Below are 57,671 nucleotides of genomic sequence, written 5' to 3' on the forward strand. Positions count from 1 at the left end.
TGCCCATGGCACAATGACAGACATAGCAATTTCGGGGCTGTCAGACGGTGCATAACCGACAAGGCTCAAGTTCATTACGGATGCCATTTTGTAACTTTTAAGCGGACCATCATAGAATGACTCGGCCGTTCCAGTCTTTCCTGCCGGTGAATAAGATTTGCCGCCAAAAAAGCCTACAGCAGTACCACCCTGCTCCTGCATTACCTTTTTAAAGCCAAGCTGCACACGTTCAATCCATCCATCTTCTAAATCCAAACGGTTTAGTACCTTTGGCTGGATTTCCTGTACAATTGGTCCAAGCTCATTATCAAGCTGCGGCTCACGAATTTCTCTTACCATATGAGGCTCCATGCGGTTGCCGCCGTTAGCAATGGTTGATACATATTGTGCCAGCTGCATGGCTGAATACGTATCATATTGTCCAATGGAAAGGTCCATTAAGTGACCTGGTAATGTACTTGTCCCTTTAAACCCATTCTGTTCACCAGGTAAATCAATACCAGTTCTAACCCCAAGACCAAATTGGGAAAAGTGCTGACGAATGGTATTAAAAGCATCCGTATTAATAGGTAATGAACCATGTGGAACATATCGGCCTTCACCTATTTTAATAGCCGTATGGAACATATAAACGTTCGAGGAAACTTTAAGTGCATTAGCATCATTGATAGAACCAAAGCTTTTCCATGATTTCTTTGGCGGTGTGCCTGCGATATAAAGCGGAGCATCATAAAAGCTTGATCCCGGCCTAATAACACCTGTCTGAAAACCAGTCAATATCGTTGCTCCTTTTACAGTAGAACCAACATTGTAAGTGGTTGTAAATGTGCCAAGTGCATCATCCTGCATCTCCGTTTTACCTGTTTTCTCACTTCTTACAATCTTCTTCCCTGCCAATGATTTAATTTCACCTGTATTCGGATCCATCAGTACAACATAGGCACGGTCCAATAAATTCGTACCTGGGAATGATTTTGCCGCCCATAACTCTTCTTCAATAATTTTTTCAACCGTTAACTGTAAATCCATATCAATGGTTAAGACAAGATCCTTCCCTCTTTGACCCTCTGAAATAACTTCTGTACTGACAATTTTCCCTGATTGATCGGTGATATTTTTCACCTTTGCTTTTTGTCCGTGCAGCACATCCTCGTACTGTTTTTCCAGATAACTTGTACCAACACGATCATTACGGCTGTAATCTCTTGATAGATAATAGTCTATTTCTTCTGCTGGAAGACCTTTATCAGAAGTCGTCACACCGCCTAAAACAGACCGCAATGTATCACTAAAGGCATAGGATCGTTCCCAATCTGTCGTAGTATCCACCCCTGGAAGAAGCTGAAGATTTTCACTTACAACGGCAAATTCCTCTGGTGTGACATCCTTATTTTTTACGATTTGGGGTGTGAATTTATAACCACTCACAAATTCTCGATAAATCGCGATAATTTCAATTTCTTGTTCTGACAAACGATTTAAATCACCTTCAGTAATTCGGTCAAGCGTCAATTGGTACACTTTTTTATCATATTCATCATCTTCATATTTTACTTTCAACTGTTCGAGTTCTTTTTCAGAAACTTTTTTTTCTGCTTCTTTAGGATTTGTGACAATCCAATAATCCTTCATATCTCTTTCAGTGACTTTATCTGCATCTTTATGAATTAATTTTGCCAGTCTGCCTGCGACTTCGAGCATTTCTTTTTGACTCGCTCCATTATTCGTATAAGTAATCGCATTTTCCGGTACGTTATCAACCACAATTTTTCCATTCGTATCAAACATTTTTCCCCGCGGTACCGGATTATTGACTGTTACATCCTCTGTTCGTTCGATTTCTCGTTTATAATCTTCCCCGTATACAATTTGAACGACTCCAAGACGGAGAATTAAAACAGAGAATAATAAAAACACAATAAAAAACAGCAAATTCAGCCGAAAAGGTACTTGAGTCTTTTTCTTTTTCTTCTTTTTATTATTCAATGTGAAACACACTTCCTCTATCAAATTCGCCCGCCGAATTTGTGTCCGGATTTTTATCACGCTTCAAGACGCCACATCCGCATGTCTAACCTGACTAGGACGTCGAGCTCGCTCGATAAATTACCCTTAAAAAATCCGTGACATCCGCCGGAGGTTTAACTTCATTCAGCCAGGTTTGAACAAACACTAAATTAGAGAACTTTTGCATTCATCCTACTCTTATAGGAGTGATGGAATTCTGTACCTGCCGCAAGCTTTCGGTACAAAAAACATTTGCTGAATAAAGTTAACCTTACTCATCACTCTTTATAGTAAAAGAAAAACGAATAGAATACCACTAAAAAACCTGTTTCTTTCGAGGGAATTAATTCTAATAGTATGCATAAAAAAGAGGCCTTAAGCCTCTTTACGTTTTCTTTGCGGAAGATTCAGCTGAACACGTCTTATGAACAAATAAATCAATGTATGACCCGCACCTAAAGCAAGGAAAAGAATCGGCAGACCTTCTTTCGCATCCATCATCTTAACCATTAGAAGAAAAAGAAGGATAGAAACGACCCTTCCAGTATTAAGAAAAATCTCTCTTACAACTATGTATTCAATTCTCATTTCAGCAGCCTTCCAGCCACTTCCAATCACATCATAAGTGATTGAAAGATATGGTACGAGAAGCAGGGGATAAGCAATGGCAATAGTTGCTGCATAAATAAGTAATTTTGTATACGTAACATCAAAGGCAATTAAAAAAATCGCACCGTACAACATCAATCCTCCAAGCAAGATTGATTTTAAACGTTGTTCTTTTTTTATTAACCTAGAGACAGCAAAATAGGCTATAAAAGACACACCGGAATTAATGAGTCCATACGTCCCTAATGCCATTTCAGTACCAGTTGAAAGGAAAACCAGTACGGAAATCATAAAAGCAAAAATCCCTTCACGGAGTCCTTGAAAAAAATGTGCGTTTGTTACCATTTTCCAATTTGGATTTTTCTTTCGCTCCGATATAATCCGCTTGAAACAGTACTTCCCATTTGCAGGCCTTCTTTTTAAGGAAAAGCTTAAAAAGACAGCCAAAGCAAACAGTCCTAATGAAATACCAAACACAATGGAATAGCCGCTGAACTTTTCTAATCTAGAAATAATAAAGCCAGCTGCAAATGGTCCAATCATTCCTCCAGCAGATGTGAGGATACCAAGAAAACCATTAAAAAAGTCTCTTGTTTCAGGCTCTGTTATTTCAAATGTCAGTACATTAAAGGCAAGCCAGTAGAATCCATATCCCATTCCAAGGAGTGTACCAAGAACCAATAAATACTTTGATGCAGACGCCCCAAATGCCAGCACACTTAAATAAAAAAGGGCGAGAAAGATGACTCCGATCCTTAAAACGATCACTCTGTCTATCTTCTTTGCCCATCTGCCGGCAAGAATAAATGTAAATGGCTGTGCTACAGTTACCGCTAAATTATACAATCCAATATCGAGAAGTTTTCCTGTCTGCTTCCATAAAAAGATATTCACAAATGTATTGGATAAAGCTACACTCAGGGAATATAAGCCGCCTATTAATAAAAGCAGGGTTAAATCCTTCGTTAAATCAATGTTACCAATCAAATGTTTTTTTAATGTATTCATATAAAAACTCCCTTATATCGCTAAGGGTAGTTTTTACAGATCCGCTCTTGTTATACAAAAAAACAAAGAAAGACCAGCAGAAGTTTTTTTCCGCTGGTCTTTCTAATTAAATCAGTATGTTTGTTGATTATTTTGCAGCTTCGTAACGTTTTGTTACTTCTTCCCAGTTAATAACATTAAAGAAAGCATTAATATAATCAGGACGACGGTTTTGATATCTTAGGTAGTATGCATGCTCCCAAACATCAAGACCTAGAATAGGTGTTTTGCCTTCCATTAATGGAGAATCTTGGTTTGGTGTGCTAGTTACTTCAAGACTGCCATTGTTAACAACTAGCCATGCCCAACCTGAACCAAATCGAGTAGTTGCTGCTTTTGCAAATTCATCTTTAAAGCTTTCATAGCTGCCAAATTTGCTGTTAATCGCATCAGCAAGAGCGCCTGTTGGCTCACCGCCGCCATTTGGTGATAGAATCTGCCAGAATAAAGAGTGGTTAGCATGTCCGCCACCATTATTACGTACAGCTGTACGAGCTGCTTCAGGAACAGCATCCAAATTAGAAATAACTTCTTCAACAGATTTAGAAAGAAGCTCAGTGTTTCCTTCTAAAGCATTATTTAAGTTTGTCACATATGTGTTATGGTGTTTTGTGTGGTGAATGTTCATTGTTTCTTTGTCAATATGAGGCTCAAGAGCTTCATATGCATAAGGTAATTGTGGTAGTTCAAATGCCATGATAAATTCCTCCAAATAACTTTTTTATTTTTGTTTGTCTTTAGATAGTTCACAAAAGTTTCATAAACACTAAAGAACCTATAATTAGATTACCAAATTCATCTAATTTTTATCAAATGATACGCCTTCATTTTTAACACAAATATCATTTTCTATTCAACTAAACTTTTTTGCCTATAAATAAATAATTCTAATATCAGACATTATTTAGATATAATTTATTCTATTAGGCAAAAATTCGAAAATTTGTCATGATTCGTATCATCAGCATCCTGTCAACGATATTAGTCATATCTGCCCATTTTTACACCCACCATTTACCAAATCCTTATTGAACCTCCCCCTCTTTTTTGATTTAATCAAATTAGTAGAAAAGGGGTGCTTAAGCTATGTTTGAAGTAAAGGAATTAAACATTTCCCTTTATAGTCTATTAATACAATACTTTATTGATAAAGAGCCCATCCAAAAGTTCCCTGCAGGCTCCTACCTATTTCAAGAAAAAGAAGACGTAGAGAATATTTACTTATTACTGAACGGCAGTGTTTCCATTGGAAGAGTTCATGTAAAAGGAAAGGAATTTACCCTTAAAATATTAAGCGGTGAAGAATTAATTATCGAGTATGAACTATTTAAGAAGAGACCAACCTATCATTTTTTTGCAAAAACAATGACAAACTGTGAAATGCTCGTTATAAAAAAATCCCAGCTTGAGGAATATGCTTTAAGAGACCCGGATGTATTAGGTGCCTTAACCAATTGGCTTAGCGTTCGCTACATCAAATCAATGATAAAATGTCAGGATTTAATTATGAATGGAAAAAAAGGCGGACTTTATTCCATACTTATTAGATTATGTAACAACTATGGAATTTTAACCGAAAATGGGATTCTAATTGACTTGCCTATCACCCATCAAGAATTAGCTAATTTAACGTTCGGTACCCGTGAGGTCATACAGAGAATGCTGAAGGAACTTCGAGAAAAAGATGTTATTACTTATGAGAATCAACGATTTACGGTTAAAAATTTGGCTTATTTAAAGCATGAAGTGGATTGTCAGCACTGCAACAAGGAAATCTGTGGTATAAACTAGATATTCATTTATATATGCACAAAGAACGAGGGCGTTAACTGCACCCTCGTTCTTTGACTTTTGTTAAATCACCCATATAAAGTAGAGAATCATTACAATCTGGATGATTCCTTTAGTCACCACACTGCTAATAAAACCAATTACAGATCCAAACCCTATCTTCACAGCTTCTTTCCAGTTCGTCTTATGGACAATCAATTCAGCAATAATAGCCCCAATGAACGGACCAAGAATGATTCCGAGAAACGGAATGATAAAGGGACCTACTAACAAACCAATCGTGCTCCCCCACACACCTGCTTTTGAACCGCCAAATTTTTTTACTCCAACCATATTGGCAACATAATCTGCTCCAAAAAGCAACAAGACAAATAAGCCTTGTATCAGCCAGAAAATCCAATTAAAAGCTTCAAACGAAAACAAAAAACCATACAATAGTATACCTGCAAATATGAATAAAACACTAGGTATGACGGGATAAATCAGCCCGACAAATGCTACAATAAATAAGAGGACAATCAATCCCCAATATACATAATCCATTTACATCCTCCTGAAAATAAGATTCTTCCTCATTTTATACGATTAAAGACACGTTTTGATCTCACTATTTTTCCACTTTTTCATTAAATTGTACAATTCTAATAGAGAAGGTTACAATAGGAAGTGAATTTTTACAGGGGTGTGCCAAAATGAATATATTTAAACAACTGATTGTGAGTCTCTACTCACCAAAAGATATTGCTTCCTTTCGCCAACAAGGGATTGGCAAAACCATTTTATATGTATTTTTTCTTACCCTTCTTTCTGTTCTGCCCAGCGTTTATTACTTTAGCACTTCGATGATGGCAGGTTTACACGCGATTGAAGATACCGTCCAAAGTGATATCCCTCCTTTTCAAATTGAACAGGGTGAACTAACAATGGAGGGAAATGCACCTATTACCATTAATAATGGGGATTTGACAATCATTTTCGACAGTACGGGGACTCTTAATCAAGCTGATGTATCGCAATCTAATAACACAATCTTTTTCTTAAAAAATGAATTATCGTATACAATCACAGGTCAAACACAATCATTTCCGTATTCCATGCTCGGTGATACCAGAATTACCAATGAGGATCTCATCTCAATGATTAATACGTTAGATTCTATACTACCTGTAATGATTCCTATTACAGTAACCGTCATTTACCTTTTTTCGGCTGCCATAAAATTTATTGAAATTACCGCTTTGGCTCTATTTGGACTTGCCTTAAAAAACTTAGCCGGAAAAAACATCAAATACAATCATTTGTTTCGATTATCAGCCTATAGTATAACCTTACCTACCATCTTCTTTACGATTATGGACAGCTTACAAACGATTGTTCCAAGCGGTTTTTTCATCCATTGGTTTGTCGCTATTATCATGTTGATGCTTTCCATTAAGGAAATTCAATCTGAAAATTAAAAAATAAAACTACAAAAAAAGAACTTCATCCTAGTTTATGTCTAGGATGAAGTTCTTTTTTTAGCTGTATCATATTTTGGATACTAAAACAACTGATATAAATTCCCCCTTTAGCATTGACAGCAAAGATTCTTCTTTACTCTCCTGCTGGGACCTTCGCGATTAATTTATCCGGTTTTCTTTTTATAACCGTTTTTCTTATTTCCTCATCCCAAGAAATTTTAATATCTCCATTTGTTACAAATGTTTGACAGCCTAAACGATAGCCCTGTTCTAGCAGTTCATCTCCTAATTTTCTTCTTTCCTGCACCTTAACATTATCTAAAAACTCAGCACCTTCTTCAATTTTACATACACAATTGCCGCAAATTCCTCCACCACATCGATTTGGCAAATCTCCGTCATAGCGAAGGGACATTCTTAAAACACTGGAATTTTCAGGTACTTCAATTGTTTTTTCGCTTGTAAGAAAGTGAATTTTTGGCATAATGTTTTTCCTCCCATATAACAAATCTATTTTTTTATTTAAAGAAAATTAGCTTCTTGCTATCAGACTATTTTTTTAATCTTTCTTTTAAGTTACTCATGTAGCTGGTATAGGCTCTTTTTGAATTTTCAATATGAATCTTCATAAGATATTCTGCCATTTCAACTTCTTGATTTCGTAATGCTGTCATGATGTTGATATGTTCTTTTAAAGATTCTTTTCTTCTGCCTGGAGTCTCATAACCCATATTTGCAGACATATGAATATAGTCAATCAGCCCAGACAAGATTTCATATAATTTTGGACTTTTTGAAGCTTTATTAATAAGATGGTTCATTTGGATATGTTCAAGATTAAAATTATCTTCGTTCTTTTCTTCAATTTCCAATAATTCTTGAATTTTTAAATCTAATATCTTTTCGGTTTTTTTGTCCATGCGCTGTGCTGCTAACTTCACAGCTAGCACTTCTAAAGAAGATAAGATGGTAAAAACCTCAATCACTTGCTCTTCGGAAATATTAGATACAACGACACCTTTTCTTGGAACCGTTTTTACATACCCTTGGGATTCTAATCGAAACAATGCTTCCCTAATGGGGGTACGGCTAATGTTTAATTTGGATGCAAGCTCTCTTTCAATTAGTCTATCTCCCGCTTTGTATGTCCCTTCAAGAATTAAATCCTTCAGATACAAATAGGCGTGTTCTCGAACTGAAAGAAGGTTGTTTTCCTTCCATTGTATTTCCATTCACTCCCCCCCTTATTATCATTGTTATGCATCAGGCAACTTGTAGAAATATTCCACCATACACTAGAGCCCCGATAATAACTAAAGAAGGATGGATCTTCCACTTGCTCAATGTTAAAAAGCTAAGCACAGTTAATAAAATAAGATGTATAATTCCGCTGCCTTCAAAGAATGTTAAAAAGAATTGATAGGCCATCACTGCAAGAAGTACGGCAATAATCGGCTGAACTGCTTTTGTCATCAGCTTTACTTCTGCTGAATCTTTAAATAAATCAACAAACTTAAAAAGTATTATGACAGCAATTGCTGAAGGCAAAATCGTTCCTGCAAGCGCAATAGTTGCACCTAGAACTCCTCCTATTTCAAATCCAATAAAACCGGCAAGCTTTGTTGCGATTGGTCCAGGTAAAGCATTTGCAATGGCTAACAGATCTCCAAATTCTGATAATGTCATCCAGTTATAATTATTTACTACTTCATTTTGAATTAACGGTATGGTTGCAGGACCGCCGCCATATCCTAATAAATTTGCTACAAAAAATGCCCAAAACAAATCCCAATACATCATAAGCTTTTTTCCTTTCTCTCAATAATGACTTCGGCAGTCTTTGCAGCCTTTTTCTTCCTTCTTGCAATGAAGAATGCAGAAAGTAAGAAAGCAGCAATTAAGATTCCTGGATGAAGCCCGATGATTTGCATGGTGACAAAGGAAATAACCGTAAAGATAATCATTTTTGACAACCCTAAACCCTTATGACCTTTTTTATAAAAACCGTAAGCCATTTCTGCTAACATAAAGCCGATAACAGGAGTAACACCTAGAACCATACCACCGACAATTGGTGAATGACGATAGGCATATAGCACTCCTAGCAATCCAATCAAAGCAATAATTGATGGCAGAATATGGGCAAGAATAGCAACAGTTGCCCCTAGACTTCCTTTTACTTTATAACCAATATATGCAGCCATTTTCGTTGCAATTGGACCCGGCAACGTATTTGCGAGCGCCAACACATCACCAAATTCTTCTTCTGTCATCCATTTGTATTTTTTTACAACCTCATATTCTATTAATGGAATGGTTGAAGGTCCTCCTCCAAATCCGGTTAAACCTGTGCGGGCAAATCCAATAGATAATTCAACATAAGGATTCAACCTCAATCTCCTCTTTTCTAAAAAGTAACTATTATTTAGTTAGCTATTTAATAAGGACCTCATTTCACCATTGCAGATAGAATGAATGAGGTCCTAGCTATTCTTATTTCTTTATATCTGCATCAGTAATCACTTCATAACCTTTGTCTGCCACTAAATCTTGCAAAGCTTTTAGGGCAGCAGTACCTACTGCAGTATCCTGTTCCCCATTACCGCCGCTTATACCGACTCCTCCAACGACTTCACCGTTTACTACGATTGGGAAACCGCCAACGAAAATCGCAAATTTTCCGTCAAGCATATGCTGAATACCAAATGCTTCATTACCAGGCAATGCAGGACCATTTGGCTCTTTATTAAATAAATGTGTGGAGCGTTTGTGACCTGCAGCAGTAAAAGCTTTCGCAATCGCAATTTCTGGACCTGTGATACGAGCTCCATTCATTCTTTCTAACGCAATCACATACCCGCCATCGTCAACAATAGCAATTGTTTCTAATACATTGATTTCTTCAGATTTCTGCTTCGCAGCTTCAATCATTACTTTTGCTTCTTCTAATTCTAATTTTAAAGATGTCTTCATGTGTAATCTCCTCTATCCCTTTTGTTAATTAGTAGCCAACATAGACTGTTTTTACTTGAGTGAAAAATTCCAAACCAACTCTGCCAGATTCACGGAAAGTTGAAGTACTTGATTTTTTAACTCCGCCAAATGGTGCATTCATTAAGTTTCCAGTGGTCGTACGGTTCACTTTAACCGTTCCAGCCTGAATATCCTTTGTAAACTGATGAGCAGTTTTTAGGTTATTTGTAATGATAGAAGCAGATAAGCCATATTCTACATCATTAGCAATCTCAATTGCTTCTTCATAAGAATTTACTTCAATAATGGCAATGACAGGACCAAAAATCTCTTCTTTTGCAATTCTCATACTAGGACGAACATCTGTAAAAATGGCTGGTTGAACAAAATATCCTTTGTCATACTCCCCGCCTGTCAGCTGCTCACCACCATATACAAGTGTTGCACCGTCCTCTTTACCAATTTCAATATAGTTCAAAACATTCTTCAACTGCTTTTCATTTGCTAATGGACCAATCTTTACACCGTTTTCAAAGCCATTGCCTACTTTTAAAGCTTTTGTTTTTTCAATTAATTTCTCAACATATGCATCTTTTACTTCCTTCATGACAATGACACGGCTCGTTCCAGTACAAGCCTGACCTGTTAAAGAGAAACCGCCATTAACAGTCAATGTAGCAGCCTGCTCTACATCTGCATCATCCATAACAATAATAGGGTTTTTACCGCCTAATTCCATTTGTAATCTAGTTGTAAAAGATGATTTTTGATGAATATCTTCACCCGCTCCTGTTGATCCTGTAAATGTTAGAGCTTTAATCGCTGGATGCGTCACTAACAAATCTCCTACATCAGAAGCTTTCCCTGTTACTAGATTAATAACGCCTTTTGGAACACCTGCATTATGTAATGCCTCAACAAGACGTACAGCTATTAGAGGGGTATCTGATGAAGGTTTAAATACAACAGTATTACCTGTAATTAATGCAGGAGCAATCTTACGAGAAGGAATCGAAATAGGAAAATTCCAAGGAGTAATTACACTTATAACTCCAAGTGGTTCACGCTCAGTTGAAACTTTCATATTTGGATCATCATTTGGAAAGGTTTCTCCAGTAAAGGTTTGCCCTTCAACTGCGTAAAACCGTAGTGTTTGCGCTGAACGAATGACTTCATTCTTAGCATCTGAAACATGCTTTCCTTCTTCTCGAGTCAATTCTTCAGCAAGAGCATCAGCATTTCCTTCAAGGATATCTGCTGCTTTATTCAAGATGGCTGCCCTTTTTGATGGAGAAGTAGCCGCCCAGCTCGGAAATGCTTCAACAGCTGCATCAATCGCTTGCTTTACATCTTCTTCATTAGAGGCTTGAAAAATTCCAACAATCTCTTCCTTATTAGCCGGATTAATATTGGTAAATGTTTTTTGACTTACAGATTCTGTCCATTCACCATTAATATAGTTGCTGAATGTTTCTACTTTTGTTGTAAGCACTCTATCACCTATTCCTTATTTATTATCACATAGCTTTATTTATAAAAATGGGCCGTCATGTAGAATCTCGGTTAGAAGATTATATTTGACGGCCCAGAAGGGGAAGGCATGAATCCCCCTCTTTAGTCATTACTTTAATTATTTATTTTCTACTAAATTACCAAGATCTTGTTCTAAGTATTCTCTATATAGACCATCCATGTACATTCTTCTCATGTTTGCACCTACACGTACAATTTCAATACAACGTTGTTGTAATTCTGGAGTATTCGCATGATCAAGAACAATCTTATAACCGCGCTCACCATGGATTTCGTCTGATACGATGTGAAGGTCAAAGAATTCGATTTCTTCATCTGTAAATCCGTATTGCTCACGTAATGCTGGAGTTTGCTTACGGTAGATATCTGGTACTTGAGATTCTAATCCTACTACTAGCGCTGCAGTTGCTACAACAAAGTGTTCACGTGCTGCAACTGAGTAGCACCAGCTTTGAAGACCTAGTGTTGTAGCAGCCATGTTTTTAGGATCTTGAACTCGTTCACGAGTTGTGCCACATGCCTCAGCAAAACGGATTAATAGATCTGTATGACGGTCTGCAGCGATTTCTTCTTCATACATATTTTGTAATGTGAAGTCTTTTGCTGACTCATACTCAGGAATATCTGGAGTATTGTGATAGATATATGCTAAGTAGTTTGCGAAAGGTCCTACATAGTGATAGTGGTTTTCAGCCCATCTAGCAAAGTGCTTTCTTTCTAATTTCCCTTCAGCCCAAGCCACTGTGAATGGAGCCTTTTGGCTGTGATTTCCTTTAATCGCTTCCTCTAATTCTTTACGAAATTCATCTTTTGATAATAATTCAGTCATTATAATTTCCTCCTTAATGTTTACCAAAATTATGAGTTGATATAAGTTGGTATTTGATATTTTGTATACCAAAACCTTTAAAAATAAAAGATGATCAAGTTGTTTATCCTAATCTATTATTCTTTTATTTCTTGGTATTTGGTATACCGTTAAGTAGATATTAAACTATATTTTTTAATTTGTAAATAGTGTTTTCTAAATTTTTTAAAAATTTTAATTATTGTTTCAAAAGCATTTATTTATAGACAACAGCTTCAATGTTTAATAATGTATAGAGTTCCCTCGATAGATTATCCAATGCTTCTTCTACAATTTGTTCCCCTATTTCCAAGCTCGCTTTTGTAGCATCACCAATGCAGCCATTTTCTGTCATTTCCTCATAGGCATAGTACCCTTGGATTGCCTTTCCTGGTCTTAGCTGCTTCCATCGGCCTTCTTCCTGGATAGCACCTTTTACAATTTTATCCTTGCGAACGAGTTCAGGGGCTAAATATAAAGCTTCTGAAACTTCACGTTCACAGCTATGTCCAAATAGTTTTGATTCAACAAGTCTGCCAATTGCATTCTTGGCAGATGCAGTTGTTTTTGCATAATATACTTCGACATTCAATTCATTTGACAGCATCAATGATGCAACATTTAATGTCGGTTGATTTCCGCCATGAGAATTTAATAGTAAAAACTTTTCAATTCCATGATGTTTTAAAGATGAAATCACATCCTTAAGAATGGCAATCAGCGTAGTAGGCTGAAGCGAAATAGTACCAGGGAAATTTAAATGATGCTGTGAAACTCCCATATTAATCGTTGGTGTAACAAGTGCATATGGATACATTTTTTCTCCCAGTTTTTTCGCCATTCTTTCAGCCAATACGGCATCACAGCTTTCAACCATATGAGGACCATGCTGTTCATGTGCACCAATCGGGATAATTGCAAACTTAACATCTCGTAATGATTCCTTTACTTCTTCCCACGTCATAGCTGTTAAATCATAACATGCCATTTCATCACCTGCTTTTTCTCTTATTCATTAAACCTTATTTTTTATCTTACTATTAATTTATTTCAAGGTATTTTGTATACCTTAAAATAATTGATTAAATAGTTGGAGATAATTTCTTCTTCGGAGGATCAATTTTAATATTATCCTGAGAAATTTCAATATCCTTCTGCACTGTCATTTGACATGTTAAACGATAGCCTTCATTTAATTTGTCGCCAAGCATCTTTTCTTCCTTCCAATTAGGTGGTGTCACCCCATCAGCTCCGTCAATAACCTGGCATATACATTTCGTACATCTTCCCATTCCACAACCATATTTTATTTCTGGAAACTGGAGGGTTCCGGCTAAAACTACTAGATTAGCATTATCTTTCACTTCTTTTTCAACAATTGTTCCATCTACATGAAGAGTTACCTTTGGCATACAATCGCCCCTTCGCAATATTTTCTAAGTTTTTTGAAAACTAAGTTAATTATACAAGAACTTTAGCAGAAAAGCAAAAACAACATTTTTGTATTGTTATTTAAAAATTTAGAAAATTATGTTGAATATTTATTTATCATCATATAAACTAGAAATAGACATTTTGGTATACAGTATTCCAAAATGAAAAATGTATATTACCTGTTAACAATTTTAATGAGGGGCTAACGTACAATTAATCATTTAAAGGAGTGATGGATTTATGGAAAAATATTCTGTCTTTACAAACAAAGACACTTTTCAAACGGTACTGGAGAATGATGCTTTAGAAATAATTGAATCCTATCAATTTTATTTTTTCGACAGTCTGAAAGCTACTTATACGATTGCAAAGATTGTTGATGACAATGCAAAAATTAAATTATATGAAAAATATGATGGAAAAGAATATGTAAACAACATCCATGTGAAGTTTTTTGAAACGTTCCCAACCATTGAGGAGGCACGTGAGGAATTAAATGAAATTGTAAAAGCATCTGGTAATAGTGAGGATTCTCAGCATTCTAAATTAGTCAAATCTGAAAATGCTTCTGTATGATGATTACTTAATATTAATCCCGGAGAGAATACATATTTCTCCGGGATTAATATTTTGTTAAGAAGATGGGAGACGCTAAAAAAATAAACCGTCATACATGATTGACGGTTATAATAGGTATATATGTTAAAACTTTAATAATTTTCTAAGGATTGCTAACTTTTTCTCAGACTTTGCAGCCGCTTTAGGAGAACCAAATAAAAAGTTAAACATCATTCTTCCCTCCAGAAATTCTTTAATATTTCTTACAACTTAATTATACAACGCTTTTATTAAATTGTATACCAAATACCAAAATTTATTGTAAATTTATTATAAAATCCTCAATATTTTCAACTTTGGTATACCAGGAAAACAACTGAATCTATAATGAAAAGGTTATGGTGATGTCATGTTAAGATTTCTCTTCTTATCCGCTATTCTTCTATACTTACTATCAACTTTATTACCCGACCTAGGTATCGACCCTTACATTTCCATTCTTTGTCTAATAATTGTCATTTGTACGATTGGAATAGTTAAACGTTTTGTAAGGGTATTAGGAAGCATTTTTTTATCAATCGGATTATTATTGCTCTGGACTAGCGGTACAGACTGGAAAGATTATATCGCTTCATTTGGTCCCATGCTTGATTTACTAACACTCTTCTCGTTAGTACCAATATTGGGAATTCCCATAAAATTAGGTGAGTACAGTGAAAGTATAAAGACGGTTATTCATAAAAAGGTTAAAACTACCGGCAAATTATATATGCTGACATCGGGAATATCCTATTTTTTTAGCATCTTTATGAATCTTGCTACTTTGCCAATGACTTACTTTTCAATTAGACCGGCATTGGACAGCTTTCCAATTAAACAAGAAAACCGCTTTTTAAGCCGGGCCATTACACGAGGATTTGCTATGCCGTTATTGTGGGCACCAGTAACTCCAATTGTAGGTATTGTAGTGGGAATGACGGGGGTAAGCTGGCTTTCTATTCTTCCATATGTTTTACCGTTAAGTGTCATGGGACTATTATTAGATTGGTTTTTAGGAAGACAAAAATCAACCACGAAAATTGAAGACCAACCGGCAGTATCAGCCTCTGAATTTGCAGCAGCGAAGGAAAGCAGCGCTCTCGATTCTCCCTATAGAGTACTGCAGATTTTACTGGCTATCGTCCTTTTCATCATTGTCATATCGACTTTAGAAACATATTTTGACTATTCCTTTATCATTCTAGTCTCTTTATTAGTGATTCCATTTTCGTTTATCTGGGCGTTGTTACTAAGGAAAGGCAATGATTTTTTTGTCCAGCTGATTGAGCATTTTAAATCCTTTACAGTTAGTATGAAAGATCAATTCTTTATTTTCTTATCAGCAGGATTTTTAATTTCAACCATACAAGTTTCCCATTCAAATGAATTTATTAATAAGCAGACGATTCATTTGATAAATGTTATGGGCGCAGAATTCTTTTTAATTTTGCTGCCATTGATTCCCTTAGGTCTTGCCTTTGTCGGGCTTCACCCAGCGGTTAGTCTTTCCTTAATGGCCGGTGCATTAAATCCAACTGTTCTTGGTATTTCTCCTTATGTACTAACCGTGGCCATGTTAACAGGAGCAGTAACCTCCTTCTTAGTGGGGCCTTACAATGCGACCATTGGACTCATGTCCAATATTATTAAGGAAAGTTCATTTAAAGTATCCAATTGGAATCTTGCTTTTACAGGGCTGTATGTAGGCTTAGCGATGGTCTATTTAATTATTTTAGAAATGCTTATCTGATTGTTCTTAACTTAAAAAGACACCTATCTATTAATAGCAAAATGAAAAACCCGGATAAAATGAATTCATTTTTATCCGGGTTTTTCATTAATGATACCAATTACATATTCATTCTACTTTCATGCCTTGTAATTCCTTTACAACCTCCTTAGCAAAATGTCCAAGAGTTCCATTACTGTAAGAGCGAATGACTTCAGATGTAATGGATGTTAGGGCTCTTGCAGCATAATCAGGGGATAAGCCTTTCTCCCTAAACGCTGACTCCAATTCAATTGCTGCTTTTGCGCCGTAGTAGGTGGCTAATTTATTCACTTCTATTAGACGTTCCTCAGAATCGAGTATTATGTTTCCAATGCACTCAAAGTAATCCTCAATTTGTTTAGGAAGATTTGTTTCAGTAATAAAAAGTCCATCGCCATTTTCAAGAAGATCCCTTGAGTGACCCATATATTTAACACCATAAATATTTAATAGAGGAAACTGTTGCCTTATGTCTGCTGTAAATAAAGCAGTCGCTAAATTTACGATTTGTGTACTCTTCAATGATATATTTTCTGCCAGGAGAGAAGAAATAAAAGGAATAATATCCTTTGCAGAAAGAGCTAGAATAAGTACATCCAACTTATCAAGTTCACTTTTAGTGATTGGATAACTATTTTCATATGAACGGCTAAATTGATCCAGCTTAGCTGCATCCGGATGATACACTCCAATTGCTTTTTTATTTTGATTCCACTGTTTCACCAGAGCTGTGCCTAATCTCCCAATTCCTACTAATCCCACTTTAGTCTGCTGCATACCTTCACTTCCTTTAATAATATTGATCAACTTTATCCATTTTCACACAAACTGGCTTGAACATGATAAAAAACAGGGAATATCCCTGTTTTTTACCAAATTAAAATAGCGACTAGTGTTGCAATACTAAGTCCCACAATAACGGGCATAAAGTTTTTCCTTGCTAGCTCCATTGGAGATATTTGCAAGAAGCCTGCAATGGCGACAAGCGATGACCAAGCAATAATAGTACCTCCACCTGACCATACAGACCCCATTTGACCAATAGCTGCAAGGGTTGCAGCATCAATTCCTCCATTAGCTAACGCACCAGATAAAGCACCAGTCAAAGGAAGACCTGCAAATCCTGATCCGTCAATACCAGTAATTAATCCAATAATTAATATCCCAAATCCAGCAACAAATGGACTTTGTGGAATATAATCCTGTCCTGCCTGAATTAAATCAAAAAGAAATCCAGGTACAGGTGCATTTTCACCTAAGGAAAGAATAGCTGGAGAAAAGTCTGAACTTCCCATAAAGAAATAACCAGCAATTGGGATGACAGGTGCCATTGCTCTGAACGAGAACAAAAATCCTTCTGTCAAATGTTCACTAATTTTTTCAAAAGCATGTAAGCGGTTAAATGCAATGGTAGCCAATATTAATAGAATCACTGCAACACCGCCTATTAAGGCAGCACCATTACCACCTTCTAAGCTTGAACCGCCACTAACTTTAGCCTGGAACATAAAAATCATAATAGCTAGCATTGATAATGGAACAAGTACAGCAAATAGGCTGCCCCATTTTTGATTGGTTTGAGTCAGTTTAGGGTTTTCTTCTGCCGCCGCAGCCATTTCATTAGCAGCATTTAAAAAGGCTTGTCCTTCTGTAGATACATTGTTTTCTACATTTGAGGTAGATTTTATTGATTTACGTTCTTTTAAGTATACGATTGCAAGTGCACTAAAACCTGTAATTAATGAAAGAATTAATACTTTATCGGATACAGCAGCCGTTTCAATACCTGCAGCTTTTGCACTAATCATTGGAGCTACCTGCATAATATAATCAGATGAAAGCGCCATCCCTTGACCAGAGATACAAACAACCATTGCTGCAGTCATGACAGGTAATCCTGCTTTTACTGCTGCCGGAACTAATAATGCACAGACTAACGGTACAGCTGGCGTTGGCCAGAAAAAGAGGGAAATAATATAGGTTACAGCCATTAAAATAATATAAGATACATGCCCATTCACCATTATTTTTTGTAAAGGAGCTACCATTTTATTGTCTGCTCCTAAATCTTTTAATGAGTTAAGCAGCGCAATCATGATTGAGATAATCAGGAATATATTAAATAGCTCTTTAGCTGCTACTAGATTCGCATTAAAAACTGCTTGAAAGCCTGAAATAATACTGCCATTATATGTAGCAGCAACAATAAAAGTTCCAATGAGTGTTGGCATTACAACGCCTTTTCTTAAAAGCATTGTCACAATAACAGAAACTGTGACCACTACATACAACCAATGCGCTAATGTTAGTTCCATATATTCCCTCCATCTACCCTATTATAGACTTTCAATAATACTGAATACCATATTTTGTATTTAGTATTTGGTATACCGTATATAACTAGAGTTATTTCTTAAAAAGGTCCCCCACCCCCCAATAAATAAAATTAATTCAGGATACTATATTAAGCATTCGTTTTCCTCCTTTTTCTACATAGACGTAAAATTAATATATCATTAATCCTATATATTGTGCAACAATTTAGAAAATTTTATAAATTAAATATTTTAATAATTGTAAATTATTTAAATGTTTAATATTTGATACTATTATTTTAATTGAATTTTTTATTTTATTGTAATAAGAATCACCTCTCCCTTCAGGTGATTCTTATACTCTATTCTTTTATAATAGGAGTTGTAATGCTTAATTAATTGCTTTAATTATATAATAATTAGGAATACTCCGTATACTTTTACGTAAGATTTCCTTACATATATTTTTCTACACTAATAAAACATATTTATTTACATTTCGACATTTTATACCCAACGTATGGTCCAGACAAAATAAAAAAGAAGAGCTGATATGCTCTTCTTTTTTATTTTGTCTAATCATTTTTATCATGATTAATTGCGTCAATATACGCTTTCTTTGAATTTTCAATATGAATTTTCGTGAGATATTCTGCCATTTCTGTTTCTTGATTGATAATTGCCTTCATGATTTCTATATGTTCCTTCATCGACTGCTCAGGTCTGCCTTCATTTCTATAACCTGTCTTAGCAAATGCTCGAATATAATCTGATAATCCGCTTAACATATCAAATAGTTTGGAATTCTTAGCAGAACGATATAATAAATCATTTAATTCACTATGTAAAGAGGAATAATCTGAACTATTAGGATCCTTTAAATAGTTTTCCACTTTTTCAATACTGGCTTGAATTCTCTTTTTTGTATCTTCATCTAATTTTTGTACAGCTAACTTCGCTGCTAAAACCTCTAAAGAAGAAAGAATGGTAAAGACCTCAAGTATTTCCTTCTCGGTAATATCTGCCACAATTACACCTTTTCGAGGAACTGTTTTCACAAAACCAAGTGATTCTAATCGAAACAAAGCTTCCCGAATAGGTGTCCGGCTAATATTTAATTTCTCCGCCAATTCTCTTTCAACTAACCGGTCTCCTGTTTTTAATTCCCCTTCAAGAATAAGGTCTTTCAGGTGCAAGTAAGCTCTTTCCCGTATCGAGATTAGATTTTCCTCCGACCAATTGTTTGCCAATTGTCTCCCCTCTTCCAGTTATATACATATAAAAAGTATAGCTTACATGTCCCTGAAAAATCAATATAATAAACATCTTACTTAACTTTTATACTGGAATTCCTTTGTTAGTCTTTTTAATAAATCTGACAACTCTATTAGTCTATTTCCTTCTTCTTGGTTCATTCTGACTTTAACTCGCTGCAACTCTGAAGCATTCAGCATATGCTCTGAGCTTGCATATGTCTGTTGAGAAATAGAAACAAAATTTTCTGTAGCAGCCTCCATGATTGGAAGCGTCTCATTTAATAAAGAAAGCTGTTTTTGACTATTTTCTATCATTTCACTGACATCTTTAATTTCTCTCATTAAAATATCAAAAGATTTTCTACTTTCTTCTACAGTAATAAGTTTTAATTCGAAATGATTTAACATTTCACCAAAATCATCTGCAGCTTTAACAGCAATAACTTCCATTGTCTGAATTGTTTTTGAAATTTCTTTAGTAGCTAAAGATGATTGGTCAGCTAATTTTCTAACTTCATGAGCTACTACAGCAAATCCTTTTCCTGCTTCACCAGCTCTTGCAGCCTCAATAGCAGCGTTAAGCGCTAATAGTTTTGTTTGCTCTGCTATCTGCTCAATTATAGTAACAATACTAGCAATCGATTGAGAATGAACCTTGACAGATCTTACGGTTTCTGAAACCTCTTTAAACTCTAATGTAAAACCTTCAATTGTACGTACCATTTCACCAATATTCCGGTCCCCATCCATTGCACTTTTATTCATATGTACTGCTTTTTGAATAATCATATCCATGCTGTCACATATTTGATTAGTTGATTCTTTCATGTTCTGAAATTTATTAATACTATCCTCTGAACTTCCTGCCGTTTGTTCTGCCCCTGCCTTTACTATACGAATCGCCGATAATAATTGCTCATTTTCTTCCATTACTTCGCGAGATGTCACTTTAAGTTTTTCACCCGTTTTTGTTAAATCATTTGTTGTCGAAGCTATATTAACTAACAATCCCTGCATCTGAGTTATCATGCTATTAAAACTTTTAACAAGTGAAGTAATCTCAGGTGTTGTTGTCTTCGTTTCAACTTGTATGTCCAAGTTTCCTTCTCTCACCTTTTTCATCTCTTCCCGCAAGTTGGAAAGTGGACGAGTTAAGCCCCGTACTAATATGATAATAATAATAGAAGACACAATTAAACTGATAATTGAAACCATTATAATATCTCGTGCCATTTCATCCACATTTTGTAAATATTGTTTTTGGGGGATAGCGATTGTATATATTCCTTTTAGTTCTTGTACTTCCTTAAACGAAATAGAATACATCTCTCCATTTACATTTTCGTGAATAATTCCATCTTTATTGCTATTAATTAAATCAAGCGTTACTTTGTCAAATTTAATAGAGGTATTGCGGCTAATTAAGAAAGGTTCTGCACCTTTGTCAGTAATGAGAAAATAATCACCATGCAGTCCATCCTTAGCAAGGCTAGCTCCATGTTTTTTTATCATCCTGTTCATTTCTGAATAAAACTTTTCCTTATCACCTACATATAAGAGCATTAAGTTTTGTGCCAAATCATATACAGTCATTACTTCTTTTTCCAAACGTTCTTCCATCAAATAGATCGTTGTTTCTTTTGATTTTACATATGATTTGTATGAAACGGTTGAAACAGTAGCCATTAATAAGATTAAAAAAACCAATAACAATCTGGCCTGTAATGTAAATTTAGATGATATGTTATCGTATAATAATCTAATGTTTATCGGAATCCTAATAAATTTAAGTAAACTTCTCTTGTTGTTACGCACAAAATAACCTCTTTCTAGTTCTTTTTTCTCATTATCACAAAATACTGTTAAATTTCTGTAAAGGGTTAGTAATGATTTTATTAATTTAAGTATTTTTTCTAATGCATCCTTACGTTCTACTAGATAGCAGACATGCATATAAATGGAACTAAAAAAGATCTGGAGGAAGAAATGTTGAAGCGTTTAGTCGGAGTAGTGATTACCCTTATTATCTTATACGTTGTCTATTATGACTTAAGCCAAGGTACTCTTCCTGCTAGTATGACAAAAGAAACAGCTGTTTCCAAAACGACCACAGATTCACAATCGACTAAATCAATTGAGCGTCCTTATTTTGAAAAAAAAATCAAAGCAGGTGACACTGTTTTATCTATTTTAGAGGAACATCTTAATCATTCCATTTCTGTTCCTATAACTGAAGTAGTTACCGATTTTGAAGAGTTAAATGATGGGATTTCCCCGCAGGAAATTCAGCAAGGGAAGGTATATAAATTCCCAAATTATCCTAAAGAACGCTAATTAAAGCATATTTTGGCAGGATTCTATATATCAACTTATCAACTTTCTTGTCAAGTTCGTATGTTCATTGCTACAATAAATAAAGTCCTGTAAAATGATGAGTGGAGGTAATACTTTTCTGAAATACCCCACCTTTTTATTTTCAAATTCTTATCTACATTCATAACCACTATGTATTATAGTAGAGGAATGAACATTGAACACTAAAGGAGCGAATCACCATTGAGTGAAATCATACATCGTACGAAAACCCGGCCTGTAAAAGTCGGAAATTTAACAATCGGCGGAAGTAATGAATTATTTATTCAAAGTATGACAACAACGAAGACACATGATGTGGAAGCAACAGTTGCCCAAATCCATCAGCTTGAAGAAGCAGGCTGTCAAATTGTACGGGTAGCCTGCCCTGATGAAAGAGCTGCAAATGCGATTTCGGAAATTAAAAAGCGAATTAATATCCCATTAGTAGTAGATATTCACTTTGACTATAAGCTTGCCTTAAAGGCCATAGAAGGCGGCGCAGACAAAATTCGTATCAACCCCGGTAATATTGGTAAACGTGAAAAGGTTGAAGCCGTCGTTAATGCAGCTAAAGCAAAAGGAATCCCGATTCGAATCGGAGTAAACGCAGGTTCATTAGAAAAAAGAATTTTAGATAAATACGGCTATCCTACTGCAGATGGCATGGTTGAAAGTGCACTCCATCATATTAAAATTCTCGAGGATTTAGACTTTCATGATATTATCGTATCCATGAAAGCCTCTGATGTTCCGTTAGCTATTGAAGCATATGAAAAAGCTTCTAAAGCCTTTGACTATCCGCTGCATCTTGGCATTACTGAATCTGGAACCTTATTCGCTGGTACGATCAAAAGTGCAGCCGGGTTAGGTGCCATTTTGAGCAAAGGGATTGGAAATACACTTCGTATTTCATTAAGTGCAGATCCTGTCGAAGAAGTAAAGGTTGCCAGGGAATTGTTAAAAGTATTTGGTCTTTCTTCAAATGCCGCAACACTTATTTCTTGTCCTACTTGCGGGAGAATTGAAATTGATTTAATCAGTATTGCTAATGAAGTAGAAGATTACATCCAAAAAATTAAAGCACCGATTAAGGTTGCCGTGCTTGGTTGTGCCGTTAACGGACCTGGAGAAGCGCGTGAAGCTGATATCGGGATTGCCGGTGCACGCGGTGAAGGACTCTTATTCCGAAAAGGAGAAATTGTCCGCAAGGTTCCAGAAGCTGACCTTGTAGATGAATTAAAAAAAGAAATCGACCAAATCGCAGAAGAATACTTCGCCAAACAAGCTGAAGAGCAGAAAATATAAGTCTGGATTACAAAAAAGAAGCCTCGTACAGATTGTACAAGGCTTCTTCTTTTGTGATTCAATTTCTAGTGCTAGCCGCTTATCAAAAAAACGGGAGGATGAACATACCGAGAATAAGAGAAATTGCCCCAATGGTAATAGCCCAAGTACCTGTTTTTGCTCCTCTAGCACGAGCAATGAAACCAAGAACAATACCTGCAGCTCCAAATAGAACCGGAAATACGAACAACGATAAGATTGAAAGAGCAATTGCAGCCAAACCAATTCCTGTACCGCCTTCTGCTCTTGTCTCATTCTTCTCATTTGTACCCTGATTTAGCCTTATTGGTGCCGGAGCAGCAATTTCAGCTGCCGTTTCTTCACGATAATCTTTTGTTCCAAAATTATCTACACCATATATCTGGCCGTCATTTTGTTCTTTTTGAAATTGATTTTTCTCTACATCTTTTGGGTCTAGATCTGCCACTATGATCCCCCGCTCTCTACATGACTTGTATGTCCAAGATTAAGCTTTTGGACGCCTTATCTCAGGATCCCTTTAAAAAGGTTTCATTGATAAGACATTACTATTGTGTACCAATACAAAGCTTTTCACTATAACAATGTTTAACTTCAATGGATTTTTCCTACAAAAAAAGCAAGCATCACAAAACATGTAATACCTGCTTTTTTTATTAGCTATAAACAATCTGGACAACGGCCATAAATTTCAAATTTATGACCTGAAATATCATACCCTCTTAAGTTATCTGTAAGAATGTTCATGGGACAGGTCTCAATTTCCTTTGTTTTTCCACAATCCAGACAAATAAAATGATGATGATGCTGGTGATGTGAACAAGTAAGCCGAAAATGCTTTTCTCCTGACAGCTCTGTCATTTCGACAATTCCGAGTTCGACAAATAGTGATAAATTTCGGTAAATGGTATCGAAGCTTAATCCCGGATATTGGTCTTTAAGTTTATCTAATACATCCTTTGCTGTTAAATATTTATTATGGTCAGCAAATAACTGGAGCATTTCCTCTCTTTTCCCTGTATGCTTATAACCCTTTTCCTTCAATAATATCATTGCTTGATCAACATTCATCCCGCTTCACCCCTTTATACCGTACTTTGCACAATCCATCTTTTTACTAATATAGAAAAAACTAAAATAAGAATCGAAATCATTACTATTGTTCCGCCTGGTGCCAAATCAAGATAATAGGAAATGAATAATCCTCCTAAAACGGATGTTTCGCCGAACAGAATGGAATAAACTATCGTCTGTTTAAAACCTTTTGCAAGACGAATGGCCGCTGCAACAGGCAGTGTCATGAGTGCTGACACAAGCAGAATTCCAACCACTCTCATGGAAGCTGCTATCACGAGAGCAACCATGACAATGAACAGTAAATGAAGACCCTTTGTTGGTAAACCAGAAGCTTTTGCATGCTCCTCATCAAATGAAATTAAAAATAATTCTTTATATAATAAGAAAATAATAGCAATAACAAATATGCTTATGATTACAATCAGCCACAAATCAGCTCTGCTTACTGCTGAAACACTTCCAAATAAATAGCTGAAAAGATCCGTATTAAATCCATCCGCTAGTGAAATAAAAATAACACTTAACCCAATACCCCCTGAAAGAATAATCGGTATAGCCAATTCCTGATAATGCTTATAAACATTCCGAAGCTTTTCAATAAACAAAGAGCCCGCAACAGAAAACAGCATTCCCATATAAATCGGGCTCAAAGATCCTGCAACCAAAAACTTCTTTTCAATTAAAAGACTTGCAGCTATACCTGCAAGCGTCACATGACTTAGTGCATCAGCAATTAATGAGAGCCTTCTAACGACAACAAATACCCCAATTAACGGTGCAATAATTCCTATAATGGCTCCCGTTAAAAATGCATTTTGTAAAAACTCATATTGAAACATTTCGGCAATCATGAAAATTTCCCTCCATGAATATGTTCATGCTCATGACTGTGAGCATGGTCATGGGATAATAAATGGAGATCATAACCATAGAATGCAGCCAATCCATTTTTATTCTGTTCTTCAAATTCATGTGTATTTCCATGAAAATGAAGATGTTTGTTTAAACAAGCTACATGTGTCACTTTATCCGTTATCGTTCCGATATCATGCGTGACCAGCATTAACGTAATGCCAAGCCTTTTATTTAAATCACCAAGCATTTCATAAAAGGAACGTACATTTTGAGCATCAACGCCGACAGTGGGTTCATCAAGAATCAATAGCTCCGGCCTGCTTACAAGTGATCTAGCTATAAATACCCGCTGCTGCTGTCCGCCTGACAACTCGCCTATATTGCGTTTTAGAAAGGGAAGAAGTCCAACGGAATCAATTGCTTCTAAAACGGTGGTCTGATCTTCCTTTTTCATATAATGAAATAAGCCAATTTTTTTCGTTAATCCGCTTTTAACTACTTCATATACGGTTGCAGGAAAACCTGTATTAAATGAGTTTGCTTTTTGTGAAACAAACCCTATCCGCTCCCATTCTTTAAACCGACCGATCTCCTTGTCGAACAATTTGATCTCTCCCTGTTGCGTTTTTATAAGCCCAAGAATGAGCTTTAACAAGGTTGATTTTCCGGAACCATTTGGTCCAACAATTCCAAGAAAAGAACCTTTTTCAACGGAAAGATTTATATTTTCTAATACATATTCCTTTTCATAGCGGTATGATAGTCCGCTTATCCTAATAATAAATTCCTTATCCATTACATCACCCGAATTCCGAAATCATTCCGATTTAGAGTATACAAGAACTGCGTAAAAAAGTAAAGATGGAATCTTCCTCGCACAAAGCGTATTCAGAGTCACTCTTCATACTCCATTTTCATATTTTATGAATGGAGGAGTGATGACATGAGGATATTCGCTAACATCATCAATCATAAAATTAATACAATAACACCAGAGGAATTATTGCGCTATGCTAATATATTTAAAATTTCAATAACTGAATCACAGGCGTCACACATTGCCAAATATCTAAGAGGCAAACAAGTGAATATATTTGATGATAGAGAAAGAGCCGTACTAATTAAGGAAATCGCAAGAACAGCAGGCGTAGAAACAGCAAAAGAGGTCAATCGGCTTCTTTTAGAGCTTATGAAGTAAATCAGACCAGGCACATGAATGAATCTTTTTATTGTGCCTGGCCTCTTACTATGATTATTATGCTTCGTTTACAATATCACGGAGTAAATGTTCATTAAAGGTTTTGTTTCTCAACATAGCAATTTCATGTCTATACGGCGGCTTCTTATTATCTTTATCTTCACCGACAAATGGAGTTTCGAGAATTTTAGGTACTTCTGTTAATTGAGGATGATGAACAACATAATTTAACGCATTAAATCCGATATGTCCAAAACCTATATTTTCATGACGGTCTTTTCTCGCACCCTGTACATTTTTACTGTCATTAATATGAAGCACCTTTAACCGGTCAATTCCGATGATATGATCAAAATCATTCAATACACCATCAAAATCCTCAACAAGGTTATAGCCAGCATCATGAGTGTGACATGTATCAAAACAAATGGATAACTTATCATTATGTGTTACGCCATCAATAATCATTGCTAACTCTTCAAAGGATCGTCCGCACTCAGAACCTTTTCCAGCCATGGTTTCAAGAGCAATCTGAAGCTTTTCATTACCCGTTAACACTTCATTCAATCCTTCAATAATTTTCTTAATCCCCACTTCTGCCCCTTCTTTAACATGGGCACCCGGGTGAAGCACGATTTGACCAGCCCCAATTGCCTCGGTACGTTCAATCTCAGTCCTCAGGAAGTTCACACCAAGTTCAAAGGTATCTGGGTTAACTGCATTGCCAATATTAATAATATACGGAGCATGGACAATAATTTCATGTATGCCGTTTTCCTCCATATGTTTTCTTCCCGCTTCAATATTTAAATCTTCTATTTTCTTTCTTCTTGTATTTTGCGGAGCACCCGTGTAAATCATGAATGTATTTGAACCATATGAGACAGCTTCTTCGCTTGCTGCCAACAACATTTTCTTTCCACTCATTGATACATGAGAACCAATTTTTAACATCCATTCTCTCCCCTTGTTTTTACTTTTTCTTTTGCAATCTTTTTTGTCTCTTTTTAAAGTTTTCCGTTTCATGTTGTATTTTCTTTTTATAGCCTGGCTTTACTTTTTTCGGTTTTTGGAAAAGAGACTTTGCTTTTAAGTCTATCTCATCTACTTGTTTTTTTCGATTCTTTCGTTTGTTCCTATCTTCTAATTCAACCCATTCTTTATTTTGAAAATCGACATTTTTAAATTCAATACCCATTTTTTCTAAACGGTTTAACGCATCTTCATTGGAATCCTCGTAAATGGTTAAAGCCACACCGGAATAACCGGCACGAGCAGTTCTTCCTACTCTATGGATATAAAAATCAAGGTCTGATGGGAGTTCATAGTTAATCACATGGCTGATTCCTTGAATATCAATCCCGCGCGCAGCTAAATCGGTTGCAACGATGTATTGAAACTCTAAATCAACAATTTGCTTCATCATTTTTTTTCGCTCACGCGGTGATAAATCACCGTGTATTCGTCCTACTTTTAAACCCTTGGCCATTAATCCATCTGCAACCTCATCTGCTTTTTTCTTTGTATTTGTAAAAACAATTGCTAAATACGGATTAAAATGAAGTAATGCCTGATGAACTAATACAAGCTTGTTACGATGTTTTGACGGCAACAAATAATGCTCGATTTTCGCAGCAGTTACCTGTTTTGGTTCGATATGGATATATTTCGGATTCTCCAAATATTTCTTCATAAATGGCTTTAACTTTTCCGGAATCGTTGCAGAGAAAATAAGCATTTGCAGATTCTGCGGCATCCGTGCAGCAATATAATCGACATCCACGAGAAATCCCATATCAAGCATAATATCTGCTTCATCAATCACGAGCATGGATGCAGAATGGACAACTAATGCTTGTTCCTTTACTAAGTCACTGATCCTGCCTGGTGTCCCTATCACAATTTGCGGCTGTGTCTTTAACTTTTCTATGGTTCTCTGCTTATCTGTACCGCCAATAAACAAACGTACGGATATTTCTTGCCCCTGTGGACAATGCTGAACAATTTTTAACGTTTCCTGGTAGATTTGCGAGGCCAACTCTCTTGTAGGTGCTGTAAAAATAGCCTGAACCTCTTGACGTGTTGGATCAATACTGTGAATAACCGGAAGTACATATGCATGTGTCTTACCTGTTCCCGTTTGAGATTGACCAATCGCACTTTCTCGTTTTAATACCGTTGGGATAATTCGCTCTTGAATTTCAGTCGGCTCATAAAAGCCAAGTTCTTTTACAGCTTCTATAATAAATGGTTTCAAATTGAAACGCTCAAATTTTGTCTCGTTCATTTAATTAAACTCCTTTAAATTAAGGGCTATACATCATTCAGTATTGCCAAAATGCTGTTAAAATAGCCTATTATAACCATCATCATATTATAATCAATTTCGACAAGAATAGCCACAGTTGAGTGAATAAATCAAACTCCGCATTTATCCCAAACCAAATAAGTAAATATGAATAAGATATAAGTGGCTTATAAGAACAATCGCAAATGGAATGGAACTCAAATGATTATGTTAAGAAGGGAGGTACTACAATATGATGCCTAGATATCATTTTCCGCCCCAATCAGGGATGCCCCCCCACTACTTTAATCCTTACGGCGGACCACCTATGCACCGTATGAGGGGGATGCATCCCCGGATGCAGCAAAGGGGAGGAATTCTGTCAAAGCTGCTGGGAAAACAAGGGCAGACAGGTGCAAACAGCCGGTCCGTACTCGGTGCATTCGCTCCTCAACCTGCTTCTGGCGGAGGGTCTTTTCTAAAAGCATTGACTAACCCTTCTTCGTTAAATAGCGTATTATCCAATACACAAAAAATATTAAATACCGCCCAGCAAGTTGGCCCAGTCGTTCAACAATACGGTCCAATCGTCAAAAACCTTCCAACCTTATGGAGACTTTACCGCGGATTAAAAGATGCACCTGAATTCAACCAATCAGATAAGGACACGAATGATACAAATACTGCTGGCTATCATACTGTCGAACCTGATATAGAGATGGAGATGGAGATGGAGCCGAAACCAAAATCAAACAATCAAACCCCATTGCCGTCTACACCCAAATTATATATTTAAAGGATGCTGGAAACAGCATTCTTTTTTTTATTGAAAGCTTTGTTAGCGAACAATGTTCATAAACCTGATAAAAAAACAATAATCTTCTGTCTAATTGTTTGATTTTGGTTTTGCTATAATAATCATTGTTTACTATAATGAATGAGAAAGAAGCTGACTGGGAGGATCGGAGATGAACGTAATAAAAATTGCTCCGCGTGGTTACTGCTATGGTGTAGTTGATGCTATGGTCATTGCCCGCAATGCAGCATTAGATAAATCATTACCACGTCCTATTTATATACTAGGAATGATTGTTCATAATAAACATATTACAGACGCATTTGAAGAGGAAGGCATTATTACATTAGATGGTAAAAACCGCAGAGAAATTCTTGAAAAGGTGGACGGCGGAACAGTCATTTTTACCGCACATGGTGTTTCACCGGAAGTCAGAGAGCTCGCCAAACAAAAGGGCCTTATTACTATTGATGCAACCTGTCCGGATGTAACGAAAACACATGACTTAATCCGGGAAAAAGAAAAAGAAGGCTATACGGTTATTTATATTGGAAAAAGAAATCATCCTGAGCCTGAGGGAGCTGTTGGAATTGCTCCACACATCGTTCATTTAGTCGAAAATGAGCAGGATGTTGAAAATTTAACAGTTCATGTAGAAAAAATAATCGTTACAAATCAAACAACGATGAGTCAATGGGATGTAAAACATGTGATGGATAAAATTAAAGAGAAATATCCGCACGCAGAATTTCATAATGAAATTTGTCTTGCTACACAAATAAGACAAGAGGCAGTTGCAGAGCAGGCTGGAGAAGCTGATGTCTTAATTGTGGTTGGAGACCCTCGAAGCAATAATTCAAACCGTCTTGCCCAAGTGTCGGAAGAAATCGCTCATACAAAGGCCTATCGTATTGCAGATATTACAGAGCTTGACCTTGAGTGGATTAAAGATGCAAAATCGGTTGCTGTCACTGCTGGAGCCTCTACACCAACACCGATTACAAAAGAAGTTATTACCTTCTTAGAAAACTTTGACCCGGCAGATTCTTCTACTTGGATAAAAGAAAATAAAGTACCATTAAATAAGATTCTTCCTAAAGTAAAACAAAGCTAGTTGATACTAAAAAGCGGAGGTGTTCTCACATACCTCCGCTTTTTCTGTCTATCAGACAAACTGAAATGGTTCTGTGCCCTTGTCTGAAGGAAAAACAGCTACATCGTAACCTTTTTCCTGACATTTATTTGTCAAGTAGCGGGAAACTCCCTGTTTCATTACTTTCTCAACATTGTGTCCGGGGTCTATCACATTTAACCCCATCATCATGGCGTCATGTGCAACATGGTAGTATAAATCACCGGTTATATAGACGTCCGCTCCTTTAAATTTTGCTGATGAGATATACTTATTTCCATCTCCGCCTAGTACTGCAACTTTTTTTACTTTCTCTGATAAATCTCCAACGACACGCAGCGTCGGCACATCTAATGCTTGTTTCACAAATTCAGCAAACTCCCCTAGTGTGGTTTCTTCAATTTCACCAATTCTACCAAGGCCTAAGACTTCACCTTTATTATCTAACTGATAAATATCATAAGCAACCTCTTCATACGGATGAGCCTTAAGCATAGCTTGGACTACTTTTCTTTCCAAATAATCCGGAAAAATGGTTTCAATTCTCTCTTCTTTTACTTCTTCAAGCTGCCCATTTTGTCCAATATGAGGATTTGCTTTATCCCCTGGAAGAAACTGCCCAACTCCAGATGATGAATACAAGCAATGACTATAATTCCCTATTGCCCCCGCTCCCGCATGACCAATGGCCTCTTTCACTTTTCTGCTATCTTCTTTAGGTACAAAAACAACCATTTTTTTCAACTTTACTTCATAGGTAGGAGTAAGCACCTCTGTATTTGAAAGTTGCAGCGCCTCTGCTAATAAATCGTTGACTCCGCCCTTTGTTATATCAAGGTTTGTATGAGCAGCATATACAGCAATTTCATGTTTTAACAGTTTTTCAATCATTCTGCCTGGAAGCTTGTCAGTTGTAATAGTTGCAAGCGGCCTGTAAATAAGCGGATGATGAGCAATAATAAGATCCACTTCTTTCTCAATCGCTTCATCAACCACTTCTTCAAGTACATCAAGAGCAACCATCACACGATGGACAGGCTTATTTAAACGACCGATTTGCAATCCTATTTTATCGCCTTCCATTGCCAACGCCTTCGGAGCAAACGCCTCAAACAATTGAATAATCTCATGACCATTAACTTTCTTCATCACTCAAAACCTCCTCTGCCATTTTTATCTTTTTCATTAGCTCTGCTTTTTTCTCTCTGTTCTCAACAGAATCCGATGCCTGTTCAAGTTTTGCTAAAATCGTTAACCAATTTTTCTTTTCAGATATCCATTTCTTATGAAAAATCGGATTTTGTTCACTCAGCAAATAAGGTCCAAACAATAAACCTTTTTCAAGATTATTTTGATATGACTTCTTTTCATTTCCCTTTTCAGCGACAAGTACTTCATAAATTTTTCCATCTTCTTCGATAATTTCCTCAGCTATTAGTCCCCACCCATTTTCCAATAACCAGGTTCGGATAGAGATGGCACTAATATTCGGCTGAAGAATGAGCCTTTTTACATGCGTAAGTTTTTCCTTTCCTTTTTCAAGGATACTTGCGATTAAAGATCCTCCCATTCCAGCGATTGTTATACACTCCACTTCGCCTTCTTCAATTACCTCTAAACCATCGCCTTTTCTTACAGAGATTTTTTCAATTAATTCTTCTTCTTCAACTTGTCTTTTAGCTGACTGATAGGGTCCTTCCACGACTTCCCCAGCTATCGCCCACGGGACGATGCCTTTTTGGACCACATAGCAAGGTAAATAAGCATGATCCGAACCGATATCAGCTATTCTGTAATCCTGAGGTATGTATTTAGCTACAGTTTCTAAACGGTATGATAATTTTTCACTGTTCATTCCTTCACCACTTAACCTTCATTTAATCGTTTTACTTAATCATCTATTATGTCTTTCTTGTTAAGTATAAAAAAAGTCCCTTGCATATGCAAAGGACAAAAAATTTTTGTATAAACTTTGGTAACTGTCTAACTCCAGCGCCTAGCCCGTCCTGGGTTGATTCAATCCTTCCAGAAAGGTAAAAAATACCTTTCCGTCAGGCTTGTCTTATGCAGACTTAAGAATAAACAGGAGCCTCCGCTTTTCTGCGAATGCCGTGAATGCGTTTTCCTACTTTAGACCAGCTAACCATTCAGCCATTTCACCGGCTTTTTCTGCCGGTACTAAACCTGGAGGCATGGAACCTTTACCATTTACAACGATATCCGAGATTTCATCTGTAGATAATCTGTCTCCAACACCCTTTAAGGCAGGCCCCACTCCGCCTTGGTATTGATCACCGTGACAGCTTATACAGTTTTGCTTATAGATATCCTCTGGATTTGCTGCAACTTCTTCCGTTTTTTCCTCTCCGCCGCCTTCAAGTTCTGCTGCCAGTTCTTTTGAATCTCCAAGACCTTTGAATGAAAGAAGAAACATGGCTAATACTCCGATAACCATAATCGTCACAAACGGTATAATCGGATTGCGTTTCATAACAATTCCCCTCCCCTATGTAGAAACTTTTTAACTAATTAATATATTTAAACAATTTCTATTTTACTAAAAAAACCATCAGAAGTAAAAGCCTTTATATCAAACTTTGTCACAATTAGTTTCTAAAAAAAACAAATCTTCATCCCCCATTAGATGAAGATTTGCAAATATGATAAAAAACCTGTCTTTGCTGCTTGTTAACAACCAATTGATCTTGCAATTACCATATGCTGAATTTCAGAAGTTCCTTCCCCTATTTCCGTTAATTTCGCATCACGCATATAGCGTTCTACATGATAATCTTTCATATAGCCATATCCTCCATGAATTTGTACTGCCTGATCAGTGACTTCCATGCAGATTTTTGAAGCATATAGCTTACACATCGCAGCTTCTTTCGCAAAGGTCCTTCCGGCATCCTTCAGCCATGCTGCTTTATAGACGCTAGTCCGTGCTAATTCAATTTTCATGGCCATCTCGGCTAATTTAAACTGGATAGCTTGAAAAGACGATAATGATTGCCCAAACTGCTTTCTTTCTTTTGCATAGCCTAATGCTTTTTCATAGGCAGCCTGAGCAATACCGACAGCCATTGCACCAATCCCAATACGCCCACCATCAAGTGTCGCTAAAAATTGCTTAAATCCCTCTCCTTTTTTACCTAGCAGATTCTCTGTCGGTACATGAACATCCTGAAAAATCAATTCAGTCGTATTTGAAGCATGCAGACCCATTTTTTCATAATGATCCTGTATAGTAAAACCGGGAGAATCTGTTGGAACAATAATTGCACTTATTTCCTTTTTATCCTTCCTTGTACCTGTCACAGCGGTTATAGCTAAAAACTTTGCATAGCTTGCATTCGTAATAAAACACTTATTTCCATTTATTATATATTCACCATTTTGTTCCAAAGCTTTTGTTTCCGTTCCACCTGCATCAGAACCAGCACCCGGCTCTGTTAATCCAAATGCACCAAAGCTTTCCCCAGTACAAATAGGTATCAAATATTTTTGTTTTTGTTTTTCCGTTCCAAAATAATAAATAGGAGCACCACCTAAAGAAACATGGGCTGAGTAAGTGATGCCCGTTGATCCACAGGCACGGCTCAATTCCTCCGTCACAATCGCAAAACTAATTGTATCAGCCCCGGCTCCACCATATTTTTCAGGAAAAGGCAGGCCCATTAATCCAAGCTTTGATAATTTTTGAAAAACATCAAGCGGAAAATTTTTTTTACGGTCTCTTTCCAATGAACCAGGAGCTACCTCTTCATCTGCAAATTCTTTTATCATTTTTTTTATCATTACTTGCTCTGAAGTTAAATCAAAATTCATTACCATTCCTCCAATGAAATGGATTTTAAATCTGTATTTAATTTTATGTTTAAAAGGAAGAGGTAATGATTTAAAAGCGTTATTTAAAAAGAGAGAGAATCAACAATAGTATTCCAAGGATACCTGACAATGTAAAATGCAGCTGTTTAAATCTCCAACCGCCAGCCAGCCATAATAAACAATTAAATCCTAACACAATGTATAAACTAATCACATTTTCAGGATATATTGTTAATGCTATTTTCACAGAAGAAAATAATAAAATCAGGGCTGTCACAATTAATGGAATTTGGAATAAACTCTCTCTTTTCTTGTACATGAACGTTAAATAAATTCCAATTAAAATCAAAATGATAGCTATGACCAATTGCAAAATGAGAGATAATTCAGTAAAATAAAATAAAAACAAAATAATAGGGATAAATAGAAGCAAAAACAGTTCTTTTTTTAGCCATCTTGATTTTTTCTTATTTTTTTCTTGTATACCTTCTCCTTCTGTATAGATGGCCAATAAGAAATCACAATAATGTTCAGGAAGTAGATGATTTTTCTTCCAATAGATAATTTCATTGATAATCATTTGTTTTCTATTATCCTGCATAAGTTCACATCCTTGTCTGTAGACTGCAATAGCTTTTATTATAAAAAAAAATAGTTCACTTCTATTGTAAGAAGTAAACTATTTTATGGCTAGCTTATTCTAAAAAGTCTTTTAACCTTTTGCTTCTACTTGGATGTCTTAGTTTTCTTAATGCTTTTGCTTCAATCTGACGAATACGTTCACGTGTAACTCCAAATACCTTTCCTACTTCTTCTAGTGTTCGTGTCCGACCATCATCAAGACCAAACCGAAGGCGCAATACATTTTCTTCACGATCCGTTAACGTATCTAATACATCTTCCAGTTGCTCTTTTAAAAGTTCATATGCTGCATGTTCTGATGGAGAGGTCGCCTCATGATCTTCAATAAAATCTCCAAGATGCGAGTCATCTTCTTCTCCAATCGGTGTTTCAAGCGAAACAGGCTCTTGAGCAATCTTTAAAATTTCCCTTACTTTTTCCGGTGGCAAATCCATATCTTCACCAATTTCTTCTGGTGTCGGTTCGCGGCCTAAGTCCTGCAGCAGCTGCCTTTGTACACGGACAAGTTTATTAATTGTTTCAACCATGTGAACCGGAATCCGAATAGTTCTTGCCTGGTCAGCAATTGCCCTTGTTATTGCTTGACGAATCCACCATGTCGCATACGTACTAAATTTAAATCCTTTTCGATAATCAAATTTTTCTACAGCCTTAATTAAACCCATATTCCCTTCTTGGATTAGGTCTAAAAACAGCATTCCACGGCCAACGTATCTTTTTGCTATACTCACAACAAGTCGAAGATTCGCTTCCGCTAACCGACGCTTTGCTTCTTCATCACCTTGTTCAATTCGCAGTGCTAAGTTTACTTCTTCTTCAGCAGATAAAAGATCTACACGGCCTATTTCCTTTAAATACATACGTACAGGGTCATTTATTTTGACTCCAGGGGGAACACTTAAATCGTTTAAATCAAATTCTTCTTCACTCTTAGATAAATCCTTAATATTCGGGTCTTCTTCCTCATTATCTCCAACTAGCTCAACACCATTGTCTCCCAGGAGTTCATAAAATTCATCCATTTGATGGGAATCTAAATCAAATGTAGCTAATTTTTCTGCAATATCATCATAGGCAAGGACACCTGTCTTTTTTCCTAATAATGTTAACTGTTCTTTCACCTGTTCTAGGGTCAATTCTGATTCAACCTCTTTTGAACGAGCTGATTTTTCAGCCATTTGTCCCCCTCCTTCCAAAAATCAAAGAAACCATTTATAAAGTTTTACGAATTTGTTGAATTTCTGCTAATAGAACGACAGCCCTGCTGATATCCTTTTGACGGTCCGCCTCTCTCAGTTCAGCCTCTTTTTCCTTTATCTTTAACAATTTTTGATATTTCAACACCTGTTTGATATAATCATTTAATTCCTGATCTGAAATTTCTTCATTTATCGGCATCATTTCAATGTCAACTACGATTCTTCTCAGCTTCTCGTCATTGATATAATCCAGAAATGAATTAAGATCTGGCTGATGATTTTTTTCATAAAAACCATATAAATAGGTTATGATTGCCTGGTGTTCATCAATATTAAAATGATTCCCCTTCATTAGTTCTTGTACCTTATAGGTTACATCGATACTTCGCATCATATGTGCTATCAGAAATCTTTCCGCATTATGGTAAGCAGGTTTAATTCGTTCTGCTTTCCTTAGCATGACAGACGGTGCTTGAATCATCCTATTCTGATGCTGCTGCTCTTTTTGATGGGTACTTTGGGAATATTGTCTTTCTTGCTCTTTCAACGCATCAAGGGAAAGATTAAATTCTTCTGCCAACTGGCGTATATAAAAATCTTTTTCAACTAGGTTCTCAAGATGACTGACTTCCTGTAATACTTTTTCTATATAAAGGAGTCTATCTCCTTCATTTTGCAAATTTTTCCCTTTGCGATAATAGAGCATCTTAAAGCTCATAAAGGTCATGTTTGAATGAATAATATCATTACGGAATTTTTCTGCTCCGTACCTTTTGACATAATCATCAGGATCCATACCATCCGGCATGGTTGCTACATTCACTTGCAAATTTGCTTCTTGAAGCATGTTTCCTGCCCTGAACGCAGCCTCAATTCCAGCTGAATCTGAATCATAACAAATCGTTACGACTTGAACATTTTTCTTTAAAGTAGAGACATGTTCTTCTGTTAAAGATGTTCCCATTGTGGCTATACCGTTTAAAACACCAGATCGATCCGCAGCAATGACGTCTGCGAACCCTTCAAACAAAATGGCTTGCTGCAGCTTTCTCATTGTAGGTCTTGCCAGATGGTAATTGTATAAAGTTTTACTTTTATTAAAAATTGCTGTCTCGGGACTGTTTAAATATTTGGGCGATTGTGCCCCTAGTGATCTCCCGGAAAAAGCAATCGTTTCACCATGTCTGTCAGCAATTGGAAACATAATTCGATCACGAAACCGGTCAAAATAGCTCCCATCCTGCTCTCTTTTAATAATCAGTCCTGCCTTTTCCAACAATGCGGGTTGAAAGTTTTTATTGGTTAAAAATTTATAATCAAAATCCCATGAATCTAAAGCATATCCAATTTGAAACCTTTCGATAGATTCCAAATCAAAACCTCGCTCAAGTAAATACTCAAGCGCATGCTGACCTTCTTTTGTGTTTACAAGCAAATGATGATAAAATTTACGTAATAAATTATGCGCTTCTATCATTTGCTTACCTTCATCAGAAAGGTAATTAGGTTTACTTGATCCAGATAGGTGCATTTCTAGTTCAATATTTGCATTTTGTGCAAGTTTAACTGCTGCTTCCTGAAAAGAAAGACCTTCTATTTGCATTAAAAATGAAAATACATTTCCTCCTGCACCACATCCAAAGCAATGATACACTTGTTTATCGACTGAAACAGAAAATGATGGGGAATTTTCATTATGAAAAGGACAGAGACCTATATAATTTCGACCTTGCTTTTTTAACTGTACAAACTCGCTGATGACATCCACAATATCTGATGCCTGCCTAATTTGATTAAGCTTTTCTTCGGCAATTCGATCTGACATGTGAACACCTCCATTTACTTTATGAGGTATTCGTCAAAAATTATCAAATTCCTGCAATTTCAGACAAAATCTTCGATAATTCTTTAATAAAATTAATGCGAATCCTCATTTCGGACCTTTTCCATGAATATCCCTTCTTTGAGCTATAAATAACTCATATCCATTTCTATCCACTTTTTCGACAATTTCTTGTTTAACAGAACAAGAATCAACACCAATAAAAATGAATGATTTACCTAATGTACTAATTATTCTACATTACTCCTCATATTCCTTCTTTCAGGGAATAACTTTTCTAGCGACAACTTGTCGAATTTTTTAAGGCTGCAGACTTGACTTCTCACCCTAAATAGTTTATTCCTTGAAGCGAAAGTCTAAACCTAAATTTGATACATTTTTATCACAATTTTTTATTATAGTATAAAAGCTTGAAAATTGCATTAGTTTTTTATAAAAAACTTAATAATTACACATATTTTCCACTAATTTTATATATTTCAAAATGCTAAACAATAAAAAAATAGCACATAAGGAATATGTGCTACTCAGAACGATTATTTTTTTGGTACATATTATGAATAATATTGGCAGTTTCTTCTACTGCTTTATTTGTTACATCAATAACAGGACACCCAAGTCGATCTACCAGCTTTTCAAAATAATGTAACTCGTCCATAATTCTATCTATTTTTGCATATGTTGCATTGTCATTTAATCCTAAAGACCGCAATCGTTCTCTGCGAATTCCATTTAACTTGTCTGGACTAATTTTTAATCCAAAACATTTTGTTGGGGAGATTTTAAATAACTCATCTGGAGGATCCACTTCTGGAACAATTGGAACATTAGCTACCTTTAATCTTCTATGAGCTAAATATTGTGATAAAGGCGTCTTAGATGTCCTAGAAACACCGACAAGAACTAAATCCGCTTTCATAATCCCTCTTGGATCCCGGCCATCATCATATTTGACTGCAAACTCTATGGCTTCCACCTTTTTAAAATACTCCTCGTCCAACTTATGAATAAGACCAGGCTCATATAAAGGTGTTTTTCCAGTCAGTAATTGAATCTGCTCAATTAGAGGACCCAAAATATCATAGGCTACAATTCCTGCCTTTACAGCCGCCTCCCGCATATATTTGCGAATTTCCGGTCTGACAAGTGTAAAGACAATCATCCCATTTTCATATTTCGTTAAAGAGATAACTTCCTCAATATTTGATTCATCTTCCACGAACGGAAAACGTTTAATCATTATATCACTGCCATTAAATTGACTAAGTGCAGCTTTTGTGACGAGTTCAGCCGTTTCTCCCACTGAGTCGGAAACCACATAGATGACCGGCATTTTGCTCATCCATTTCTCATCCCCTCTATATAGCAATAGGTATAGTATTGCCTACCTATCCTCAGCTAAAGCAACCAATGCTTTGGCAATATTTGTTTTCGTTACTCTGCCAACAACTTCAAACCCATTGTCCGTCTCTTTTACAACAGGCATGGCATCAATTTGTTTTTCAATTAACTTCTTTGCTACATCAATTAATAAATCATCACGGATACACATAGTAATGTTAGGCATTCTTGTCATGATGATATTAACCGGCAGACTTGATAATTCCTGTTTGCCAATACTGGCTCTTAACAAATCTTTTCTCGACAATACCCCAACTAACAGTGACTCTTGATCCACTACAAACAATGTACCAACATCCTCTAGAAACATCGTAACAATAGCATCATATACAGAAACATTCTCATTGATAACGACTGGAATCGATTGATAATCCTTTACATACAACTTGTTTAAATTCTCTGTAAGAAGCTGTACTCCTGTTTTTCCAGTATAAAAATAACCGACACGGGGTCTTGCATCTAAATAACCTGCCATCGTCAATATAGCAAGATCTGGTCTTAACGTTGCTCTCGTTAGATTTAATTGATCTGCAATATTTTCCCCAGTAATTGGACCATTTTCTTTAACTATTTCTAATATTTGTTCTTGACGTTTATTGAGTTCTATTGTTAACACCACCTATCATAAACAATTAATTCACGAATAATGTTATACTATTACATAATTATTATATACTATTTTCAACAAATGAAAAGTCATCTATCCTCTTTACGATAAATGTTATACTAATTAATATATGTAAAATGACAAAAGAGCCTGTTTCAAATAGGCTCTTTTGTTTAATTCCTTCAACCTGTCTACAAAAAAGGAAATATATTACTTCACAATAATTTCATTCACATTTGCAAACTTTTTAATAAGTATTGAAAGTTTCGCCATTTGGCTGAGTCGATTTTGTTTTACTGCTGCATCGTCTGCCATAATCATCGTATGGTCAAAGTATTGATTGATCTCAGGTTTTAATGAAACAAGTAAATCAAAGTATTCAGACTCTGTAATATTTCTATCTAATTTCGCCTTTACAGCCTGGTATTTCTCAAAAAGTTTATGTTCATCATTATTTTCAAAAAGGGATTCTTGAATTTCACTAATTTCCTCAGCCTTTGAAGCAATATTCAATACCCGGCTTAATGCTTCCATGTTTTCTTTAAACTCAGCTTCTGTTCTCTTTTCCTCAAGTACTAAAGCTCTCGTAATTAGCGAGCTGACCACGCCAATATCGTTTCCTAATACTGCATCAATTAAATCATAGCGGATGCCCTTTTCCTGTAGTAAATGCTTTAAGCGAAGTTTAAAGAAAGAGAGTAATTCTTGTTTAGTGCTTTCAAGTCCCTCTTTTAATACCCCGTCACTTTCAAGTAATGATAATGATTGAGATAGAATATCTTCAAGTTCAATCTGCCAATTTTTATGAAGAAGAATTTGAACAACACCAGTTGCCTGTCTTCTCAATGCATATGGATCTTGTGACCCGCTTGGAATTAAGCCAATTGCAAAAAAGGATGAAATCGTGTCCACTTTTTCGGCAATAGATAAAATGGCTCCGACCTCTGTAGAAGGTACACTATCTTCAGCGTTACGAGGCATATAATGTTCATTAATCGCAATAGAGACCGCTTCAGCTTCCCCTTTTTGACGAGCATATTTTTCACCCATAAAACCTTGTAATTCAGGGAATTCATATACCATGTTGGTTACTAAATCGAATTTGCAAATTTCAGCTGCACGATTAGCATTTTCTTTTTGTTCTGCTGAAAAATCAAGCTTGCCACTAAGAATATTCGTTAAACGCTGCACACGTGCAGTCTTTTCAGATAGTGTACCAATCTCTTCATGGTACACAATTGACTTTAATTTATTTAACGCATGATCAATTTCCATTTTTTGATCTTCTCGATAAAAGAATGCTGCATCAGAGAGCCTTGCACGAAGCACTTTTTCATTTCCTCTTGCTACATTTTCCAAAAAGTCTGCTCCACCATTACGAACTGTTACAAAATGTGGCAACAATTCTCCTGTTTTTGACTTTACCGGAAAATAACGTTGATGCTCCTTCATTGACGTAATTAATACTTCTTGAGGCAGCTCTAAAAACTCCTCTTCGAAGTTTCCATACAATGCTGTTGGAAACTCTACAAGATTATTTACTTCTTCGAGCAAATCCTGGTCGACAGGGATTTCCCAGCCTTTTTCTTCCTCCAGCTTTTGCAGCTGTTCAAGGATTGTTTGTTTCCGTTTTAGCGGGTCCACAATTACATATTGCTCAGCCATTACCTTTTCATAATCCGCAGGCTCCACGAATTCAATCTCACCGCCAAGAAAGCGGTGACCCTTACTGTGTCGGCTCGTTTCCACATTTGTTATCACAAATGGAATAACCTCTTGACCAAAAAGAGCTGCAATCCATTTAATTGGTCTAATATATCGAAGGTCATTATCTGCCCAACGCATATTTTTAGGGAAGGTCAAACTCATAATGATTTCCTTTAATTCCGGCAGCAAAGTAAAAGTCTCCTGCCCTTTAACAAACTTTTTGACATGCGCATATTCGACTCCATTTATTTCTTTGAAATAAATATCCTCAACCGCCATACCTTGTCCGCGGCTGAATCCGATGGCAGCTTTCGTCCATTCGCCCGCTTCATTTTGGGCATTTTTTTTCGCTGGGCCCTTTGCTTCCTCATGGATATCAGCCTGCGCCTCAGCAACACCTTTAACAAGAATACTCAAACGGCGCGGTGTTGAGTATGCTTGCAATTCTCCATATTGAATTTGCTTTGCTTCTAGCCATGTTTTCACCTTATCAGCCAGCTGATTCATTGAATTCGTTACAAAACGAGCCGGCAGTTCTTCTAAACCAATTTCAAGCAAAATATCTTTAGCCACGACTCTTTTCCTCCTTTGCCTTTAAGATTGGAAAACCAAGCTTTTCGCGTTCTTCGTAAAAGGTTTTGGCAATTTTACGGGCTAGGTTGCGGCAACGTGCCAAATAACCGGTTCTTTCTGTAACAGAAATAGCGCCTCTTGCATCAAGTAAATTAAACGTGTGGGAGCATTTTAGTACATAATCATACGCTGGATGTACAAGGCCTTCTTCCATTTGTCTATGAGCTTCTTTTTCATAAATATTAAATAAATTAAATAACATTTCTTGGTCAGATGTTTCAAACGTATATTTTGAATGCTCATACTCGGGCTGACCAAATATATCACGAACCGTAAATCCATCAGTCCATTCAAGGTCAAATACATTTTCCTTGTCTTGTATGTAAGATGCAAGACGTTCGATGCCATACGTGATTTCAACAGACACAGGCTTGCATTCCAGGCCTCCTACCTGCTGGAAATAAGTAAATTGCGTGATTTCCATTCCGTCAAGCCAAACTTCCCAGCCCAATCCGGCACATCCAAGTGATGGGTTTTCCCAGTTATCCTCTACAAAACGAATATCATGCTTTAAAGGATCAATGCCAAGCGCCTTTAAGGAATCTAAATAGAGCTCTTGAATATTGTCGGGTGAAGGCTTCATAATCACTTGATATTGATGATGCTGGTAAAGACGATTTGGATTTTCTCCATATCGTCCATCAGCCGGACGACGTGATGGTTCCACATATGCCACATTCCATGGTTCAGGGCCAATTGCGCGCAGGAATGTATAAGGACTCATTGTTCCTGCCCCTTTTTCTGTGTCATATGCCTGCATCAAAATACATCCTTGTTCAGACCAATGCTTTTGCAACGTTAATATCATGTTTTGAATATTCATTGGACACCTCCAAAAAATTTTGATTTATTATCAACAAGAACAGGTTAGAGCCAGTCAACACAAAAAACTCTCGTCCCTATGCTGATAAATAGCATAGGGACGAGAGTTTTACCCGCGGTTCCACCCTATTTGCTCATCTTATGATAAGCCACTTTTATTTGCGTCAAAAGACACATCATGTTGCTCAGGAATGCCCTTCCTTAACGTTCTATATTCGGCTTGCACTGTCCCGAATTCGCTTAAATAGAGGAGAGTTAAGTACTCCTTTCCTTCACTGCAACTATTTTATGATGATTTTCTAAATTGAATCATAGCGGAAACAAAATCAGTTGTCAACTTTCAAACGGTCAAGCTGGTCAAGAAATTTTTTGGATTTAAGGTACAAGCCGGAATATTCTTCATAATAACTGTCAATTACCATTTTTAATTCTTTTTTTGTTTCCGGCTTAACAGAGATATTTCCCAACCGGTTAATATCTAAATAATAAAAGGTTAAGAGAAGTTTCACTGTTGTTGCTGCAATTTTGAAATGGTAAGGATCCTTTTCCAGACAACGATGACAAAGGATTCCCCCTTCCCTTATAGAAAAGGAAAAATTACCTTCCTTACTGCCGCAAATCACACAGTGATTTAATATTGGATATAATCCTATGGTGTTCAACATTTTCATTTCATAGATATTCTTAATAATATCTGAATCATAGCCTTCATTAATAAAGTTCAGGACTTGGTACAAAAGCTCAAATAAAAATGGATTTGTCTTCTTTTCCTCCGTACATTTATCCGTTAACTCAACTATAAAACTAGCATATGCAGTAAGAAAAATATCTTCTTTAATCGAACGTAATGAAGTAATTATTTCACCCTGCTGAAGACTTCCTAGACCACGGCCTTGCTGCACCAAAAAATATCCATATGTAAAAGGCTGGGTGATGGCAGCCAGCCTGCTTTTGGGTTTCTTGGCTCCATTTGCCATCACACCAAATTTTCCCCATTCACGTGTATAGAGAGTTACAATTTTATTTGTTTCACCATAATCAGTTGTTCGAAGAACAATCCCTTCACATTTTTGCAGCATCCGTACACCATCCCAATAAGGAACAAACCTACATAATTGGAAAATCTAATTCAACTAGCTCTTCGTCCTGACTTCCGGGTATTTCTTGATTCTCCTTTTCTAACTCTTTAAAAAGAAGATATGTGTCAATATTACCTGTTTGCGAAAAAACTTTCCAAGTAAAATCTAACATTGAAATCCCACCTTTCAATTGTTGGACTAGCTATTCTTTTTTATTCCAATCCTTATATTATATAATTGCCTGTCTGCCCTAAAATCATAAGACGAAAATTTTGTAAATCAATAGGATGAATATTCCAAGGGAGCAGGTAATCATTTAGGCAGGCTCATTTATCCTTTAACTTAAAAGACTTTTTTATGAATGAATTTAATACTCATCTTCTCTAAATCCATAATCACGAAGCTGTGAAGCTTTATTTCGCCAGTCCTTTTGAACTTTTACCCATAATTCTAAAAACACTTTTGTGCCTAGTAAATTTTCAATATCGACTCTTGCTCGTTTTCCAATTTCTTTCAACATTTTCCCTTGCTTTCCAATAACAATTCCCTTTTGCGAATCTCGTTCGACGATAATTGTAGCCATAACATGAACAAGATCCTGATTCTGTTTTCGCTCCATTTTTTCAATCACAACAGCCAAAGAATGAGGAATCTCTTCTCTAGTGAGATGCAAAGCTTTTTCTCTTATAAGCTCAGCTACAATAAACCTTTCAGGATGGTCTGTAACTTGGTCAGCCGGATAATACATCGGACCTTCAGGAAGATAGGTCTTTACCTGTTCTAATAATGTTTCAACATTATTTCCTTCAAGAGCTGAAATCGGAATAATTTCAGCAAATGGATATTTTTCTTTATATGTTTCAATCACTGTTAACAACTTATCAGGATGAATGCGATCAATTTTATTAATAATCAAAAATATTGGAGTTTTTACGGATTGAAATTTTTCTATAATAAATTCCTCGCCGCGTCCAAATCCTTCTTCTGCATTTACCATAAAAAGTATGAGATCTACTTCCTTGAGCGTGTTTTGAGCCACCTTCATCATAAAATCGCCTAATTTATGCTTTGGCTTATGAATTCCGGGTGTATCAATAAAAATGTATTGAGTATCACTTGTTGTCAAAACACCTTGGACTTTATTTCTTGTTGTCTGAGGTTTATCGCTCATAATAGCAATTTTTTGACCAATAACCCGATTAATAAAAGTGGATTTTCCTACATTTGGTCTTCCAATGATAGATATAAATCCTGATTTAAATACTGGTTGTTTTATTTCTTTATTCATGTAAGTCCTCCGAAGAAATTGCTCCTGTCAGCAGTTCCGCAACAGTTAATCGTTCTTTCATTAAATCTTCAATCTTCACCTAGATCAACCTTTCTTTTGAAGACCGCTGCTTCATTTTATTTTACCCTATTTGATTTAAAATTTCATTGCTTATCAGGAATTTGCAGTTTCATTTTTTGAATTTTCTAAAATTATAACAATAACCTTGTTTCACTTTTATACATAAAAAAACACGGACATGTATCAACAATTAGTTTGATGGCCCGTGTTAGAACATCTTTGGTAAAAAAATGATGCAACCAATCATAACAGACATAACAGCATAAATCAACACCGCTCCAGCAGCAATATCCTTTGCCTGTTTGGCAAGCGGATGGCGATCCGATGTTACAAGATCAACCACTCTCTCAACAGCCGTATTCATTAGCTCAAATGAAATCATCCCGCCTATTGCCAGAATAATCAAGAGCCACTCAAAACTTGAAATATTGTATAGCACTCCAAGAATAATGACGACAAGCGCTACTGCCAGATGGATTTTTATATTGCGTTCATATTTTAATGAATGAATGATTCCCTCAATGGCAAAGGCGAAGGATTTCACAATCCCCCATCGTCTTCTACCGTTGAAGTCCGAATTCATCTAAAATATCCTTTTGTCTTGAGAACATCTTTTTCTCATCTTCTTCCGTTTCATGGTCATACCCTAAAAGATGCAGGAATCCATGTACAGCTAGAAATCCAAGTTCCCGAATAAATGAATGCCCATATTCCTCTGCCTGTTCTCTTGCCTTTGCTAATGAAATGATTATATCCCCAAGCACCCGCGGCATATCGCCTCCTACTAGCGGCATTTCACCTTCACCAAGCTCCTCCATCGCAAATGAAATAACATCTGTAGGACGATCCTTATCTCTATAATCGCGGTTAATTTCCTGTATCCGCTCATTTGTTACAAAGGTAACTGACAACTCACTGTTCTCCTCAATCCCCTCCTTTTCAGCTGCAAACATTAACAGCTTCTCAACCATATCTAAGTCCTTTTCAGATAACTCACTTGTTTCGTCAATAAAATCAATGATAATACTCATGCATGTCTCACCTTCTGCTTTGTCATTTCCGGATATTCAATCCTTGAGTGAAAGATCCCATTAAGTGTTTCACATAATGCGTTAGCGACCTTATCCAACTCCTTTAGTGTTAAATCACATTCATTAAATTGGTTATCCTGAAGTCTGTCAGAAATAATTTTCCTGACGAGTTCTTCAATTTGTTCGGGAGTTGGCTGTGACATCGAGCGTACAGCGGCCTCAACGCTATCAGCAATCCCAACAATAGCCGATTCCTTCGTCTGAGCCTTTGGCCCGGGATACCGATATTCCTCTTCATCAACCTCAACACCGCTTTGCTTCACCTTATGATAGAAATACTTTAATAAGGTCGTTCCATGGTGCTGCTCTGCAATATCAACTATTTCCTTCGGCATATGATGAGCCTTCAGCATTTCAGCACCATCTGTTGCATGTGCAATGATAATATTTTTACTCATATTTGGCGGTATACGGTCATGCGGATTTTCAATATTTAACTGATTCTCAATAAAAAACTGTGGTCTTTTTGTTTTTCCAATATCATGATAATAAGCTCCTACCCTTGCAAGCAGACCATTTGCGCCAATTGTTTCACAAGCACTTTCAGCTAAATTAGCGACCATCACACTATGATGGTAAGTTCCCGGTGTTTCTGTAAGAATCTTTTTTAATAGGGGATGATTGGGATTCGAAAGCTCAATTAATCTCATTGTAGACAATATCCCAAAACCCGCCTCCAAGAATGGGAGTAAGCCGATTGTCAGTACGGCAGATAAAATGCCAGACATGAACCCAATAACGACTGTTATAATATAATCCTGGATATCATATTGTCCATTTCTTAAAAACACCAGAGATAAAATGACCACTACATTGGCAGCTGCTACAAATAATCCTGCTTTAAAGATGTTTGAGCGCCGTTGATTGCTTAAAAACATGATGCCTGCTAGACCGCTGCAAAGAATATAGATACCGGTTGACGTATTTAGGGAACCTGTTACTCCTTCATTAAACATAACACATCCACAAATGGCCATAATAATAGTAACAACGATAGCCAATTTTTCATCAATTAATATTTTTATCAGCAATGCACTCATGGCTGCAGGGAAAATAAAAGCAATATCAGCAAACTCCAGAACATGAAGTAAACTAACCATTTTCATTAGAAAAATTGATAGGATAAAAATTAAACTGAACAGGAGCAAATAGGTTTGTTTTTGCTCTTTATTTTCCTCTAAATGATAGAAATAAAAATATAATGCTGTTAAGAAAACCATAATAAGAAGGGTTAAACCAATAAATGGTGCGTTTGAGCGATCATTATCAAGCAAACCGGCAAGATCTAATTGACGATAAACATCTCGATTAATTAATTGATTTTCTTCAACGATTATTTGACCTTCTAAAATTTTAACTGGCTCAACATTTTCTACTGCCTGTTGACGCATTTCTTCTGTAGCATCCGGATCATAGAATTCATTTGGAATAATTGCATATCTTCCAAGCTGAATAGCAGCATTTTTTAAATCAAGATTTAAATCAGTATATTTTAATTCCTCTTCCAGCTTTTTCTTTGCGTTTTCAACTTCATGTGTTGGAATCCGATTATTCATAATCATATTAATTGCTGTAATAGAAAGATCCCTTGCAATAATTAACTCATCATTTGCAGACGCAACTAGGCTGGTTAACACCGAATCAGGTATATCCTTTGTTACATCAACTGTTAACTTTTCTTTCAATCTCTTTAATTTCACTTCTTTAGATGGCGAGTTCCCCTCGTCCATTAAACCTTCTTTTTGCTCATTCTTTATTTCCTTATTTACTTCTACAGCAGAATCAAATATGGATGTAATAAGATCAATACGGTTTTCTGAAATGGATTTATTTAATACATAAACATCTTGAACCTGCTCTTCTGCTTCTTTTTTCTTCGCCGCTGTACTCTTTTTATCCTCAACCGTTATTGGAGACCTAATTGTCTGATTTGCTATCGAAAATAATCGAATATCTAATTTTTCAGGTTTAACATTGCTGTACATAGATATGTAAAGGACAACTCCCAGTAATACAAATAAGAGGATCCGGAAAAACTTTATATTTAACAAACTTCTGATTTTGATTAAGTACTGTTGCATTGTTTTCTTTGTTCCTCCTTTGCATTGAAAAGCGCAAGCGCCTTGTTCAGCCTCAGGCATAGCATAAGACAAGCCTGCCGGAAAGGTGTTCTTTACCTTTTAGGAAGGATTGACTAGACCAAAGAAGGGCTAGGCGCTGGAGCTAGATTACATCCATTATTACCTATACTACGTAAAAATCATAACAGTTTTTGGCTCCTCTTTCATCTCTTTCTAAAATCATAGAGAATAAAATATGGATTATTACTCATTTTATCCATTATTTTTCTACTCATAAGTTATATCCATTATTTTATTGTTTTCTAATGGAAAAAATAGCCGTCCGGTAATCCGAACGGCATGTTTAATATGCAGTCTTTGCTTTTGCTAAATCTTATTCTTTCGTCTCATATGCTTGGATGATCTTTGCAACTAGCGGGTGACGAACAACATCACTTTGTTCAAGATAAATAAATTGCAGACCTGGTATATCTTGAAGTACTCCTTCGGCTATCTTTAATCCGGAATTTACTCCTTTTGGCAGGTCAATCTGCGTTTTATCACCGGTAATCACCATTTTCGAACCAAATCCAAGCCGTGTTAAGAACATCTTCATTTGTGCCATTGTTGTATTTTGTGCTTCATCTAAAATGACGTAGGCGTCATCTAGAGTTCTTCCCCTCATATAGGCAAGCGGCGCAATTTCAATAATTCCCCGCTCCATTAACCTTTGCGTATGCTCAGTGCCGAGAACATCATGCAGGGCGTCATATAGAGGTCTTAAATATGGATCGACTTTTTCTTTCAAATCACCAGGCAGAAAACCTAAGCTTTCACCAGCTTCTACTGCAGGACGAGTTAGGATAATTCTTTTTACCTGTCCGCTTTTTAAAGCATTCACAGCCATAACAACAGCTAAATAGGTTTTCCCTGTTCCAGCCGGGCCAATACCAAAGACAAGATCCTTTTTCTTCATAGCAGAAATATAATAGCGCTGTCCAATGGTTTTTACTCGTATGGATTTACCTTTAGCATTTTTTGCTATTTCTTCATCAAATAAATCTTTAAAATAATCTAGAGTTCCTTTTTTGGCCATCTGTATCGCATATGTGACATCCCTCTGACTAATGGTGATTCCTTTTCGGATTACATACAATAAAGCGTCAAGGATATTGCCTACAAGCTCTACATGTTCAAGATTACCGGAAACATACACTGTCTCGCCTCTTGTAATGATAGAAACATCGAGTTCTTGTTCTAATACTTTAAGATTCGCATCTGCATTCCCAATTAAAGTAATTGCTTCATTTGAATTCTTTAATTGAACATTCATCGTTTTTAAATCTTCCGTCATTCTGACTCTCCTTGGATTATTGGTTGTCCTTCTGCTATATTTTCGATAATTTGGAAATGTATTGCTATTGATACTTTACCATTGTCTATAGATTGGTGCAAAATTTTTTCTCCTTTAATCTTAGCTTCTTCAGATAATCGGTTTTTTATATCTAATTTAGCCATTTCTTTTGCAACTTGAAAAGCTTCTTCCTTCGAATAGATTCTTGTCTCCACTTCCTTTTCACGGTGAGTCTCATGAATATATGACAGCGGAAGCTCCCATTTTAAAAATTGAATCGTTTTTTCCGTTGCCTCTGTCTCATACTCTTTATACTCAATTTTACCAAAGCCCCAAATAGGTATTTTAAAATTCGCAATTTGCAGATAGTACTTTCGTTTCTCATTCCCATTAAATACTTGAAAGGTAGTTTTTAACGGGAGCTCTACATCTGACCTGTACCAGGTTTCTCCCCAAATCTCACCTTTGGCAGGAACTTGAACAGTCTGTCCTTCTTTCCCGATTAATCCTGAAACAAGCAGCTGCCCCTCCTCTACACTGTCGTGAATATTTACAACAGCCTGCCCATCTTCTACAAACATGTCCACAATTACAGCCTTTTTCTTCGCAACCAAATTTTGCGGACTTAAATATTCAGGCTGTTTTGGTTCATTTTTCTCAACCACTTGAAGATGATAGGTTGTCCCTTGTAATTCAACACCAACCCATGTAATTTCCTCTACATTGTTTGTTAATTGGCGCTGAATGGATTCAACATTATCAACAAAAAGCTGAAGTTTTCCGACCTTAACGCCCATTTTATCTAATTCTTTATAAATCTTATATTCCGTTGCCGGATCGGCACCTTTTACCTGTATACCCCAAATCATGTTAGACAGGAGTAATATAACAAAGATAAACAGTATGGAACCTATAAGAAATCCGCTGTTTTTCAGAAGTCTTATCAGCAGGAATGGAAATCCTTCTCTTTTATAGAAGGTCACTTTACATCCACTGCCTCTTACATATTTTCTGAACTTCCCCACATCACTCAGTTTCATCTTAAATGTAATAGATTCAACACCCTGACGCCTAACCTGCCATATAAATAAACCGTTTCGAATTAAATTATTTAATAATCGTTCAAGACCTTTGCCACTTATTTTTACCGTGATGATCCCAGAAAAGAAAATGATCCATCGGTTCTTCATGCCTGTCCTCCCTAACATTTACTTGCGATAAAGGAGGCACTAGACAGGTGCCCCCGCACTCTCTATATGTTCTTTATTCTTATCCAGCTGCGGAGCCTAGCCGCTCGAGGTCCTAACCTAATCCGTAAAGAAGGTTAATGAACAACCTTCCTGCCGGCTCATCTTAAGCTGGTCGCGGCTGGGCAAGGCGCCTCCGCTAGGCCCACAGGACGTGGGTCATGCAGACGTTGCCACAGGATGTGGCGTTCTTAATCTTCGTTCCTTATTCTTGCAAATAAATAACTTGATCTATTTTTCCTTCCAATAATATCTCTTCGGGCATGATTGCCTTGATGACAAACGCTTTTCCTTTTATTAATAGCTGCCCTTGTTTTAAAAGCAGTCTAAGCTCTTTATCTGAGAAAGCAATTAATCCACGATGGTTTTCAATATATATATGTATATGTCCAATCATCGTTATCCGGGGTAGATCCATCATGACATCCTGAGGAAGCTCCATATTTTTTGTTACCCAATTGCGGAGGTATTGTCCCCACTTTTTCGCCATAAAAAAAGAACCCCCTTTCATCTCATATGTATGAAATGAAACAGAGTTCTAGCACCTTTTTTTCTGACAGGGACTAACTTCAAGCCCGTCGGTTTCGATATGGATTTTTTGCACGGGGCGGACCCAGTATTTCAGACCAAACAACAGCATCTACAAGAGTAGATTCATCAATATTCATGCCGTTATCCTTCTTCTCCGCCCTCGTTGTTTGCACGTCAGGTCCCTGTGAAATTCCTGTTGCTATAGATTTCATATTACCCTTCACAACAGACTTTTGCTTCCTTGTCTCTTTTAATTGATCAATACCATCATTCTTTTCCTGGTACATTTCTTCAATTTTTTTCGCAGGCGCTGGATGCTCTTCAGTTAACGTACGTGTAACTTCCTTGAGTATTTCTTTCATCTCATCCATGCGGTTGCTTGGCCTTTCTCTTTTGCTTGCAGATGTATGACTGCTGCCCCGCTTCCTGTGAGCCTCCTCCGTTGCCTTTTTCTTATTTTTAAACATAGAGGACAGTGCAGCAATTAAAATAATGATAATAAAAGGATTGTCAAAGAGAATTTCCAATTGCGAAACCTCCTTTCTGCTGATTCATAAACGTTATGTCCTATTCCTTTTTATTTTTATTGTCTTTAGGACCTGACATTTTTCCGATTGATTCCCTCATGTCCGTATCAGCAGTGATGTTTTGCAAATTCATATAATCCATAACCCCTAAATTACCTGAACGAAGTGCTTCTGCCATTGCAAGAGGAACAGTTGCTTCGGATTCAACAACCTTAGCCCTCATCTCTTCAACCCGCGCCCTCATTTCCTGCTCTTTTGCAACCGCCATCGCCCGACGTTCTTCAGCCTTTGCTTGGGCAATGTTTTTGTCAGCATCAGCTTGTTCCATTTGCAGATGAGCTCCAATATTTTTACCGATATCAACATCTGCAATATCAATGGACAAAATTTCAAAGGCCGTTCCTGAATCTAACCCTTTAGCTAAAACGGTTTGAGAAATCATATCAGGATTTTCTAATACTTTTGTATGATGTTCCGATGAACCAATGGTCGAAATAACCCCTTCACCCACACGGGCAATAATCGTTTCTTCTCCTGCACCACCGACAAGCCGGTCAATATTTGCTCGTACAGTGATTCTTGCTTTTGCTTTTACTTCAATCCCATTCATAGCCATACCAGCAATAAACGGTGTTTCAATAACTTTAGGGTTAACACTCATTTGTACCGCTTCTAATACGTCTCGGCCTGCTAAATCAATCGCAGCACAACGTTCAAACATTAGTTCAATATTAGCACGGTGTGCTGCAATCAAGGCATTAACCACCCTATCTACATTACCACCTGCTAAATAATGACTTTCAAGTTGATTGGTTGTTACATTGAGCCCAGCTTTATGAGCTTTAATTAATGGGTTAATGACCCTGCTTGGGATAACCCTTCTTAACCTCATTCCAATGAGGGTAAAAATACTTACTTTAACTCCAGCAGCAAGGGCTGATATCCACAGCATAACAGGAACAAATGTAAATAATACCGCTAATAAAATAACCCCTACTACAACAGCTACGATTAAAAATGCTGATCCTGCCGTAATTGCCATAATAATCCTCCTTTTTTTACTCTTTTTCTTTATTCACTAATTCCCTGACGACAATTCTTGATCCCTCTGTTTTAATAATTTTCACCTGGGAACCTTTTGAAATAAAACCGCCTTCAGAAACAACATCAATTCGTTCCTCCTGAACGACAACCGTTCCTGAAGGACGTAAATCCGTTAAACATTCACCAATTAGCCCAATCAATTCACTTCGGTTTTGATTAGAAACATATCCAAGTTCTGTACTAGTCGAATCATTGAGAATTAACTTTTTAAAAAATTTCATTTTTTTATCATACACCTTTATCATAACCACGATGGCTAAAATAGATATTGAAAATGCAATTAGAAGGGAAATTCCCATATGGATAAAATTCTCTCCAGCAAGAAAAAAACTAGCCAAGAAAGCTCCAAAACCAAAAATCCCAATAATTCCTCCAGGTAAAACTAATTCTAATAAAATAAGGACAACACCAACTGCAAATAATAGGACTGTACTTATACCAGCTAAACCAGTGACCAAGTGACCGTAAAAGAATAAGAGGAATGCTAATAAACCGACGATTCCAGGAAGTCCAATTCTTGGTGTAAACAGTTCAACAACAAATCCTAAGAAACCAATGGATAATAATATAGTGATAACAATCGGATGGGTGATAAACAAGGCCATTTGATCAAGGAAACTGAGTTTTGGTTGACTATTACCACTCATCAAAGCAGCATCAGCATTGATTAGAAAAGAAAGCAGATATAATACTGATAAACCACCTGTAATTGCAGCAACACGTCGAATCACGAAGCTACCCTCCTTTCATTATTACACCGTTTTACTATTTACGATTCATACGCTTGAAAAGTTTCGTATAGTTGCAAAGAAATAAGAATGCACAAGCAGATACTAGTCTTAAAGCATAATTAAAAAGACTGCAGATAACTGCAGTCTTTTAAACATTATAATGTAAAAGTTTGTTATGAAAGGTGTTGTTGTACAAGTTTATTTACAAGTGATCCATCTGCTTTGCCTTTTACTTTCGGCATTACTGCTGACATCACTTTTCCCATTTCTGCTTTTGATGAAGCGCCCGTTTCCGAAATAGCTTGTTTCACAATTTCAGTTACTTCTTCTTCAGATAGCTGCTCAGGCATATATAATTCTACGTACTGTAACTCAGTACGGATTTTTTCTGCGAGATCTTCACGGCCAGCCTTTTCAAATTCATGGAGGGAGTCCTTGCGTTGTTTAACTTCACGTGAAAGGACAGTTACTTCTTCATCTTCAGACAGCTCATGACCAAGCTTGATTGCTTCATTTTGAATAGAAGACTTTATCATGCGGATTGTCGTAAGCTTATCTTTTTCTTTGTTTTTCATCGCTTGCTTTATATCAGAATTTAAACGTTCGAGAAGACTCATAAGTTACACCCTCTCTTAGAACTTACGTTTTCTTGCAGCTTCAGACTTCTTCTTGCGTTTTACGCTAGGCTTTTCATAAAATTCGCGCTTTCTAGCTTCTTGAATAGTACCAGATTTAGAAACAGTACGTTTGAAGCGTCGAAGAGCATCTTCAAGCGATTCGTTTTTACGAACGACAGTTTTAGACATTCTCTTTCCCTCCCTCCGAGCACAACACACTTACATCAATCCATGGAAATCCCATGTACTTTGCAATTATAATATATCAGAGAAACAAGGTCAACTGTAATTCGTCTCAACTTGTATCTATTGTTTATATACTAATCAAAATTCAACATGATTAGAGACTCTTCAGTTGAGTTAAATGATCAGTTTTCCCCAGAAAATTTTCTTCTGATTATTGTTATACTGCCTCATTTTCCAACTCAGAATTCTCAATGACGCGAACAAATTTCCCTTCATTGTAAGGATAGCCTGCTTTATCAATTTTAACCTTTACAATTTGACCGACCATCTCTTCTGTAGCAGGAAGAACAACCTTTAAATAATTGTCGGTATAACCAACATACAAACCTTTACCAGCTTCTTCTTTGAATTCCTCTTCAGGAATCACTTCCAATACTTCACCTTCAAATTTAGAGGCATATTCCTTTGCCAGTTGATCAGACAAAGCAATCAGACGATGAACTCGTTCATTTTTCACTTCTTCATCAACCTGATCTTCCATTCTGGCGGCTGGAGTGCCTGTCCGTTTTGAATAAGGAAAGACATGAAGCTCAGAAAATTGATGTTCTTTAATAAAATGATAAGTTTCCATGAATTCCTCTTCTGTTTCGCCTGGGAAACCAACAATCACATCAGATGTAACCGCTAAATCCGGCATAATTTCTTTTAATTTCCCTAATCTTTCTGCAAAAGAAGCCATTGTATACTTTCTTCTCATTCTTTTTAAAACTGTATCTGATCCGGATTGAAGCGGTATATGCAGATGTCTTACAATAATATTTGAATTCTTAATGACTTCTACTACTTCATCAGTAATTTGGCTTGCCTCAATCGAAGAGATTCTAAGGCGCTTTAAGCCCTTAACATTTGCTTCTAAATCACTTAAAAGCATAGCAAGATTATAGTCCTTTAAGTCCTCGCCATACCCACCTGTATGAATTCCTGTCAGCACAATCTCCTTGTAACCTGCATCAACAAGCTGTTGGGCTTGATTAATTACTTCCTTTGGATCGCGGGAACGCATTAATCCCCTTGCCCATGGAATAATACAGAACGTACAGAAATTGTTACAGCCTTCTTGGATTTTTAGTGATGCCCTCGTGCGATCTGTAAAGGAAGGTACATCCAATTCTTCATAAACACGGCTCTTCATAATATTACCAACGGCATTAATTGGCTGACGCTCTTCTTTATACTGATTAATATATTCAAGCATTTTTACACGGTCCTGTGTACCGATTACAATATCCACACCAGGAATCGCCAAGATTTCAGCTGGTGAAGTTTGTGCATAACAGCCTGTTACGCAAATAACGGCATCAGGATTTTTTCTAATGGCTCTGCGAATAACTTGTCGGCTTTTTTTATCACCGGTATTGGTAACCGTACATGTATTAATAATATATACATCTGATCGTGATTCAAAATCAACACGCTCATAGCCTTCTTGTTTAAACAACTGCCATATAGCTTCTGTTTCATAATGGTTTACTTTACAACCAAGTGTATGAAATGCAACAGTTTGCATGTATATTCACCTCAATAATTCTAAATGATATGACACTGCGGATAATAGGTATAGCGGGGCCGTTTCTGTCCGTAAAATCCTCGGTCCAAGCCCGCAAAGACGAAAACCGCACGCTTTAAGCTTTTCGACTTCTCCAGTAGATAAACCACCTTCAGGTCCAAACACAACAAGCAAAGAGCCCCCTTTTTCAAGCTCTTTTAAACTTGAAACAAGCACCTTATCTTCTCCAAGTCTTGCCTCTTCCTCATAAGCAACTAATTTCACATCATAACCTTCTGCGTAGTTTAGAAGGGACTGCAGATTAACTGGCTGCATAATTTCAGGGATAATGGTTCGATGGGATTGCTCAGCAGCTTCTTTTGCGATTTTTTGCCACCTATTTATTTTTTTATCAGCCTTTTTTCCATCCCATTTAACGATAGAACGATCTGCAGTAAAAGGGATAAACTTAGATGCTCCAAGCTCTGTTCCCTTTTGTATAATCCATTCAATCTTATCCCCTTTAGGCAGGCCGCTCACGATTGTAACTGACACAGACAGTTCTACTGACTCCTCCTTCCATTGTATAACGGAAGCAATCACTTGATCAGTGGAAATTTCTGCAATTGAACAAAGAGCTGTTTTTTGATTTTCACTGACACAGATAATTTCATCCTTTTCTTTCATCCTCATAACTTTAGAAATATGGTGAAAATCCTCACCTGTGATGAAAAAACAATTATTTTCTGTTGAATAGGAAGCAAAATATCTCTGCATCCTGAGCACCATCCCTTATCTAATGTAAAAGCAGCTTAGGCAAAGTAAATTCCTTCTACGACTAATTAATAGTACCTTAATAACAGTTAAAAAGGGCGTGTAGAAATTAACACTTAGCCCTTTTCTTT

The 57,671-nt window shown here is 36.5% G+C and carries 58 protein-coding genes, 1 pseudogene and 1 other annotated feature (1 of these 60 cut by a window edge); of the genes and pseudogenes, 9 read left to right on the top strand and 50 right to left on the bottom strand.

Annotated features, from left to right (window positions below):
• The 3 genes from F4V44_RS10575 to F4V44_RS10585 form a co-directional block, all read right to left on the bottom strand.
• A protein-coding gene (locus tag F4V44_RS10575) for a peptidoglycan D,D-transpeptidase FtsI family protein (RefSeq protein WP_223881849.1) crosses the window boundary here: on the bottom strand, positions 1-1,986 show its 5' portion. Its footprint begins 144 nt before the window's first position; the window shows 1,986 of its 2,130 coding nt (coding positions 1-1,986); it begins with the start codon at positions 1,984-1,986; its stop codon lies beyond the left edge, outside the window.
• A gap of 396 nt (positions 1,987-2,382) precedes the next feature.
• Positions 2,383-3,624 (bottom strand): MFS transporter, encoded by a 1,242-nt coding sequence (locus F4V44_RS10580; protein ID WP_150439952.1) that lies wholly within the window; start codon positions 3,622-3,624, stop codon positions 2,383-2,385.
• Between the two features lie 127 nt (positions 3,625-3,751).
• Positions 3,752-4,360 (bottom strand): superoxide dismutase, encoded by a 609-nt coding sequence (locus tag F4V44_RS10585; protein WP_150439953.1) that lies wholly within the window; start codon positions 4,358-4,360, stop codon positions 3,752-3,754.
• Positions 4,361-4,749: 389 nt separating this feature from the next.
• On the opposite strand from F4V44_RS10585, the gene F4V44_RS10590 reads away from it, so the two are divergent.
• The gene (locus F4V44_RS10590) at positions 4,750-5,454 is read left to right on the top strand and encodes a Crp/Fnr family transcriptional regulator (RefSeq protein ID WP_150439954.1); all 705 of its coding nucleotides are present in this window, start codon (positions 4,750-4,752) and stop codon (positions 5,452-5,454) included.
• Between the two features lie 63 nt (positions 5,455-5,517).
• On the opposite strand, the gene F4V44_RS10595 is transcribed toward F4V44_RS10590, so the two are convergent.
• Entirely contained in the window at positions 5,518-5,997 is a 480-nt protein-coding gene (locus tag F4V44_RS10595) for a DUF456 domain-containing protein (protein WP_150439955.1), read from the bottom strand.
• Between the two features lie 149 nt (positions 5,998-6,146).
• Here F4V44_RS10595 and F4V44_RS10600 point away from each other — a divergent pair, with 149 nt between their 5' ends.
• Positions 6,147-6,911: a DUF1189 domain-containing protein gene (locus tag F4V44_RS10600; RefSeq protein WP_150439956.1), complete on the top strand. Its 765-nt coding sequence runs from the start codon at positions 6,147-6,149 to the stop codon at positions 6,909-6,911.
• 136 nt (positions 6,912-7,047) lie between these two features.
• On the opposite strand, the gene F4V44_RS10605 is transcribed toward F4V44_RS10600, so the two are convergent.
• The 9 genes from F4V44_RS10605 to F4V44_RS10645 form a co-directional block, all read right to left on the bottom strand.
• Positions 7,048-7,398 carry a 2Fe-2S iron-sulfur cluster-binding protein gene (locus F4V44_RS10605; protein WP_150439957.1) on the bottom strand — a complete coding sequence of 117 codons (351 nt, stop codon included), beginning with the start codon at positions 7,396-7,398 and terminating at the stop codon, positions 7,048-7,050.
• 67 nt (positions 7,399-7,465) lie between these two features.
• On the bottom strand, positions 7,466-8,146 hold the full coding sequence (locus F4V44_RS10610) for a GntR family transcriptional regulator (RefSeq protein WP_150439958.1): 681 nt from the start codon (positions 8,144-8,146) through the stop codon (positions 7,466-7,468).
• Between the two features lie 31 nt (positions 8,147-8,177).
• A complete protein-coding gene (locus tag F4V44_RS10615; protein ID WP_150439959.1) occupies positions 8,178-8,714 on the bottom strand; it encodes a chromate transporter in 537 nt (178 codons plus the stop codon).
• On the bottom strand, positions 8,711-9,304 hold the full coding sequence (locus F4V44_RS10620; RefSeq protein ID WP_150439960.1) for a chromate transporter: 594 nt from the start codon (positions 9,302-9,304) through the stop codon (positions 8,711-8,713). The genes F4V44_RS10615 and F4V44_RS10620 overlap by 4 nt, the downstream gene beginning before the upstream one ends.
• 103 nt (positions 9,305-9,407) lie before the next feature.
• Positions 9,408-9,887, bottom strand: a complete 480-nt coding sequence (locus tag F4V44_RS10625; RefSeq protein ID WP_150439961.1) for a GlcG/HbpS family heme-binding protein — start codon at positions 9,885-9,887, stop codon at positions 9,408-9,410.
• Positions 9,888-9,915: 28 nt separating this feature from the next.
• On the bottom strand, positions 9,916-11,379 hold the full coding sequence (locus F4V44_RS10630; RefSeq protein ID WP_150439962.1) for an aldehyde dehydrogenase family protein: 1,464 nt from the start codon (positions 11,377-11,379) through the stop codon (positions 9,916-9,918).
• Positions 11,380-11,517: 138 nt separating this feature from the next.
• Positions 11,518-12,249, bottom strand: a complete 732-nt coding sequence (locus F4V44_RS10635; protein ID WP_150439963.1) for a TenA family transcriptional regulator — start codon at positions 12,247-12,249, stop codon at positions 11,518-11,520.
• Positions 12,250-12,484: 235 nt separating this feature from the next.
• Positions 12,485-13,255 (bottom strand): creatininase family protein, encoded by a 771-nt coding sequence (locus tag F4V44_RS10640; RefSeq protein ID WP_150439964.1) that lies wholly within the window; start codon positions 13,253-13,255, stop codon positions 12,485-12,487.
• Between the two features lie 94 nt (positions 13,256-13,349).
• Positions 13,350-13,679 carry a 2Fe-2S iron-sulfur cluster-binding protein gene (locus F4V44_RS10645; RefSeq protein ID WP_150439965.1) on the bottom strand — a complete coding sequence of 110 codons (330 nt, stop codon included), beginning with the start codon at positions 13,677-13,679 and terminating at the stop codon, positions 13,350-13,352.
• 262 nt (positions 13,680-13,941) lie between these two features.
• Here F4V44_RS10645 and F4V44_RS10650 point away from each other — a divergent pair, with 262 nt between their 5' ends.
• Both F4V44_RS10650 and F4V44_RS10655 read left to right on the top strand, forming a co-directional pair.
• The gene (locus tag F4V44_RS10650; protein WP_150439966.1) at positions 13,942-14,277 is read left to right on the top strand and encodes a hypothetical protein; all 336 of its coding nucleotides are present in this window, start codon (positions 13,942-13,944) and stop codon (positions 14,275-14,277) included.
• Between the two features lie 391 nt (positions 14,278-14,668).
• Entirely contained in the window at positions 14,669-16,048 is a 1,380-nt protein-coding gene (locus F4V44_RS10655) for a hypothetical protein (protein ID WP_150439967.1), read from the top strand.
• A gap of 108 nt (positions 16,049-16,156) precedes the next feature.
• Here the strand turns inward: F4V44_RS10655 and F4V44_RS10660 are convergent, their stop codons facing one another.
• From F4V44_RS10660 to F4V44_RS10675, 4 genes are all read right to left on the bottom strand, one after another.
• Positions 16,157-16,846, bottom strand: coding sequence for an NAD(P)-binding domain-containing protein (locus F4V44_RS10660; RefSeq protein ID WP_150439968.1), 690 nt, complete (start codon positions 16,844-16,846; stop codon positions 16,157-16,159).
• Between the two features lie 92 nt (positions 16,847-16,938).
• A complete protein-coding gene (locus F4V44_RS10665; RefSeq protein WP_150439969.1) occupies positions 16,939-18,384 on the bottom strand; it encodes a hypothetical protein in 1,446 nt (481 codons plus the stop codon).
• A gap of 575 nt (positions 18,385-18,959) precedes the next feature.
• Positions 18,960-19,634 (bottom strand): GntR family transcriptional regulator, encoded by a 675-nt coding sequence (locus tag F4V44_RS10670; RefSeq protein WP_150439970.1) that lies wholly within the window; start codon positions 19,632-19,634, stop codon positions 18,960-18,962.
• A gap of 81 nt (positions 19,635-19,715) precedes the next feature.
• Entirely contained in the window at positions 19,716-21,455 is a 1,740-nt protein-coding gene (locus F4V44_RS10675; protein WP_223881850.1) for a methyl-accepting chemotaxis protein, read from the bottom strand.
• A gap of 171 nt (positions 21,456-21,626) precedes the next feature.
• Between F4V44_RS10675 and F4V44_RS10680 the strand changes: the two genes are divergently transcribed.
• Together F4V44_RS10680 and ispG are read left to right on the top strand one after the other, a co-directional pair.
• Positions 21,627-21,974, top strand: coding sequence for a serpin family protein (locus F4V44_RS10680; RefSeq protein WP_150439971.1), 348 nt, complete (start codon positions 21,627-21,629; stop codon positions 21,972-21,974).
• Between the two features lie 231 nt (positions 21,975-22,205).
• Complete coding sequence (gene ispG, locus F4V44_RS10685) at positions 22,206-23,300, top strand: flavodoxin-dependent (E)-4-hydroxy-3-methylbut-2-enyl-diphosphate synthase (protein WP_191090637.1); 1,095 nt, start codon at positions 22,206-22,208, stop codon at positions 23,298-23,300.
• Between the two features lie 82 nt (positions 23,301-23,382).
• On the opposite strand, the gene F4V44_RS10690 is transcribed toward ispG, so the two are convergent.
• From F4V44_RS10690 to F4V44_RS10705, 4 genes are all read right to left on the bottom strand, one after another.
• On the bottom strand, positions 23,383-23,766 hold the full coding sequence (locus F4V44_RS10690) for a DUF308 domain-containing protein (protein WP_150439973.1): 384 nt from the start codon (positions 23,764-23,766) through the stop codon (positions 23,383-23,385).
• Positions 23,767-23,978: 212 nt separating this feature from the next.
• A complete protein-coding gene (locus F4V44_RS10695; RefSeq protein WP_150439974.1) occupies positions 23,979-24,389 on the bottom strand; it encodes a Fur family transcriptional regulator in 411 nt (136 codons plus the stop codon).
• Between the two features lie 14 nt (positions 24,390-24,403).
• Positions 24,404-25,246, bottom strand: a complete 843-nt coding sequence (locus F4V44_RS10700; RefSeq protein WP_150439975.1) for a metal ABC transporter permease — start codon at positions 25,244-25,246, stop codon at positions 24,404-24,406.
• Positions 25,243-26,046: a metal ABC transporter ATP-binding protein gene (locus tag F4V44_RS10705; protein ID WP_150439976.1), complete on the bottom strand. Its 804-nt coding sequence runs from the start codon at positions 26,044-26,046 to the stop codon at positions 25,243-25,245. The genes F4V44_RS10700 and F4V44_RS10705 overlap by 4 nt, the downstream gene beginning before the upstream one ends.
• A 147-nt stretch (positions 26,047-26,193) precedes the next feature.
• Here F4V44_RS10705 and F4V44_RS10710 point away from each other — a divergent pair, with 147 nt between their 5' ends.
• Positions 26,194-26,448: a DUF2624 domain-containing protein gene (locus F4V44_RS10710; RefSeq protein ID WP_150439977.1), complete on the top strand. Its 255-nt coding sequence runs from the start codon at positions 26,194-26,196 to the stop codon at positions 26,446-26,448.
• Between the two features lie 57 nt (positions 26,449-26,505).
• On the opposite strand, the gene F4V44_RS10715 is transcribed toward F4V44_RS10710, so the two are convergent.
• Together F4V44_RS10715 and F4V44_RS10720 are read right to left on the bottom strand one after the other, a co-directional pair.
• Entirely contained in the window at positions 26,506-27,402 is an 897-nt protein-coding gene (locus F4V44_RS10715; RefSeq protein WP_150439978.1) for a deoxyribonuclease IV, read from the bottom strand.
• A gap of 19 nt (positions 27,403-27,421) precedes the next feature.
• The gene (locus tag F4V44_RS10720; protein ID WP_150439979.1) at positions 27,422-28,735 is read right to left on the bottom strand and encodes a DEAD/DEAH box helicase; all 1,314 of its coding nucleotides are present in this window, start codon (positions 28,733-28,735) and stop codon (positions 27,422-27,424) included.
• Positions 28,736-28,988: 253 nt separating this feature from the next.
• Between F4V44_RS10720 and vrrA the strand changes: the two genes are divergently transcribed.
• Complete coding sequence (gene vrrA / locus F4V44_RS10725) at positions 28,989-29,531, top strand: VrrA/YqfQ family protein (protein ID WP_150439980.1); 543 nt, start codon at positions 28,989-28,991, stop codon at positions 29,529-29,531.
• 172 nt (positions 29,532-29,703) lie between these two features.
• Positions 29,704-30,645 (top strand): 4-hydroxy-3-methylbut-2-enyl diphosphate reductase, encoded by a 942-nt coding sequence (locus F4V44_RS10730; RefSeq protein WP_150439981.1) that lies wholly within the window; start codon positions 29,704-29,706, stop codon positions 30,643-30,645.
• 51 nt (positions 30,646-30,696) lie between these two features.
• Here the strand turns inward: F4V44_RS10730 and F4V44_RS10735 are convergent, their stop codons facing one another.
• From F4V44_RS10735 to F4V44_RS10865, 27 genes and pseudogenes are all read right to left on the bottom strand, one after another.
• Positions 30,697-31,812: a Nif3-like dinuclear metal center hexameric protein gene (locus tag F4V44_RS10735; protein WP_150439982.1), complete on the bottom strand. Its 1,116-nt coding sequence runs from the start codon at positions 31,810-31,812 to the stop codon at positions 30,697-30,699.
• A complete protein-coding gene (locus F4V44_RS10740; protein WP_150439983.1) occupies positions 31,799-32,518 on the bottom strand; it encodes a tRNA (adenine(22)-N(1))-methyltransferase in 720 nt (239 codons plus the stop codon). The genes F4V44_RS10735 and F4V44_RS10740 overlap by 14 nt, the downstream gene beginning before the upstream one ends.
• A 270-nt stretch (positions 32,519-32,788) precedes the next feature.
• Positions 32,789-33,154, bottom strand: coding sequence for a cytochrome c550 (cccA, locus tag F4V44_RS10745; RefSeq protein WP_150439984.1), 366 nt, complete (start codon positions 33,152-33,154; stop codon positions 32,789-32,791).
• A 197-nt stretch (positions 33,155-33,351) separates the two neighbouring features.
• Complete coding sequence (locus F4V44_RS10750; RefSeq protein ID WP_150439985.1) at positions 33,352-34,491, bottom strand: acyl-CoA dehydrogenase family protein; 1,140 nt, start codon at positions 34,489-34,491, stop codon at positions 33,352-33,354.
• Between the two features lie 79 nt (positions 34,492-34,570).
• Entirely contained in the window at positions 34,571-35,092 is a 522-nt protein-coding gene (locus tag F4V44_RS10755; protein ID WP_150439986.1) for a hypothetical protein, read from the bottom strand.
• A gap of 94 nt (positions 35,093-35,186) precedes the next feature.
• The gene (gene rpoD, locus F4V44_RS10760; RefSeq protein WP_150439987.1) at positions 35,187-36,311 is read right to left on the bottom strand and encodes an RNA polymerase sigma factor RpoD; all 1,125 of its coding nucleotides are present in this window, start codon (positions 36,309-36,311) and stop codon (positions 35,187-35,189) included.
• Positions 36,312-36,345: 34 nt separating this feature from the next.
• Positions 36,346-38,157: a DNA primase gene (gene dnaG / locus F4V44_RS10765; protein WP_150439988.1), complete on the bottom strand. Its 1,812-nt coding sequence runs from the start codon at positions 38,155-38,157 to the stop codon at positions 36,346-36,348.
• A 541-nt stretch (positions 38,158-38,698) separates the two neighbouring features.
• The gene (locus F4V44_RS10770; RefSeq protein WP_150439989.1) at positions 38,699-39,517 is read right to left on the bottom strand and encodes a pyruvate, water dikinase regulatory protein; all 819 of its coding nucleotides are present in this window, start codon (positions 39,515-39,517) and stop codon (positions 38,699-38,701) included.
• Between the two features lie 42 nt (positions 39,518-39,559).
• Positions 39,560-40,195: a helix-turn-helix transcriptional regulator gene (locus F4V44_RS10775; RefSeq protein ID WP_150439990.1), complete on the bottom strand. Its 636-nt coding sequence runs from the start codon at positions 40,193-40,195 to the stop codon at positions 39,560-39,562.
• Between the two features lie 198 nt (positions 40,196-40,393).
• Positions 40,394-42,463 carry a glycine--tRNA ligase subunit beta gene (gene glyS / locus F4V44_RS10780; RefSeq protein WP_150439991.1) on the bottom strand — a complete coding sequence of 690 codons (2,070 nt, stop codon included), beginning with the start codon at positions 42,461-42,463 and terminating at the stop codon, positions 40,394-40,396.
• Complete coding sequence (gene glyQ, locus F4V44_RS10785; protein ID WP_150439992.1) at positions 42,456-43,346, bottom strand: glycine--tRNA ligase subunit alpha; 891 nt, start codon at positions 43,344-43,346, stop codon at positions 42,456-42,458. The genes glyS and glyQ overlap by 8 nt, the downstream gene beginning before the upstream one ends.
• Positions 43,347-43,438: 92 nt before the next feature.
• Positions 43,439-43,630, bottom strand: a binding site (T-box leader).
• A 41-nt stretch (positions 43,631-43,671) separates the two neighbouring features.
• Positions 43,672-44,424: a DNA repair protein RecO gene (recO, locus tag F4V44_RS10790; RefSeq protein WP_150439993.1), complete on the bottom strand. Its 753-nt coding sequence runs from the start codon at positions 44,422-44,424 to the stop codon at positions 43,672-43,674.
• 28 nt (positions 44,425-44,452) lie between these two features.
• Entirely contained in the window at positions 44,453-44,596 is a 144-nt protein-coding gene (locus F4V44_RS10795) for a YqzL family protein (protein WP_150439994.1), read from the bottom strand.
• Positions 44,597-44,791: 195 nt separating this feature from the next.
• On the bottom strand, positions 44,792-45,712 hold the full coding sequence (gene era, locus F4V44_RS10800; RefSeq protein ID WP_150439995.1) for a GTPase Era: 921 nt from the start codon (positions 45,710-45,712) through the stop codon (positions 44,792-44,794).
• A gap of 268 nt (positions 45,713-45,980) precedes the next feature.
• A complete protein-coding gene (locus F4V44_RS10805) occupies positions 45,981-46,355 on the bottom strand; it encodes a diacylglycerol kinase family protein (protein ID WP_150439996.1) in 375 nt (124 codons plus the stop codon).
• Complete coding sequence (gene ybeY, locus F4V44_RS10810; RefSeq protein ID WP_150439997.1) at positions 46,333-46,803, bottom strand: rRNA maturation RNase YbeY; 471 nt, start codon at positions 46,801-46,803, stop codon at positions 46,333-46,335. Before ybeY ends, F4V44_RS10805 begins: the two co-directional genes overlap by 23 nt.
• Positions 46,800-48,944 carry an HD family phosphohydrolase gene (locus F4V44_RS10815; protein WP_150439998.1) on the bottom strand — a complete coding sequence of 715 codons (2,145 nt, stop codon included), beginning with the start codon at positions 48,942-48,944 and terminating at the stop codon, positions 46,800-46,802. The genes ybeY and F4V44_RS10815 overlap by 4 nt, the downstream gene beginning before the upstream one ends.
• Positions 48,945-49,317: 373 nt before the next feature.
• Positions 49,318-50,277, bottom strand: coding sequence for a PhoH family protein (locus F4V44_RS10820; RefSeq protein ID WP_150439999.1), 960 nt, complete (start codon positions 50,275-50,277; stop codon positions 49,318-49,320).
• Positions 50,274-51,467: a sporulation protein YqfD gene (yqfD, locus tag F4V44_RS10825; RefSeq protein ID WP_150440000.1), complete on the bottom strand. Its 1,194-nt coding sequence runs from the start codon at positions 51,465-51,467 to the stop codon at positions 50,274-50,276. Before yqfD ends, F4V44_RS10820 begins: the two co-directional genes overlap by 4 nt.
• 262 nt (positions 51,468-51,729) lie before the next feature.
• Complete coding sequence (gene yqfC / locus F4V44_RS10830) at positions 51,730-52,014, bottom strand: sporulation protein YqfC (protein WP_150440001.1); 285 nt, start codon at positions 52,012-52,014, stop codon at positions 51,730-51,732.
• A gap of 79 nt (positions 52,015-52,093) precedes the next feature.
• Positions 52,094-52,582 carry a hypothetical protein gene (locus F4V44_RS10835; protein WP_150440002.1) on the bottom strand — a complete coding sequence of 163 codons (489 nt, stop codon included), beginning with the start codon at positions 52,580-52,582 and terminating at the stop codon, positions 52,094-52,096.
• Positions 52,583-52,622: 40 nt separating this feature from the next.
• The gene (floA, locus tag F4V44_RS10840; protein WP_150440003.1) at positions 52,623-53,624 is read right to left on the bottom strand and encodes a flotillin-like protein FloA; all 1,002 of its coding nucleotides are present in this window, start codon (positions 53,622-53,624) and stop codon (positions 52,623-52,625) included.
• Positions 53,625-53,640: 16 nt separating this feature from the next.
• Positions 53,641-54,321: pseudogene (locus tag F4V44_RS10845) on the bottom strand (NfeD family protein); the annotation flags it as partial.
• A 269-nt stretch (positions 54,322-54,590) separates the two neighbouring features.
• Positions 54,591-55,034, bottom strand: a complete 444-nt coding sequence (locus F4V44_RS10850) for a GatB/YqeY domain-containing protein (RefSeq protein WP_150440004.1) — start codon at positions 55,032-55,034, stop codon at positions 54,591-54,593.
• Positions 55,035-55,049: 15 nt separating this feature from the next.
• A complete protein-coding gene (rpsU, locus tag F4V44_RS10855) occupies positions 55,050-55,223 on the bottom strand; it encodes a 30S ribosomal protein S21 (RefSeq protein WP_015595024.1) in 174 nt (57 codons plus the stop codon).
• Between the two features lie 214 nt (positions 55,224-55,437).
• Positions 55,438-56,787, bottom strand: coding sequence for a tRNA (N(6)-L-threonylcarbamoyladenosine(37)-C(2))-methylthiotransferase MtaB (gene mtaB, locus F4V44_RS10860; RefSeq protein WP_150440005.1), 1,350 nt, complete (start codon positions 56,785-56,787; stop codon positions 55,438-55,440).
• Between the two features lie 6 nt (positions 56,788-56,793).
• Positions 56,794-57,543 (bottom strand): 16S rRNA (uracil(1498)-N(3))-methyltransferase, encoded by a 750-nt coding sequence (locus tag F4V44_RS10865; protein ID WP_150440006.1) that lies wholly within the window; start codon positions 57,541-57,543, stop codon positions 56,794-56,796.
• Positions 57,544-57,671: the final 128 nt, after the last annotated feature.

Origin of the sequence: Niallia endozanthoxylica, assembly GCF_008710145.1 — a bacterium.
Lineage (GTDB): Bacteria > Bacillota > Bacilli > Bacillales > Cytobacillaceae > Bacillus_BD > Bacillus_BD endozanthoxylica.

Excerpts from the sequence above, each read along its gene's own strand:
- F4V44_RS10580 (WP_150439952.1), bottom strand. The coding sequence starts at position 3,624 with ATGAATACATTAAAAAAACATTTGATTGGTAACATTGATTTAACGAAG.
- F4V44_RS10585 (WP_150439953.1), bottom strand. The coding sequence starts at position 4,360 with ATGGCATTTGAACTACCACAATTACCTTATGCATATGAAGCTCTTGAG.
- F4V44_RS10590 (WP_150439954.1), top strand. The coding sequence starts at position 4,750 with ATGTTTGAAGTAAAGGAATTAAACATTTCCCTTTATAGTCTATTAATA.
- F4V44_RS10595 (WP_150439955.1), bottom strand. The coding sequence starts at position 5,997 with ATGGATTATGTATATTGGGGATTGATTGTCCTCTTATTTATTGTAGCA.
- F4V44_RS10600 (WP_150439956.1), top strand. The coding sequence starts at position 6,147 with ATGAATATATTTAAACAACTGATTGTGAGTCTCTACTCACCAAAAGAT.
- F4V44_RS10605 (WP_150439957.1), bottom strand. The coding sequence starts at position 7,398 with ATGCCAAAAATTCACTTTCTTACAAGCGAAAAAACAATTGAAGTACCT.
- F4V44_RS10610 (WP_150439958.1), bottom strand. The coding sequence starts at position 8,146 with ATGGAAATACAATGGAAGGAAAACAACCTTCTTTCAGTTCGAGAACAC.
- F4V44_RS10615 (WP_150439959.1), bottom strand. The coding sequence starts at position 8,714 with ATGATGTATTGGGATTTGTTTTGGGCATTTTTTGTAGCAAATTTATTA.
- F4V44_RS10625 (WP_150439961.1), bottom strand. The coding sequence starts at position 9,887 with ATGAAGACATCTTTAAAATTAGAATTAGAAGAAGCAAAAGTAATGATT.
- F4V44_RS10635 (WP_150439963.1), bottom strand. The coding sequence starts at position 12,249 with ATGACTGAATTATTATCAAAAGATGAATTTCGTAAAGAATTAGAGGAA.
- F4V44_RS10640 (WP_150439964.1), bottom strand. The coding sequence starts at position 13,255 with ATGGCATGTTATGATTTAACAGCTATGACGTGGGAAGAAGTAAAGGAA.
- F4V44_RS10645 (WP_150439965.1), bottom strand. The coding sequence starts at position 13,679 with ATGCCAAAGGTAACTCTTCATGTAGATGGAACAATTGTTGAAAAAGAA.
- F4V44_RS10650 (WP_150439966.1), top strand. The coding sequence starts at position 13,942 with ATGGAAAAATATTCTGTCTTTACAAACAAAGACACTTTTCAAACGGTA.
- F4V44_RS10655 (WP_150439967.1), top strand. The coding sequence starts at position 14,669 with ATGTTAAGATTTCTCTTCTTATCCGCTATTCTTCTATACTTACTATCA.
- F4V44_RS10660 (WP_150439968.1), bottom strand. The coding sequence starts at position 16,846 with ATGCAGCAGACTAAAGTGGGATTAGTAGGAATTGGGAGATTAGGCACA.
- F4V44_RS10665 (WP_150439969.1), bottom strand. The coding sequence starts at position 18,384 with ATGGAACTAACATTAGCGCATTGGTTGTATGTAGTGGTCACAGTTTCT.
- F4V44_RS10680 (WP_150439971.1), top strand. The coding sequence starts at position 21,627 with ATGTTGAAGCGTTTAGTCGGAGTAGTGATTACCCTTATTATCTTATAC.
- F4V44_RS10695 (WP_150439974.1), bottom strand. The coding sequence starts at position 24,389 with ATGAATGTTGATCAAGCAATGATATTATTGAAGGAAAAGGGTTATAAG.
- F4V44_RS10700 (WP_150439975.1), bottom strand. The coding sequence starts at position 25,246 with ATGATTGCCGAAATGTTTCAATATGAGTTTTTACAAAATGCATTTTTA.
- F4V44_RS10705 (WP_150439976.1), bottom strand. The coding sequence starts at position 26,046 with ATGGATAAGGAATTTATTATTAGGATAAGCGGACTATCATACCGCTAT.
- F4V44_RS10710 (WP_150439977.1), top strand. The coding sequence starts at position 26,194 with ATGAGGATATTCGCTAACATCATCAATCATAAAATTAATACAATAACA.
- F4V44_RS10715 (WP_150439978.1), bottom strand. The coding sequence starts at position 27,402 with ATGTTAAAAATTGGTTCTCATGTATCAATGAGTGGAAAGAAAATGTTG.
- F4V44_RS10720 (WP_150439979.1), bottom strand. The coding sequence starts at position 28,735 with ATGAACGAGACAAAATTTGAGCGTTTCAATTTGAAACCATTTATTATA.
- vrrA (WP_150439980.1), top strand. The coding sequence starts at position 28,989 with ATGATGCCTAGATATCATTTTCCGCCCCAATCAGGGATGCCCCCCCAC.
- F4V44_RS10730 (WP_150439981.1), top strand. The coding sequence starts at position 29,704 with ATGAACGTAATAAAAATTGCTCCGCGTGGTTACTGCTATGGTGTAGTT.
- F4V44_RS10735 (WP_150439982.1), bottom strand. The coding sequence starts at position 31,812 with ATGAAGAAAGTTAATGGTCATGAGATTATTCAATTGTTTGAGGCGTTT.
- F4V44_RS10740 (WP_150439983.1), bottom strand. The coding sequence starts at position 32,518 with ATGAACAGTGAAAAATTATCATACCGTTTAGAAACTGTAGCTAAATAC.
- cccA (WP_150439984.1), bottom strand. The coding sequence starts at position 33,154 with ATGAAACGCAATCCGATTATACCGTTTGTGACGATTATGGTTATCGGA.
- F4V44_RS10750 (WP_150439985.1), bottom strand. The coding sequence starts at position 34,491 with ATGAATTTTGATTTAACTTCAGAGCAAGTAATGATAAAAAAAATGATA.
- F4V44_RS10755 (WP_150439986.1), bottom strand. The coding sequence starts at position 35,092 with ATGCAGGATAATAGAAAACAAATGATTATCAATGAAATTATCTATTGG.
- rpoD (WP_150439987.1), bottom strand. The coding sequence starts at position 36,311 with ATGGCTGAAAAATCAGCTCGTTCAAAAGAGGTTGAATCAGAATTGACC.
- dnaG (WP_150439988.1), bottom strand. The coding sequence starts at position 38,157 with ATGTCAGATCGAATTGCCGAAGAAAAGCTTAATCAAATTAGGCAGGCA.
- F4V44_RS10770 (WP_150439989.1), bottom strand. The coding sequence starts at position 39,517 with ATGAGCAAAATGCCGGTCATCTATGTGGTTTCCGACTCAGTGGGAGAA.
- glyQ (WP_150439992.1), bottom strand. The coding sequence starts at position 43,346 with ATGAATATTCAAAACATGATATTAACGTTGCAAAAGCATTGGTCTGAA.
- recO (WP_150439993.1), bottom strand. The coding sequence starts at position 44,424 with ATGCTGCAAAAATGTGAAGGGATTGTTCTTCGAACAACTGATTATGGT.
- F4V44_RS10795 (WP_150439994.1), bottom strand. The coding sequence starts at position 44,596 with ATGTTAGATTTTACTTGGAAAGTTTTTTCGCAAACAGGTAATATTGAC.
- era (WP_150439995.1), bottom strand. The coding sequence starts at position 45,712 with ATGAATAAAGAAATAAAACAACCAGTATTTAAATCAGGATTTATATCT.
- F4V44_RS10805 (WP_150439996.1), bottom strand. The coding sequence starts at position 46,355 with ATGAATTCGGACTTCAACGGTAGAAGACGATGGGGGATTGTGAAATCC.
- ybeY (WP_150439997.1), bottom strand. The coding sequence starts at position 46,803 with ATGAGTATTATCATTGATTTTATTGACGAAACAAGTGAGTTATCTGAA.
- F4V44_RS10815 (WP_150439998.1), bottom strand. The coding sequence starts at position 48,944 with ATGCAACAGTACTTAATCAAAATCAGAAGTTTGTTAAATATAAAGTTT.
- F4V44_RS10820 (WP_150439999.1), bottom strand. The coding sequence starts at position 50,277 with ATGACGGAAGATTTAAAAACGATGAATGTTCAATTAAAGAATTCAAAT.
- yqfD (WP_150440000.1), bottom strand. The coding sequence starts at position 51,467 with ATGAAGAACCGATGGATCATTTTCTTTTCTGGGATCATCACGGTAAAA.
- yqfC (WP_150440001.1), bottom strand. The coding sequence starts at position 52,014 with ATGGCGAAAAAGTGGGGACAATACCTCCGCAATTGGGTAACAAAAAAT.
- floA (WP_150440003.1), bottom strand. The coding sequence starts at position 53,624 with ATGGCAATTACGGCAGGATCAGCATTTTTAATCGTAGCTGTTGTAGTA.
- F4V44_RS10850 (WP_150440004.1), bottom strand. The coding sequence starts at position 55,034 with ATGAGTCTTCTCGAACGTTTAAATTCTGATATAAAGCAAGCGATGAAA.
- rpsU (WP_015595024.1), bottom strand. The coding sequence starts at position 55,223 with ATGTCTAAAACTGTCGTTCGTAAAAACGAATCGCTTGAAGATGCTCTT.
- mtaB (WP_150440005.1), bottom strand. The coding sequence starts at position 56,787 with ATGCAAACTGTTGCATTTCATACACTTGGTTGTAAAGTAAACCATTAT.
- F4V44_RS10865 (WP_150440006.1), bottom strand. The coding sequence starts at position 57,543 with ATGCAGAGATATTTTGCTTCCTATTCAACAGAAAATAATTGTTTTTTC.